Origin of the sequence: Halomonas elongata DSM 2581, from assembly GCF_000196875.2 — a bacterium.
Classification (GTDB): Bacteria; Pseudomonadota; Gammaproteobacteria; order Pseudomonadales; family Halomonadaceae; genus Halomonas; species Halomonas elongata.
On sequence record NC_014532.2, the window covers coordinates 454,082 to 508,947 of the forward strand.

At 64.9% G+C, this 54,866-nt stretch carries 58 protein-coding genes and 1 tRNA gene (1 of these 59 cut by a window edge); 33 read left to right on the forward strand and 26 right to left on the reverse strand.

Annotated features, from left to right (window positions below):
* Window positions 1-744 carry an RNA methyltransferase gene (locus tag HELO_RS02090; protein WP_013331151.1) on the reverse strand — a complete coding sequence of 248 codons (744 nt, stop codon included), beginning with the start codon at window positions 742-744 and terminating at the stop codon, window positions 1-3.
* Window positions 745-914: 170 nt separating this feature from the next.
* Here HELO_RS02090 and HELO_RS02095 point away from each other — a divergent pair, with 170 nt between their 5' ends.
* Together HELO_RS02095 and HELO_RS02100 are read left to right on the forward strand one after the other, a co-directional pair.
* Window positions 915-1,709: an inositol monophosphatase family protein gene (locus tag HELO_RS02095; protein ID WP_013331152.1), complete on the forward strand. Its 795-nt coding sequence runs from the start codon at window positions 915-917 to the stop codon at window positions 1,707-1,709.
* A gap of 169 nt (window positions 1,710-1,878) precedes the next feature.
* Window positions 1,879-2,220 (forward strand): hypothetical protein, encoded by a 342-nt coding sequence (locus tag HELO_RS02100; RefSeq protein WP_013331153.1) that lies wholly within the window; start codon window positions 1,879-1,881, stop codon window positions 2,218-2,220.
* A gap of 117 nt (window positions 2,221-2,337) precedes the next feature.
* Here the strand turns inward: HELO_RS02100 and secF are convergent, their stop codons facing one another.
* The 5 genes from secF to queA form a co-directional block, all read right to left on the reverse strand.
* Window positions 2,338-3,264, reverse strand: coding sequence for a protein translocase subunit SecF (secF, locus tag HELO_RS02105; RefSeq protein ID WP_013331154.1), 927 nt, complete (start codon window positions 3,262-3,264; stop codon window positions 2,338-2,340).
* Window positions 3,265-3,273: 9 nt separating this feature from the next.
* Window positions 3,274-5,124, reverse strand: a complete 1,851-nt coding sequence (gene secD, locus HELO_RS02110; RefSeq protein ID WP_013331155.1) for a protein translocase subunit SecD — start codon at window positions 5,122-5,124, stop codon at window positions 3,274-3,276.
* Between the two features lie 137 nt (window positions 5,125-5,261).
* Window positions 5,262-5,600, reverse strand: a complete 339-nt coding sequence (gene yajC, locus HELO_RS02115) for a preprotein translocase subunit YajC (protein ID WP_013331156.1) — start codon at window positions 5,598-5,600, stop codon at window positions 5,262-5,264.
* Between the two features lie 80 nt (window positions 5,601-5,680).
* Window positions 5,681-6,799, reverse strand: a complete 1,119-nt coding sequence (gene tgt, locus HELO_RS02120; RefSeq protein ID WP_109637293.1) for a tRNA guanosine(34) transglycosylase Tgt — start codon at window positions 6,797-6,799, stop codon at window positions 5,681-5,683.
* A 10-nt stretch (window positions 6,800-6,809) separates the two neighbouring features.
* Window positions 6,810-7,889 (reverse strand): tRNA preQ1(34) S-adenosylmethionine ribosyltransferase-isomerase QueA, encoded by a 1,080-nt coding sequence (gene queA, locus HELO_RS02125; protein ID WP_013331158.1) that lies wholly within the window; start codon window positions 7,887-7,889, stop codon window positions 6,810-6,812.
* A gap of 138 nt (window positions 7,890-8,027) precedes the next feature.
* Between queA and HELO_RS02130 the strand changes: the two genes are divergently transcribed.
* From HELO_RS02130 to HELO_RS02140, 3 genes are all read left to right on the forward strand, one after another.
* A tRNA-Leu gene (locus tag HELO_RS02130) sits at window positions 8,028-8,114 on the forward strand.
* A 386-nt stretch (window positions 8,115-8,500) separates the two neighbouring features.
* A complete protein-coding gene (rnk, locus tag HELO_RS02135) occupies window positions 8,501-8,911 on the forward strand; it encodes a nucleoside diphosphate kinase regulator (RefSeq protein ID WP_013331159.1) in 411 nt (136 codons plus the stop codon).
* Window positions 8,912-9,137: 226 nt separating this feature from the next.
* Window positions 9,138-9,758 (forward strand): LysE family translocator, encoded by a 621-nt coding sequence (locus HELO_RS02140; protein WP_013331160.1) that lies wholly within the window; start codon window positions 9,138-9,140, stop codon window positions 9,756-9,758.
* Window positions 9,759-9,771: 13 nt separating this feature from the next.
* On the opposite strand, the gene HELO_RS02145 is transcribed toward HELO_RS02140, so the two are convergent.
* Both HELO_RS02145 and HELO_RS02150 read right to left on the reverse strand, forming a co-directional pair.
* Window positions 9,772-10,296 carry a YgjV family protein gene (locus HELO_RS02145; protein ID WP_013331161.1) on the reverse strand — a complete coding sequence of 175 codons (525 nt, stop codon included), beginning with the start codon at window positions 10,294-10,296 and terminating at the stop codon, window positions 9,772-9,774.
* A gap of 60 nt (window positions 10,297-10,356) precedes the next feature.
* Window positions 10,357-12,006: an acyl-CoA dehydrogenase family protein gene (locus HELO_RS02150; RefSeq protein ID WP_013331162.1), complete on the reverse strand. Its 1,650-nt coding sequence runs from the start codon at window positions 12,004-12,006 to the stop codon at window positions 10,357-10,359.
* A 188-nt stretch (window positions 12,007-12,194) separates the two neighbouring features.
* Here HELO_RS02150 and HELO_RS02155 point away from each other — a divergent pair, with 188 nt between their 5' ends.
* The gene (locus HELO_RS02155) at window positions 12,195-12,749 is read left to right on the forward strand and encodes an NUDIX hydrolase (RefSeq protein WP_013331163.1); all 555 of its coding nucleotides are present in this window, start codon (window positions 12,195-12,197) and stop codon (window positions 12,747-12,749) included.
* 71 nt (window positions 12,750-12,820) lie between these two features.
* Window positions 12,821-13,312, forward strand: coding sequence for a glutathione peroxidase (locus HELO_RS02160; protein ID WP_013331164.1), 492 nt, complete (start codon window positions 12,821-12,823; stop codon window positions 13,310-13,312).
* A gap of 12 nt (window positions 13,313-13,324) precedes the next feature.
* On the opposite strand, the gene HELO_RS02165 is transcribed toward HELO_RS02160, so the two are convergent.
* Entirely contained in the window at window positions 13,325-13,714 is a 390-nt protein-coding gene (locus HELO_RS02165; RefSeq protein WP_013331165.1) for a DUF7079 family protein, read from the reverse strand.
* A 208-nt stretch (window positions 13,715-13,922) separates the two neighbouring features.
* On the opposite strand from HELO_RS02165, the gene fabV reads away from it, so the two are divergent.
* From fabV to zapE, 11 genes are all read left to right on the forward strand, one after another.
* Window positions 13,923-15,119, forward strand: coding sequence for an enoyl-ACP reductase FabV (fabV, locus tag HELO_RS02170; protein ID WP_013331166.1), 1,197 nt, complete (start codon window positions 13,923-13,925; stop codon window positions 15,117-15,119).
* A gap of 96 nt (window positions 15,120-15,215) precedes the next feature.
* Window positions 15,216-16,199, forward strand: coding sequence for a GlxA family transcriptional regulator (locus tag HELO_RS02175; RefSeq protein ID WP_013331167.1), 984 nt, complete (start codon window positions 15,216-15,218; stop codon window positions 16,197-16,199).
* A gap of 138 nt (window positions 16,200-16,337) precedes the next feature.
* On the forward strand, window positions 16,338-16,895 hold the full coding sequence (locus HELO_RS02180; RefSeq protein ID WP_013331168.1) for an isochorismatase family protein: 558 nt from the start codon (window positions 16,338-16,340) through the stop codon (window positions 16,893-16,895).
* Window positions 16,885-17,862, forward strand: a complete 978-nt coding sequence (locus HELO_RS02185; RefSeq protein ID WP_013331169.1) for a GlxA family transcriptional regulator — start codon at window positions 16,885-16,887, stop codon at window positions 17,860-17,862. The genes HELO_RS02180 and HELO_RS02185 overlap by 11 nt, the downstream gene beginning before the upstream one ends.
* 138 nt (window positions 17,863-18,000) lie before the next feature.
* Window positions 18,001-19,215, forward strand: a complete 1,215-nt coding sequence (locus tag HELO_RS02190) for an aspartate aminotransferase family protein (RefSeq protein ID WP_013331170.1) — start codon at window positions 18,001-18,003, stop codon at window positions 19,213-19,215.
* Window positions 19,216-19,262: 47 nt separating this feature from the next.
* Window positions 19,263-20,333, forward strand: coding sequence for an arginine N-succinyltransferase (locus tag HELO_RS02195; RefSeq protein WP_013331171.1), 1,071 nt, complete (start codon window positions 19,263-19,265; stop codon window positions 20,331-20,333).
* Window positions 20,333-21,379, forward strand: a complete 1,047-nt coding sequence (gene astA / locus HELO_RS02200; RefSeq protein WP_013331172.1) for an arginine N-succinyltransferase — start codon at window positions 20,333-20,335, stop codon at window positions 21,377-21,379. The genes HELO_RS02195 and astA overlap by 1 nt, the downstream gene beginning before the upstream one ends.
* Complete coding sequence (gene astD, locus HELO_RS02205) at window positions 21,379-22,848, forward strand: succinylglutamate-semialdehyde dehydrogenase (RefSeq protein WP_013331173.1); 1,470 nt, start codon at window positions 21,379-21,381, stop codon at window positions 22,846-22,848. Before astA ends, astD begins: the two co-directional genes overlap by 1 nt.
* Window positions 22,845-24,209, forward strand: coding sequence for an N-succinylarginine dihydrolase (gene astB, locus HELO_RS02210; protein ID WP_013331174.1), 1,365 nt, complete (start codon window positions 22,845-22,847; stop codon window positions 24,207-24,209). The genes astD and astB overlap by 4 nt, the downstream gene beginning before the upstream one ends.
* Before the next feature lie 131 nt (window positions 24,210-24,340).
* A complete protein-coding gene (locus HELO_RS02215; protein WP_041601855.1) occupies window positions 24,341-25,267 on the forward strand; it encodes a DUF808 domain-containing protein in 927 nt (308 codons plus the stop codon).
* On the forward strand, window positions 25,264-26,373 hold the full coding sequence (gene zapE / locus HELO_RS02220) for a cell division protein ZapE (protein WP_013331176.1): 1,110 nt from the start codon (window positions 25,264-25,266) through the stop codon (window positions 26,371-26,373). Before HELO_RS02215 ends, zapE begins: the two co-directional genes overlap by 4 nt.
* Window positions 26,374-26,394: 21 nt before the next feature.
* Here the strand turns inward: zapE and HELO_RS02225 are convergent, their stop codons facing one another.
* Window positions 26,395-27,444 carry an SPFH domain-containing protein gene (locus HELO_RS02225; protein ID WP_013331177.1) on the reverse strand — a complete coding sequence of 350 codons (1,050 nt, stop codon included), beginning with the start codon at window positions 27,442-27,444 and terminating at the stop codon, window positions 26,395-26,397.
* Window positions 27,445-27,446: 2 nt separating this feature from the next.
* Window positions 27,447-27,911: an NfeD family protein gene (locus tag HELO_RS02230; protein WP_013331178.1), complete on the reverse strand. Its 465-nt coding sequence runs from the start codon at window positions 27,909-27,911 to the stop codon at window positions 27,447-27,449.
* 205 nt (window positions 27,912-28,116) lie between these two features.
* Here HELO_RS02230 and HELO_RS02235 point away from each other — a divergent pair, with 205 nt between their 5' ends.
* From HELO_RS02235 to HELO_RS02245, 3 genes are read left to right on the forward strand one after another with little or no spacing between them, the layout of a single operon-like run.
* A complete protein-coding gene (locus tag HELO_RS02235; protein WP_109637590.1) occupies window positions 28,117-28,851 on the forward strand; it encodes a trimeric intracellular cation channel family protein in 735 nt (244 codons plus the stop codon).
* Window positions 28,848-29,924, forward strand: a complete 1,077-nt coding sequence (locus HELO_RS02240; RefSeq protein WP_013331180.1) for a DUF3541 domain-containing protein — start codon at window positions 28,848-28,850, stop codon at window positions 29,922-29,924. The genes HELO_RS02235 and HELO_RS02240 overlap by 4 nt, the downstream gene beginning before the upstream one ends.
* A 35-nt stretch (window positions 29,925-29,959) precedes the next feature.
* Window positions 29,960-31,768, forward strand: a complete 1,809-nt coding sequence (locus tag HELO_RS02245; RefSeq protein ID WP_049786181.1) for a DUF4153 domain-containing protein — start codon at window positions 29,960-29,962, stop codon at window positions 31,766-31,768.
* A gap of 73 nt (window positions 31,769-31,841) precedes the next feature.
* On the opposite strand, the gene nhaD is transcribed toward HELO_RS02245, so the two are convergent.
* Window positions 31,842-33,332, reverse strand: coding sequence for a sodium:proton antiporter NhaD (nhaD, locus tag HELO_RS02250; protein ID WP_013331182.1), 1,491 nt, complete (start codon window positions 33,330-33,332; stop codon window positions 31,842-31,844).
* Window positions 33,333-33,577: 245 nt separating this feature from the next.
* Between nhaD and HELO_RS02255 the strand changes: the two genes are divergently transcribed.
* The 3 genes from HELO_RS02255 (at window position 33,578) to HELO_RS02265 (ending at window position 35,872) form a co-directional block, all read left to right on the forward strand.
* Window positions 33,578-34,294, forward strand: coding sequence for a DUF3581 family protein (locus HELO_RS02255; protein WP_041601856.1), 717 nt, complete (start codon window positions 33,578-33,580; stop codon window positions 34,292-34,294).
* A 33-nt stretch (window positions 34,295-34,327) separates the two neighbouring features.
* Window positions 34,328-35,296, forward strand: a complete 969-nt coding sequence (locus HELO_RS02260; RefSeq protein WP_013331184.1) for a magnesium transporter CorA family protein — start codon at window positions 34,328-34,330, stop codon at window positions 35,294-35,296.
* Between the two features lie 138 nt (window positions 35,297-35,434).
* On the forward strand, window positions 35,435-35,872 hold the full coding sequence (locus HELO_RS02265) for a hypothetical protein (RefSeq protein ID WP_013331185.1): 438 nt from the start codon (window positions 35,435-35,437) through the stop codon (window positions 35,870-35,872).
* Window positions 35,873-35,926: 54 nt separating this feature from the next.
* Here the strand turns inward: HELO_RS02265 and HELO_RS02270 are convergent, their stop codons facing one another.
* Window positions 35,927-36,355 carry a MarR family winged helix-turn-helix transcriptional regulator gene (locus tag HELO_RS02270; RefSeq protein ID WP_232519611.1) on the reverse strand — a complete coding sequence of 143 codons (429 nt, stop codon included), beginning with the start codon at window positions 36,353-36,355 and terminating at the stop codon, window positions 35,927-35,929.
* Between the two features lie 143 nt (window positions 36,356-36,498).
* Here HELO_RS02270 and HELO_RS02275 point away from each other — a divergent pair, with 143 nt between their 5' ends.
* Both HELO_RS02275 and HELO_RS02280 read left to right on the forward strand, forming a co-directional pair.
* Window positions 36,499-37,452, forward strand: a complete 954-nt coding sequence (locus HELO_RS02275; protein WP_013331187.1) for an EamA family transporter — start codon at window positions 36,499-36,501, stop codon at window positions 37,450-37,452.
* A gap of 2 nt (window positions 37,453-37,454) precedes the next feature.
* Window positions 37,455-38,087, forward strand: coding sequence for an NAD(P)H-dependent oxidoreductase (locus HELO_RS02280; RefSeq protein WP_013331188.1), 633 nt, complete (start codon window positions 37,455-37,457; stop codon window positions 38,085-38,087).
* A 21-nt stretch (window positions 38,088-38,108) separates the two neighbouring features.
* On the opposite strand, the gene aqpZ is transcribed toward HELO_RS02280, so the two are convergent.
* The gene (gene aqpZ, locus HELO_RS02285; protein WP_013331189.1) at window positions 38,109-38,855 is read right to left on the reverse strand and encodes an aquaporin Z; all 747 of its coding nucleotides are present in this window, start codon (window positions 38,853-38,855) and stop codon (window positions 38,109-38,111) included.
* A gap of 486 nt (window positions 38,856-39,341) precedes the next feature.
* Here aqpZ and HELO_RS02290 point away from each other — a divergent pair, with 486 nt between their 5' ends.
* Window positions 39,342-39,884 carry a GNAT family N-acetyltransferase gene (locus HELO_RS02290; protein WP_013331190.1) on the forward strand — a complete coding sequence of 181 codons (543 nt, stop codon included), beginning with the start codon at window positions 39,342-39,344 and terminating at the stop codon, window positions 39,882-39,884.
* A 24-nt stretch (window positions 39,885-39,908) separates the two neighbouring features.
* A complete protein-coding gene (locus HELO_RS02295) occupies window positions 39,909-40,460 on the forward strand; it encodes a nucleotidyltransferase family protein (protein ID WP_013331191.1) in 552 nt (183 codons plus the stop codon).
* Window positions 40,461-40,526: 66 nt separating this feature from the next.
* Here the strand turns inward: HELO_RS02295 and HELO_RS02300 are convergent, their stop codons facing one another.
* Together HELO_RS02300 and HELO_RS02305 are read right to left on the reverse strand one after the other, a co-directional pair.
* Window positions 40,527-41,168, reverse strand: a complete 642-nt coding sequence (locus HELO_RS02300) for a Vgb family protein (RefSeq protein WP_013331192.1) — start codon at window positions 41,166-41,168, stop codon at window positions 40,527-40,529.
* 45 nt (window positions 41,169-41,213) lie between these two features.
* Window positions 41,214-42,434, reverse strand: coding sequence for a hypothetical protein (locus tag HELO_RS02305; protein ID WP_013331193.1), 1,221 nt, complete (start codon window positions 42,432-42,434; stop codon window positions 41,214-41,216).
* A gap of 119 nt (window positions 42,435-42,553) precedes the next feature.
* Between HELO_RS02305 and HELO_RS02310 the strand changes: the two genes are divergently transcribed.
* Window positions 42,554-43,333 (forward strand): DUF899 domain-containing protein, encoded by a 780-nt coding sequence (locus tag HELO_RS02310; RefSeq protein ID WP_013331194.1) that lies wholly within the window; start codon window positions 42,554-42,556, stop codon window positions 43,331-43,333.
* Window positions 43,334-43,469: 136 nt separating this feature from the next.
* A complete protein-coding gene (locus HELO_RS02315; protein WP_041601857.1) occupies window positions 43,470-43,880 on the forward strand; it encodes a VOC family protein in 411 nt (136 codons plus the stop codon).
* A gap of 36 nt (window positions 43,881-43,916) precedes the next feature.
* On the opposite strand, the gene arfB is transcribed toward HELO_RS02315, so the two are convergent.
* The 3 genes from arfB to HELO_RS02330 are packed head-to-tail and all read right to left on the reverse strand — an operon-like array spanning window position 43,917 to window position 45,527.
* Complete coding sequence (arfB, locus tag HELO_RS02320; protein WP_013331196.1) at window positions 43,917-44,330, reverse strand: alternative ribosome rescue aminoacyl-tRNA hydrolase ArfB; 414 nt, start codon at window positions 44,328-44,330, stop codon at window positions 43,917-43,919.
* A gap of 19 nt (window positions 44,331-44,349) precedes the next feature.
* A complete protein-coding gene (locus tag HELO_RS02325; protein ID WP_013331197.1) occupies window positions 44,350-44,571 on the reverse strand; it encodes a DUF3820 family protein in 222 nt (73 codons plus the stop codon).
* A gap of 32 nt (window positions 44,572-44,603) precedes the next feature.
* The gene (locus tag HELO_RS02330; RefSeq protein ID WP_013331198.1) at window positions 44,604-45,527 is read right to left on the reverse strand and encodes a LysR family transcriptional regulator; all 924 of its coding nucleotides are present in this window, start codon (window positions 45,525-45,527) and stop codon (window positions 44,604-44,606) included.
* Window positions 45,528-45,716: 189 nt separating this feature from the next.
* Between HELO_RS02330 and bla the strand changes: the two genes are divergently transcribed.
* The 3 genes from bla to HELO_RS02345 all read left to right on the forward strand — a co-directional run bounded on the left by bla (window position 45,717) and on the right by HELO_RS02345 (window position 47,710).
* The gene (gene bla / locus HELO_RS02335; protein WP_041601858.1) at window positions 45,717-46,619 is read left to right on the forward strand and encodes a class A beta-lactamase; all 903 of its coding nucleotides are present in this window, start codon (window positions 45,717-45,719) and stop codon (window positions 46,617-46,619) included.
* Window positions 46,620-46,712: 93 nt separating this feature from the next.
* Window positions 46,713-47,345, forward strand: coding sequence for an SDR family oxidoreductase (locus tag HELO_RS02340; protein ID WP_013331200.1), 633 nt, complete (start codon window positions 46,713-46,715; stop codon window positions 47,343-47,345).
* Window positions 47,342-47,710: a hypothetical protein gene (locus HELO_RS02345; protein ID WP_013331201.1), complete on the forward strand. Its 369-nt coding sequence runs from the start codon at window positions 47,342-47,344 to the stop codon at window positions 47,708-47,710. Before HELO_RS02340 ends, HELO_RS02345 begins: the two co-directional genes overlap by 4 nt.
* Window positions 47,711-47,720: 10 nt before the next feature.
* On the opposite strand, the gene HELO_RS02350 is transcribed toward HELO_RS02345, so the two are convergent.
* The 7 genes from HELO_RS02350 to HELO_RS02380 all read right to left on the reverse strand — a co-directional run.
* On the reverse strand, window positions 47,721-48,500 hold the full coding sequence (locus tag HELO_RS02350; RefSeq protein WP_013331202.1) for a TSUP family transporter: 780 nt from the start codon (window positions 48,498-48,500) through the stop codon (window positions 47,721-47,723).
* A gap of 3 nt (window positions 48,501-48,503) precedes the next feature.
* On the reverse strand, window positions 48,504-48,977 hold the full coding sequence (locus HELO_RS02355; RefSeq protein ID WP_013331203.1) for a YbaK/EbsC family protein: 474 nt from the start codon (window positions 48,975-48,977) through the stop codon (window positions 48,504-48,506).
* A 70-nt stretch (window positions 48,978-49,047) separates the two neighbouring features.
* Entirely contained in the window at window positions 49,048-49,815 is a 768-nt protein-coding gene (locus HELO_RS02360; protein ID WP_041601859.1) for a DUF1499 domain-containing protein, read from the reverse strand.
* Window positions 49,816-49,997: 182 nt separating this feature from the next.
* Window positions 49,998-51,476: a Trk system potassium transporter TrkI gene (gene trkI / locus HELO_RS02365; protein ID WP_013331205.1), complete on the reverse strand. Its 1,479-nt coding sequence runs from the start codon at window positions 51,474-51,476 to the stop codon at window positions 49,998-50,000.
* 160 nt (window positions 51,477-51,636) lie between these two features.
* Entirely contained in the window at window positions 51,637-52,779 is a 1,143-nt protein-coding gene (locus HELO_RS02370; protein WP_013331206.1) for a mandelate racemase/muconate lactonizing enzyme family protein, read from the reverse strand.
* Window positions 52,776-53,966, reverse strand: a complete 1,191-nt coding sequence (locus HELO_RS02375; protein WP_013331207.1) for an iron-containing alcohol dehydrogenase — start codon at window positions 53,964-53,966, stop codon at window positions 52,776-52,778. Before HELO_RS02375 ends, HELO_RS02370 begins: the two co-directional genes overlap by 4 nt.
* 1 nt (window position 53,967) lies before the next feature.
* On the reverse strand, window positions 53,968-54,866 hold the 3' portion of the coding sequence (locus HELO_RS02380) for an aldehyde dehydrogenase (protein ID WP_109637296.1). It continues 628 nt past the right edge of the window; only the last 899 of its 1,527 coding nucleotides appear in the window; its start codon lies off the right edge, out of view; its stop codon occupies window positions 53,968-53,970.

The window sequence follows — 54,866 nt, forward strand, 5'->3', positions numbered from 1 at the left end:
TCATTCGTCCTGACGGTGCTCGACCTGGCGTTGAGTGGCGGAGAGTATGCCGCGCAGGATATTGAGCTCCATGCGCTCCGGGTGAGCCCGCAGGGTGAAGCGGCGCAGTCGGGCCATCAACTGACGGGGCATGTCCGGGTCGTGAAAGCCGATGTCGATCAGGGTGCGCTCCAGGTGCGCGAAGTAGTGCTCGAGTTCCTCATGGGACGCGAGGGGGGCGGCGTCCGGCTCTTGCATCTCGGGCGACTCGGCCTGGCAGGCCAGGCGGCACTCGTAGGCCAGCACCTGGACGGCGGCCGCCAGGTTCAGGGAGCTGAAGTCCGGGTTGGTGGGAATGTGCACATGGGCATGACAGCGCTGCATCTCGGTGTTGGTCAGGCCGCTGTCCTCGCGCCCGAAGACCAGGGCGACCCGCCCCTGAGGAGAGGCCAGTTCGGTTGGCAAGCGCTCGCCCAGTTCGCGTGGCGTGACCATCGGCCAGGGGAGGTTGCGCGAGCGGGCGCTGGCACCCACCACCAGGGTGCAGTCGCCGACTGCGTCTTCCAGGTTGTCGACCGTTCTGGCGTTGTGGACCAGGGCGTCGGCGCCGGAGGCGCGCGAGACGGTGTCCGCCGTGATCGGTTCGCAGCGCGGCGCGACCAGCGCCAGGTCCTCGAGCCCCATGTTGTGCATGGCTCGGGCGGTGCCGCCGATGTTGCCGGGGTGGCTGGTGCCGATCAGAACGATGCGAATACGTTCGAGCATGGGAAGACGTCCAATGGGAAGCTGTCGAATATGAGGGAAGCCGCCAGTTTAGCATGTCGCTTCGGGCTTCGGGCCGCGTGGCGAGATCGACGTGTTTCTGCTAGGATTCGCGCCGACTCGTTTCTTACGACCCGTTCTTTAACATCACCGAGACTCCCCAAGGCCCGATCATGCATCCGATGGTCCAATTTGCACTGCGCGCCGCGCGCAGTGCCGGCGAGCAATTCCTGCGCATTCGCGAGCGCATCGAAAATGCTCATGAAGAACACAGCCTCGACAAGCTGCTCGAGGATACTGCCCGTAATGCCGAGACGCTGATCCAGCGTCAACTGGCGCGGGGTTATCCGCAACATGGCGTTGTCGGCCGCTATACGTCGCATCGCGAAGGCGAGGGCGAAGGCCGTGACATGCTGTGGCGCATCGAACCCGTCCATGGATACTCCAACCTCACCGTTGCCGCGCCCGACTTCGCGCTGTCGGTGGTCTGCATGGTCAAGGGCCGTCCGGAGCACGCGGTGGTGATCTGCCCCTTCAGCGATGACGAATACCTGGCGAGCCGTGGGCGCGGTGCCCAGCTCAATGGCAAGCGTATTCGTGTGCCCAAGCATTACACGATCGACGGCGCGCGCATCGCCATGGGCCTGCCCGAGAGCGCGCTGCGCTCCCGGCTGCTGCCTGACCATCTGACCCTGACCCAGCAACTGGCGCCGCGAGTCGAGTTGATGCGGGCCTCCGGCAGTGGCTTGCTGGATATGGCCGAGCTGGCGTCGGGCCGTGTCGATGCGGCTTTCGTCCTCGGGCTCGAGGATCAGGACCTGCATGTCGGCTCACTGCTGCTCAAGGAGTCCGGTGCCCTGATGGGAACGCCGGACGGCCAGCCGTCGGTGTCGGCCAGTCAGCCGCTGATGGCTGCCGGGCCGCGCATGTACAAGGCACTGGTGAAGCAGCTCAAGCCCCATTTCTGACGGACCCATTTGTCGCCCGGTCGTCGTGGCAACATCTCGTAACGCTCTCGAGACTGTTCGAGAGCGATGAGTCGGTGTACGTTGAAGGTAGCCGGTGGCCTGTCCGGCCATCGGTTTCATGTCCCCCGGCCTCGCCGGATCATGAACACCACCCGCGAGAGGAGTGACGATGCAACCGCTCAGCTATTACTACTACAACGTGCTGGAAAGCCTTGAGAAGCCCTGCGATGTGCCCGCCCTGCATCTTCAGGAAGGCTATGATCTCTTGTACCGCTACGGTGGACGCGTCGAGATGGACTTGATGCGCCGCGCCGAAGCGGCCAGCGCGAATGGCGAGCCGTACCATTGGCACGAGGCCCTCGATGACGAACAGCGGGACAAGCTGCGTCGCGCCCTCGATGACGAGAACCCCGCCAAGATTCTCAAGGTGATGCAGCGCAATGGCTATGCCGGTGTGCTGTACCACCATGCCCGTGAGGTCTTTCGTCCCGACGCGCAAGGCGTCGCATAGAGCGGTGAGCAGGCGGTGATGCCTGAAGCGATACACCGTCGATGCCGCTAGATGAAAAAGCGCCACCTGGCATGCCAGGTGGCGCTTTTTTTGATCGGGCCGTCTTCGTGCGACCGATCAGGGCAGTTCTTCTTCGGCTTCCGCGTCTTCCTTCTTCGCCGGCATCAGGTCCGCGCGTTGCAGCTTGAGCGGCAGCAGCAGGGCGGCGGAGACATAGATGGACGAGAAGGTCCCGACCGCTATGCCGATGAACAGTGCCACGGCGAAGTAGTGGATCATGTCGCCGCCAAGAATCATCAGGGCCAGCACTACCAGCAGGGTGGTGCCGGATGTCGCGAGTGTCCGCGACAGGGTCTGGTTGATGGCTTCGTTGAAGATGGCGGGCATGTCGTCGATGCGTGACTTGCGGATGTTCTCGCGGATGCGGTCGTAGACCACGATGGTGTCGTTGAGCGAATAACCGATCACCGCGAGCACCGCCGCCAGTACCGTCAGGTCGAACTCGAAGCCGAACAGCGCAAAGATGCCCAGCACGATGAGGACATCGTGGCCCAGGGCCAGCAGGGCGCCGAGGGCGAACTTGTACTGGAAGCGAAAGGCCACGTAGAGCACGACGACGCCCAGCGCCACCAGCATGCCCATGCCGCTCTGGTCGCGCAGCTGATCGCCGACCTGGGCGCCGACGAACTCGGCACGTACCAGGTCCACGTTGTTGCCACCCTGGCGGAGCAGGTCGACGACCTGGTTGCCGACATCGGCATCGAAGGCTTGCTGGAGGCGAATCAGCACCTCGGTGGAGGCGCCGAAGGTCTGCACCGCCACGTCCTTGAAGCCGGCGGCCTCGAGGGTTTCGCGCACCATGCTGAGAGCCGGGGCCGTGGCGTAACGGACTTCGACCAGGGTGCCGCCGGTGAAATCGAGCCCCAGGTTGAGCCCCTGGACCAGTATCGCGACCAACGATATCAGCAGCGTTGCCACCGAGAAGATGAAGGCATAGCGGCGCTTGCCCATGAAGTCGAATTGTCGATTGATGAGGGATTGCATGACCACCTCTTATATCCAGAGCTTCTTGACCGGCTTGCCGCCGTAGCACAGATTGACCATGGCGCGGGTCACCATCAGTGCGGTGAACAGCGAGGTCAAAATGCCCAGTGACAGCGTCACGGCGAAGCCCTTGACCGGCCCGGTGCCGATCGAGAACAGGATCAACGCCACCAGCAGGGTGGTGATGTTGGCGTCGACGATCGACGAGAAGGCGCGCTCGTAACCGGCGTGAATGGCTTGCTGGACCGAGAGCCCGTTACGCAGTTCCTCGCGGATGCGCTCGAAGATCAGCACATTGGCATCCACCGCCATCCCCAGCGTCAGTACGATACCGGCGATGCCCGGCAGGGTCAGGGTGGCGCCGAGCATCGACATGACCGCGACGAGCAGGGTCAGGTTGAACCCGAGGGCGAGATTGGCGAACACCCCGAACACTCGGTAGCGCACCAGCATGAACAGCACCACCAGCAGCAGGCCGACCTGAACGGACAGAATGCCGCGCTCGACGTTCTTGGCGCCGAGGCTTGGCCCGATGGTGCGTTCCTGTGCGAAGTACATCGGTGCGGCCAAGGAGCCGGAGCGCAGCAGCAGTGCCAGATCGGCCGCCTCGGTGGGCGACTCCAGGCCGGTGATGCGGAAGCTGTTGCCCAGCGCGCTCTGGATGGTGGCCAGGCTGATGATGCCGCGTTCGGTGTCCTGCGTACGTACGGTGGTGGGCTCGCCGTCCTTCATCACCGTGCGCTCGCGGGAATTGTGCTCGATGAACAGCACCGCCATGTTGCGCCCGATGTTGGTGCGGGTGGCACGGTTCATCAGAGTGCCGCCGGTACCGTCGAGGCTGATGTTGACCTGAGGGCGGCCGTTTTCATCGAAGCTGCGATTGGCATTCGAAACCCGGTCGCCGGTGATGATCACGTCGCGCATCAGGGTCGCGGTGCGGGCTTCATTGTCGCGGAACGGGAAGGTCTCGGTTTCGGACTCCGGCGTGTCGGGGCGTGCCTCGAGGCGGAACTCCAGGTTGGCCGTGGCGCCGATGATGCGCTTGGCGGCGGCGGTGTCCTGAACGCCGGGCAGCTCGACGACGATGCGATTCGGTCCCTGACGTTGCACCAGCGGCTCGGACACGCCCAGCTCGTTGACGCGGTTGCGCAGCGTGGTCAGGTTCTGGTTGACCGCATAGTCCTGAATCTCGTTGACGGCGGTGTCGGTCAGGGTCATCTCCAGGCCGGCGCCACGCGTCTTCTCGACGTTGCTGTAGTCGAAATCGGGATATTCGGGGGCGATCAGTTGCCGAGCCTGGTCACGATCCTCGGCGTTCATGAAGTCCATGCTGATCGAGCGCTCGCCGAGCTCGGTGTTGCGATAGCGCAGTCGCTCGTCGCGCAGGAGGTTGCGCATGGCGCTGGCATCCGATTCCAGGCGCTGGGTGATGGCGGCTTCCATGTCGACTTCGAGCAGGAAGTGCACGCCGCCGCGCAGGTCGAGGCCCAGCGTCATGGGCGAGGCGGCCAGTGATTCCAGCCAGGCGGGCGTGGATTCGGCCTGGTTCAGCGCCACGACATAGTCTTCGCCGAGCGAGTCGCCGAGCAGATCACGTGCTCTGATCTGGTCGTCGGCGTGGCGAAGCCGGATCAGGACGCTCTGGGGCTGGCGCTCGATGGCTTGCGTGGCGATGCCCGCTTCATCGAGGGAATCCTCGAGGCGGTCGAGCCGTCGTTCGTCGAGGGTGAATTCGCCGCGGTCACTGCTGATCTGTACCGCCGGATCCTCGGGGAAGAGGTTGGGAAGAGCGTAGATCAGGCCGACGACGAGGACGAGGAGTATCAGCAGATACTTCCACAGGGGGTAACGGTTGAGCATGGGGGCCCTGCCCTCAGGTTGCTGATGATGGAGACGGGCGTTGCGTCATCACGAGCACCGGGCGGAGCCGGTTGGCCGGGCCCCGCCTCGGTGGTCGCAGGGCAGCCCGCACCGCAGGGCGGCGCGAGCGTGTCCAGTTAGATGGACTTGAGCGTGCCCTTGGGCAGGACGGTGGCCACGGCGTTCTTCTGCACGTTGACCTCGGTGCCCTCGGCGATTTCCATGGTGAGGAATTCGCTGTCTTCGCTGACCTTGGTGATACGGCCCAGCATGCCGCCGCCGATGACGATCTCATCGCCCTTGGAAAGGCCGGAAATCAGCTTCTTGTGCTGCTTGGCCCGCTTGGCCTGAGGGCGCCACAGCAGGAAGTAGAAAATCAGCACGAAACCGACCAGCATCACGATCTGGGCGATGCCTCCGCCCGGTGCGCCGCCGGCGTCCTGGGCCAGGGCCGGGGAAATGAAGAAGTCCAGCATTTACGACAGTCTCCTGAGTCGTGGTAAACAAAGTGGCGCCTAGCGGCGCTCGTCGGCGGGCCTTGTGGGCCAGCCAACCGTCAATTCGGTGCGGGAGGTACCGGCAGACCGCGCTGCGCGTAGAACCCTTCCACGAAGTTGGCCAATGTACCCGCTTCGATGGCACCGCGCAAACCAGCCATCAGGCGCTGATAGTGGCGCAGGTTGTGGATGGTATTGAGCATCGAGCCGAGCATTTCACCGCAGCGATCCAGGTGATGCAGATAGGCGCGCGAGAAGTGCTGGCAGGTGTAGCAGTCGCATCCTTCCTCCAGCGGCCCGGTGTCGTGGCGGTGCCTGGCGTTGCGGATCTTGACGGTCCCTTCGGCCGTGAAGAGGTGGCCGTTGCGGGCGTTGCGGGTCGGCATCACGCAGTCGAACATGTCGACACCCCGGCGCACGCCCTCCACCAGGTCTTCCGGCTTGCCCACGCCCATCAGGTAGCGGGGCTTGTCGGCCGGCATCCATTCGGGCAGATAGTCCAGCACTCCGATCATCTTTTCCTTGGGCTCACCCACCGACAGGCCGCCGATGGCATAGCCATCGAAACCGATCTCGTCGAGCCCTTTCAGGGATGCTTCGCGCAGCGCCGGATACATGCCGCCCTGAATGATGCCGAACAGCGCCGAGGGCGAGTCGCCGTGCGCATCGCGCGAGCGTTGTGCCCAGCGCAACGACATTTCCATGGAGCGCTTGGCCTCGTCGAAGCTTGCCGGGTAGGGCGTGCACTCATCGAAGATCATCACGATGTCGGAGCCCAGCGAACGCTGTACCGCCATGGATTCCTCGGGGCCCATGAAGACCTTGGCGCCATCCACCGGGGAACGGAAGTGCACGCCTTGCTCGGTGATCTTGCGCATCTCGCCGAGCGAGAAGACCTGGAAGCCACCGGAGTCGGTGAGAATCGGCTTGTCCCACTGGGCGAAGTCGTGCAGGTCGCCGTGGCCCTCGATGACCTCGGTTCCCGGGCGCAGCCACAGGTGAAAGGTGTTGCCGAGAATGATCTCGGCGCCGATCTCCTTCACCGACTGGGGCGTCATGCCCTTGACGGTGCCGTAGGTCCCGACCGGCATGAAGGCGGGCGTCTCGACCGTTCCCCGGGGGAAGGTCAGCCTGCCGCGGCGCGCCCGGCCGTCGGTGGCCAGGCGCTCGAAGGTCATGAAGCATTCGTTACGCATCGGGAGTCTCGACATCAGCGTGTCTAGTGGATGAAGAATTGTGACGGGTCAAGAACATGGCATCGCCATAGCTGAAGAAGGCATAGCCTTCCTGGACCGCCTCCCGATACGCCGCCATGACCGTATCGTAACCGGCGAATGAGGACACCAGCATCAACAGGGTCGACTCCGGCAGGTGGAAGTTGGTGACCAGGGCGTCGACCACGCGCCATTCATAGCCCGGATAAATGAAGATATCGGTCTCGCCGCTATAGGGCGCGATGTCGCCATCGGGGCTTTTCAGGCTGGCCGACTCGAGACAACGCACGCTGGTGGTGCCCACGGCGACGACACGATTGCCCCGGGCCCGCGCGGCACGAACCTGCTCGCATACCGACGCCGAAACCTCGATCCACTCGCTGTGCATCTCGTGTTCGCGGATGTCGTCGACGCGTACCGGCTGGAAGGTGCCGGCACCCACGTGCAGGGTGACGAAGGCGCTTTCCACGCCCTTGGCGGCGAGGCGTTCCAGCAGCGGCTCATCGAAGTGCAGGCCGGCGGTGGGGGCGGCCACGGCGCCATCGCGCCTGGCATAGACCGTCTGATAGCGCTCCCGGTCGGAGAGTTCATCATCGCGGGTGATATAGGGCGGCAACGGCATGTGGCCGTGGCGCTCCAGCAGTGCGATCAGTGGCGTCTCGCCGAGAAAGCGCAGTTCGAACAGCGCCTCGCGGCGCCCCTCGACCACGGCCTGGATACCACCCTCGAAGGTCAACTCGGTGCCGATCTTCGGGGATTTGCTGGAACGCAGGTGGGCCAGGCCGCGGTGCGCATCCAGCGGACGCTCCAGCAACATCTCCACGCGACCGCCGCTGGCCTTGTGTCCGTGCAGTCGTGCCGGAATCACGCGGGTGTCGTTGAACACCAGAAGATCGCCCGGCTCGAGCTTGTCGATGAGTTCGGGGAAGCGGCGGTGGTCGAGGGCGCCACTGGCACCATCGACGCACAGCAGACGACAGTCGCTGCGCTGCTCGGAGGGGTAGCGGGCGATCAGCGCCTCGGGAAGCTCGTAATGGAAATCGGCGCGCTGCATGGCGTGACTCGGTTGATCAGGATAAAGCAGAACGGAGCCGCCGGCACGGCGGCAAGCCGCATAGGATACCGTTTCCTGGCCACGAAGTCAGGACGGCGATTGACCTGCTTCGCTGGCTCCGTATAATGCAACGCCGTTGCCGGTGTGGCGGAATTGGTAGACGCAGCGGATTCAAAATCCGCCGCCTTCACGGGTGTGTCGGTTCGAGTCCGACCACCGGCACCACTTTGACATCAAGTGGTTAGCAGCACCCCCTTCTTCTTGTAGCACCTCTCCCTCAGTGCTTGGTCGCAGTTTGGTCGCATTCAAACGCGGCAACCTCGTTGCAATGTCGTCCAGTCCCGCATCGAACATGTGCGCGTAGCGGCTGGTGACGATCAGGCTTGAATGCCCAGCAGATCCCGACCGTTGTCATGCTCTTGCCAGCTATACAGGCCTCATCATGCCGCATATGGCAGCGGGCCAGTGTTCGGTTTCCGGAGTATCACGCCATCCTGTCCTTCCTCGCGAGGATGGCGTAGGGTAGCGGTAGTGCGGCCCTTTTCCTGCTAACGGTTAGAGGGCTGTTTTTATTGGTACTCCCGTACGCCATGTCTGGCAAGGAGGCTCATATGGTGGCGCGTCCCCCCTTGATCATCAATCGGCTCGATGCCGAGCGACTGCAGCGACTCATTGATGCGGCCGGCGAGGATGCCGTGGCGCTTTCCCTGGAGGAGGAACTGGAGCGTGGCGAGGTGCTCGAGCCGGAGCAGATCCCGGCGGATGTGATCAGCATGAACAGCCGGGTGCGCTTTACCGACCTGACGCGCGAGCGTGAGATCGTCAAGACTCTGGTCTATCCTCATGCGCTGGATGCTACCGAAGATGGCGTTTCGGTCATGGCGCCGGTCGGGGCGGCCCTTCTCGGCCTGCATGTCGGTGATGTCATAGAAGAGTGGCCGCTGCCCGGCGGGAAACAGACGTCACTGCGCGTCGATGCCATTCTCTGGCAGCCGGAGCGGGAAGGGCAGTTTCACCGCTAGGGTCTGTATGAAAAGTGCCTGCACTCGGTGAAGCAGTGTTGAAATCGCTCTCGTGCGAGAGTCCGATCAAAATGCTCATTTACCCTTGTAAACTGCGCAAGACCCAGGAGGCGAGGGGGCCGGTACCGTCATCGTCTCCCGATCGTCAGGCGGTCGTTTCACAACGCATCTGTTCTCGCCGACAGGCCGGGAGACGCCTTGTCGGTCATGTTCACGGAGAATGCTCATGCCACTTTCCCTCTGGCTGTCGTTGGCGGCTATCTGCGCCATGGGGGCCATGTCGCCCGGGCCGAGTCTGGCACTGGTACTGCGCCATACTCTGGGAGGCGGTCGCACGCCGGGCGTGGCGGCGGCCTTGTCCCATGCCCTGGGAGTGGGGTTTTATGCGCTGCTGACTGTCTGGGGACTCGGGGCGCTGATCGTGCGATTCCCGGCGCTGTTCCAGGTGATCACCTGGGCTGGGGCGGCCTATCTGGCCTGGCTGGGCATCAAGGCTCTGCGTGCCGGGCGAGCGGGAGCGCTCAACGCTGATGCCATGGCCACCTCCGGCATGCAGGCGGCACGTGAAGGGATGCTGGTGGCGCTCGCCAATCCCAAGCTCATCCTGTTCTTCGTCGCCCTGCTCAGCCAGTTCGTGACGCCGGACATGAGTCTGGCGGCACGTGCGATCATCGTGTTCACGGCCATGATCATCGACGGCGGCTGGTATGTGCTGGTCGCCGTCGGGTTATCCCACTCCCGGGTGTTGCCCTGGCTGCAGGCTCGAGCCCACTGGATCAACCGGGCAACTGGCGTGCTGCTGTTGGCGCTGGCGTTGCGGGTTGCCCTTGGGCCTATTGGCGGCTGAATCCGGCAAGGCGTCACGGGGCGCCATGCAGCAGAGCATCACGCCTGAGGCGCAGCATGGTGATCACATTGGTGATGAAGATCAGGGTCTCGGCGATGCTGCCGCCGATGGAGCCCGCCAGCAGGTTGCTGATGATCCAGCAGAAGGCGGCACTGGCCAGCAGGACACGCATGGCGATGCCACGCAACATGAACATGCCATAGGTGCCCAGTAGCCCCGCCGCCAGGGCCGGAATATCCCGTGGTCCGCTCCAGGTCAGGGCGGCGATCGCGAGGGTGGCGACCAGCATCGCGAGCATGATGCCGGTATGGCGCGGATAGCGGCGTGCCAGGGCGATACGCAGCACGATCAGCGCGGAGATGCCGGACGCCACCCAGCTCTGGAAGAGTGCGAACTGGGCGGCGAAGGCGACATTGGCAAATACCAGAATCACGAACAGCCGGTCGTCGCGCTTGTTGGCAAAGGCGACGACGCAAAGCGCCAGGGCGACAAGGCTGACCGCCTGTCCCAGCATCCATCTGAGCGTCCAGTCTTCCATGAGTGGCTCCGCGACAAAGGGCTTCGGCCCCTCACTCTACACGCAAAACCCCGGGGAAGCTCAGGGCTGGATACGGTTCAGAATCGCCGCTTCGGGTGCATCCGCGGGCAAGGTTCCGAAGACGGGACTGGCATCGATGAACCGCGAGCGACAGAAGGTCTCGCCGATCTCGGCAGGAGCATGGCGCAGCAGCAGAGCGCCCTGCAGGCATTGAGCCAGGCGCTGTGTCAGCCAGCGTGCCTGCCGCTCCAGAGTATCCGGCGGCGCTTCGAGACGCGTGACGAGCTCCTGCATGGCGGTATCCAGCGCCGATGATGCACCGCGAGCGGCGTCGAGTTCCTGGCGGAGTGCCGTCAGCGCTTCGGGATGACGACCGAACACCCGCAACACGTCGAGGCAGATGACGTTGCCCGAGCCTTCCCAGATGGAGTTCACCGGCGCTTCGCGATAGAGCCGTGCCAGCGGCGATTCCTCCACATAGCCGATGCCGCCGAGGCATTCCATGGCTTCGGCCAGAAAGGCGGGTGCACGCTTGTTGTGCCAGTACTTGGCCAGTGCCGGCAGCAGGCGGGCCAGGGCGGTCTCATGGGCGTCGCCCCGGGCGGCGCCGTCGAAGGCACGGGCGGTGCGCAGGGTCAGGGCGACGCCGGCCTCGACTTCCAGGGCCATGTCGGCGAGCAGGGTACGCATCAAGGGTTGTTCGGCCAGGCATCGGCCGAAGGCGTGTCGGGCTCGAACGTGCCGCCAGGCCTCGCTCAGTGCCTGGCGCATCATCGCCACCGGCGCGGTGGCGGCATCCAGTCGGGTCTGCTGGACCATCGAAAGGATGGTGGCGACGCCGCGCCCGGGTTCACCCAGCGGTTCGGCCCAGGTATCGCGGTATTCGATTTCCGCCGAGGCATTGGCCCGGTTGCCACACTTGTCCTTGAGTCGTTGCAGCTCGATGGCGTTGCGCTCGCCATCCGGGGTGAAGCGAGGCACCAGGAAACAGCCTAGGCCATCGTCGGTTTGCGCCAGGGTCAGGAAGGCATCCGACATGGGCGCGCTGCAGAACCACTTGTGGCCGTTCAACCGCCAGCCGTCGGCGACGGGAGTGGCTTGGGTGGTGTTGGCGCGAACGTCGCTGCCGCCCTGTTTCTCGGTCATCGCCATGCCGAAGGTCAGCGCCGTCTTGCGTTCGGCGGGCAGCGCCCGGGGGTCGTAATCCCAGTGCAGCAGGCCGGGAGACCAGCGCTCATGCAGGCTTGGCGAGTGGCGCAGCGCCGGCATGGCAGCATGGGTCATGGTCACCGGGCAGCAGAAGCCGGGCTCGGCCTGGGTGAGCAGGTACAGGGCCGCCACATGGGCCTGGTGCCCGCCGCGACCTTCCTCCTGCCAGGCAACCGCGTGCCAGCCATGGTCCATGGCCAGGTGCATCAGTTCATGGTAGGCCGGGTGGTAGTCGACGGCATCCAGGCGTCGCCCGTAGCGGTCGAAGAGTCGCAGTTCGGGCGGGTGACGGTTGGCGGCCTCGCCCAGAGCTCGGACGTGTTCGCTGCCGACGTCGCGCCCCAGCGGCGCCAGGCGTTCGGCTACCCAGTCGGGGGCCTCGCGTGCCAAGGCTTCGCGCATCGGCAGGTCGTCCTCGAGGAGATCGCGATCCTCGGGGGGAGGGGGCTGGTTGGTCACCTCATGGGTGGCCAGTCGGGCACGCGGCGCATATTCCTGCATGGGAAGCTCCGATGACTGGGCCTGTCGTGAGCATGGCCGCCACTCGGTGCCCGGTCAACGCCTTCGGCAGCGCTCGGGCCGGGTGAGGGCGCTAACGCCGTCGCCGGCGTACGGGATCGTGACGGTGGGGAGGTGACGTGCCCACGGCGAGCCGTTAGGCTGATTCTATTTCCCTTCAGGGAGTTTCCATGGCCACCGAGCCCGGTGTGTCGTCCGAATCGACGACGGTCCAGCGCATATCCGACGAGAGCATCCAACTGGTGGATGCGCGCAATCGTCCCTGCGGCAGCGCCCCGCGCGCGACCATGCGGCGCTATTGCTTCTGGCACCGCGCCACCTACATCGTGGTGCGCAATGCACGGGGCGAGTTGTGCGTGCAGCGACGCACTCTGTACAAGGAGGTCTTCCCCGGCGGCATTGATCTGGCTGCCGGTGGCGTGGTCGGTGCCGGCGAGGCGGTGCATGTGGCGGCGAGACGCGAATTGGCCGAGGAACTCGGGATCGTCGGGGTGCCCCTGCGCCATGTGCTGGAGTTCGTTCATGCGCGGAATGGCAACCACATCTTCGGTAGTGCCTATCTGGTCGACTACGATGGCCCCCTGGTCCTGCAGGCGGAGGAAGTCGCCGAGGCCTTCTGGCTGCCTCCCGAGCAGGCCCTGGCGCTCGAGGATGTCACACCGGACACGCGTCAGGTGGTGGAGACGCTCATCCACGACGGCTCACTCGTTGCGGTCTCCAGGTGAGTCTTCGGCGCGGGACTGGCGCCGAGGGAGCCGGCGTGGCATCTTGAAGGAACAGACAGCGAGCCCGAGCCATGAGCATCCATGACCACGATTGCCGCACCCATGGCGGCGAGCCCTTCAACCTCCGCGCCCTGCGCGGCCAGGTGCTCCTGATCGTCAATGTGGCCAGCCGCTGTGGCTTCACGTCCCAGCTCGGCGAACTCGAGCGTCTCTATCGGCGTCACCGCGACCGCGGCTTCACCATACTGGCGTTCCCCTGCAATCAGTTCGGACGGCAATCTCCCGAGTCGGCGGCCGGATTCTGCTCGTTTGGTGAACAGACCTATAGCGTGACCTTTCCGCTGATGGAAAAGGTGCGGGTCAACGGGCGCCACGCTCATCCCTTGTTCGTCGAGCTCAAGCGCGAGGCGCCGGGAGTCCTGGGGACGAAGGCCATCAAGTGGAATTTCACCAAGTTCCTGGTGGCCCGGGATGGCCGCGTCGTGCGTCGCTTCCCGCCACGGGCGGGGATCAGGGAGCTCAACGAGGCGCTGGAGTCCATTCTGGACGAACCCTGGGGGTGACGCGGCTCGCCATCACGACAGGGTCTCGCCCCGCGCGATCAATACCCGTTCCATCAGCTCGTTCCAGCGGTGGCGGGCCATGATGGTGGTCAGGCCCGAGAACAGGGCCCAGGTCTTGCGTCGCCAGCCCTTGAGTCGCAGGTTGTGGGCCACCAGCAGACGCATCAGCTTGTGATCGTCGAAGTGGCGCCATTCGCTGGCCACGGACATCTGCTGGCGGGAGAGCACCGGCGCCAGCTCCAGTCGGAAGACCCATTCCAGCTCCTGCACGCTGAGATCATGACGCTGGATGACCTCGACCATGCGTGCGTAGTCGGTCTCCTTGGGTTCCCGTTCCAGCCACAGAGGCGCCAGCGCCAGCCATAATTCGCCACGCTCGTCGACGAGGGTCTGGGCATCCATTGGCGGTCTCCTGCTCGTTTTCGGACATCGGGATCACGCTCATGCTGCCCCAGCCTGCGGCCGCACTCAACAATGTCCGGGCCGGTTCCCCTCCCGCGAGCCGATGAGGGCGGACAGTGACGCCCAGTGTCGCTAGAATGTCGCCATTGCAACACAATGTTCCGGACGCCGCCGCGCGGCTCCCTGATATCCAACGAAGAGGTCTGTCGTGATCATCAAGCCCAAGGTACGCGGTTTCATCTGCACCACCACCCATCCCGTCGGTTGCGAGAAGAACGTGCTCGAGCAGATCGAGGCGACCCGGACGCGAGGACTGGACAAGAACGCTGGCCCCAAGAAAGTGCTGGTGGTCGGTGCCTCCAGCGGTTACGGCCTGGCGGCACGCGTCACCGCGGCCTTCGGCTACGGTGCCGATACCCTGGGCGTGTTCTTCGAGAAGCCGGGCACTGAGAAGAAGCCCGGCACCGCCGGCTGGTACAACTCAGCGGCTTTCGACAAGTTCGCCAAGGCCGAAGGCCTCTACAGCAAGTCCATCAACGGTGATGCCTTCTCCCACGAAGCGCGCGAGAAGGCCATCGAGCTGATCAAGCAGGATCTCGGCCAGGTCGACCTGGTGGTCTATTCCCTGGCGTCCCCGGTGCGCAAGCTGCCCGACAGCGGCGAGGTCAAGCGCTCCAGCCTCAAGCCGATCGGCGAGACCTACCGTGCCACTGCCATCGACACCAACAAGGACGCCATCATCGAGGCCGAGGTCGAGCCGGCCACCGAGCAGGAGATCGCCGATACCATCGATGTGATGGGTGGCGAGGACTGGGAACTGTGGATCGATGCCCTGGATCGCGCCGGTGTGCTGGCGCCGGGGGCCAGGTCCGTGGCCTTCAGCTACATCGGTACCGAGATCACCTGGCCAATCTACTGGCATGGCGCCCTGGGGCGCGCCAAGGAAGATCTCGACCGTGCTGCCGGCGAGATCGACAAGCGTCTCGGCCAGCAGGGCGGTGGTGCCAACGTGGCGGTGCTCAAGTCCGTGGTCACCCAGGCCAGCGCGGCGATTCCGGTGATGCCGCTGTATATCGCCATGGTCTACAAGGTGATGAAGGAACAGGGGCTCCACGAAGGCACCATCGACCAGCTCAATCGCCTGTTCGGCGAGCGCCTCTACGGTGGCGAGGCCGAGACCGATGATGCGGGGCGCCTGCGCCTCGATGACTGGGAGCTGCGCGACGATATCCAGCAGGCCTGCAAGGCGCTGTGGGCGGAGGTCACCACCGATAACCTGTTCGAGATCACCGACTACGCCGGCTACAAGCACGACTTCCTGAAGCTCTTCGGCTTCGAGCGGGACGACGTGGACTACGAGGCCGACGTCGATCCGGTGGCGAACTTCGATGTCGTCGAACTCTGAGAGATGCCGCATGAAATCTCGAGTCCTGCCGCGGCTCCACCATGGCTGGCTTGATCTCCCGGTCCAACGCTTTCATCGATACCCTGCGCAACGTCGATGATGGGGGCTGATGGCAGGGGCGGGTCGCCTTCCTACGGCCTGACCCGAGACGTGGGGATGGTGGTGCTGCCCGGGTTCTCGATGCTGGCCCAGGCCTGTGCCACCGAGCCTTTGCACGTGGCCAACCGCCTGGCCGGGCGCACGCTGTATCGCCTGTCGACCTTCGCCGTCGATGAGCGGCCGGTCGCCAGTGCTTCCGGTCAGGCCTTGCTGCCCCAGGCCGCGGCCGGCGAGTCGGGGACGTCGCTGGACTTGCTGCTGGTGTGCGCGCCGGGCCCGCTGGCGGGCAGCGTTCCCCGGACACTGCTCGACTGGTTGCAGCGGCTGGCCGCCGCCCGGGTGGTGCTGGGCGGTATCGGCGGCGGTACCGAGTTGCTGGCGCGAACCGGGGTGCTGGATGGCTATCGTGCCACCTTGCCCTGGCCGCGCTTCGAGGCCTTCGCCCGGGACTATCCCAGGGTCCGCTTGTCCCAGCAGCTGTTCGAGATCGACCGCGACCGGCTGACCTGCGGAGGCGGCACCGCCGCCATGGACATGATGATGACCCTGGTCGGCAGCCACCACGGTGACGAGCTGGCCGAGCGTATCTCCGAGCATTTCGTGCTCGAGCGCATTCGCATGGGCGACGAGCCCCAGCAAGTACCGTTGCGCACGCGGCTCGGTCACGCTCCCCAGAGCCTGGTGGACGCGGTGGCGCTGATGGAGTCGAACATCGAGGAACCCCTGACGACCCACGAACTGGCCGAGCACCTCGGCATCTCGCGCCGCCAGCTCGAGCGGCTGTTCAAGAAGTATCTCCAGGCCGTGCCCAGCCGCTATTACCTCAACCTGCGCCTGCAACAGGCCCGCCGCCTGTTGCGCGAAAGCGATCGTCCCGCCGGCGAGATCGCTCTGCAGACCGGCTTTTCCTCGGCGGCTCATTTCTCCACCGCCTATCGCAATCACTTCGGCATGACGCCCCGCGAGGAGCGCCTGGGCTAGAGGCTCGACGAAAAGTGTCCGCACTCGGTGATCATGGCCGAAAATGTCCGCTGATGAGCCGCTTATGGCCTCAGTTCCGCGAAGGGGCGGCGCTATGCTGGCATGACCATCCATTGCTCCTTGGCGGAGACCATGCCCATGAACACCGCACTACTGATGATCGACGTTCAAGCTTCCTTCCCGGCGCGTGACTACTGGGACGAGGCGCTGGCTGCCCCCTGGCGCGAGCGGCAACACGCCTTGCTGGCGCTGGCCCGACAAGCTGGAATTCCCCTGGTACGCATCTACCACGAGGAGCCCGGCAGTGCGACGCCCTTCGATCCCGAGCATGGCCTGATTCGTCCGCTCGAAGGGTTCGACGAGCCGTCGGCGGCGACCTTCCACAAACGAGCCCACAATGCCTTCACCGACACCGAACTGGAGCGCTGGCTGCACGATCGGGGCATCGAACGACTGATCATCAGCGGCATTCGCACCGAGCAGTGCTGCGAAACCACCACGCGTATCGCCGCCGACCTCGGCTTCGAGGTGGACTTCGTCAGCGAAGCGACCCTGACTTTCCCCATGGCCCGGCTTGGCCGGACCTGGTCCGCCGAGGACATTCGCGCCCGTACCGAGCTGGTGCTGGAAGGGCGCTTTGCCCGCATCGTCGATGTCGCCGAACTGGCAAGCGAATGGGGCACGCATGCCGCTTGAGGTGGCGCCGTCTCCGACGGTCGGGGTGCTGATGCTCCCCGGCCAGGTCCCGCTCGACCTGGTGGGGCCGCTGCAAGTGCTGCATAGCGCGCAGCGCATGCACGAGGACCTGACGATTCGCTACTTCGGCCCCAGCGAGACGCTCGACTGGCTGGGACCACTGGCGCTGAGCGGCATCGAGCCCCTGCCACGGGCGTCGCAGGACTGGGATCTGCTGCTGGTGCCCGGACAGTATCGGCAGGGCATCGATCCGAGCCGTCAGCCGCTTGCCGTCGAATGGCTGCGCGAGCATGCGCCGGCGGCCCGCACGGTCATGGGGATCTGCTCGGGTTCGTTGCTGTTGGCCGAGGCTGGCCTGCTGGACGGTCGTCGCTGTACCACCCATCACACCCTGCTGGCGCAGCTGGAAACCCTGGCGCCGGGGGCTCGTGTTCAGGGCGACTGTATCTTCATTGAGGATGGCCCCGTCCTCACCAGCGCCGGGATCTCCACGGGCATCGACACCATGCTGCACTGGCTGACGCGACGCTTCGGTCACCGGCTGACGCTGGCGGTGGCCCGGGAGATGGTGCTTTACCTGCGCCGCAGCGGCCATGAGCCGCAACTGGCCGGTTGGCTGGAAGGGCGCAATCATGTCGACGAGCGTATCCACCGCTTGCAGGATGCCCTGAGCGCTCGTCTGGGAGAAAGGTGGTCAATGGCCGACATGGCGCGAGCGGCGATAATGAGTGAACGTCACCTGCGACGTCGCTTCCCCGCGGTCGCCGGCATGTCGCCGCATGATTACCTGCTGCGTTTGCGTCTGCAACTCGCCCGACAATTGATGGACGAGACGCCCTGGAGCCTGGCACGTATTGCCGAAGAAGTCGGTCTTGGCGACGACCGGCAGCTCAGGCGTGCCTGGCGCCGTTTCGAAACCGGTTCACCCCGAGCATGGCGCGAGCGCCGGGAGTCAGGCTCGTCCTGACCCGCTTCGCTGCCTTCTTTCACAATTCGCCGTCCCATTGCTGAAAGCCGCTTCGGTTTGCGCTCCCTATACTCGAATGCATCGACTCGAAAACGATGATCCATCCTTCCGAGTCTTCTCGAGCAAAAGGAGCGTGACATGACCCAGACCCCGACCCGCAGCGATTTCGACCAGTACATGGTGCCCAACTATGCGCCCCAGAAAACCATCCCGGTGCGTGGCGAGGGCAGCCGCCTGTGGGATCAGCAGGGCAAGGAGTACATCGATTTCGCCGGGGGGATCGCGGTGAACGCGCTGGGTCATTGCCACCCGGTGCTGGTCGATGCCCTCAAGGACCAGGCCGACAAGCTGTGGCACCTGGCCAATGTCTATACCAACGAGCCGGCCCTGAAGCTGGCGCGCAGCCTGGTCGAGCGCACCTTCGCCGACAAGGTCTATCTGTGCAATTCCGGTGGCGAGGCCAATGAAGCCGCGCTCAAGCTGGCGCGTCGCTGGGCCTACGACAATCACGGCGAGCGCAAGAACCGCATCGTTTCCTTCGGCAAGTCCTTCCATGGCCGGACCTTCTTCACCGTCAGCGTCGGCGGCCAGCCGAAGTATTCCCAGGGCTTCGGGCCGGTGCCGGGCGGCATCGTGCACGGCGAGTACAACGACCTGGAAAGCGTGCGCGAGCTGATCGACGCCGACACCTGCGCGGTGATGGTCGAGCCGATGCAGGGCGAGGGCGGCATCGTTCCCGCCGATCCCGAGTTCCTCAAGGGCCTGCGCGAACTCTGCGATGCCAACGACGCCTTGCTGATCTTCGACGAGGTACAGACCGGCGTGGGCCGCACCGGCTCGCTGTACGCCTACATGCAGTACGGCGTGACCCCGGACATCCTGACCACCGCCAAGGCGCTCGGCGGCGGCTTCCCGGTGGGTGCCATGCTGACCACCGACCGCGTCGCGCCGTCGCTGGGCCTGGGCACCCATGGCTCGACCTACGGGGGCAACGCCCTGGCGTCCGCCGTGGCCCTGGCGGCGGTCGAGCATATCGACACCCCCGAGGTGCTGGAGGGCGTGGCCAAGCGTCATGACCTGTTCCGCGAGCACCTCGAGGCCATCAACCGCAAGCACGGCGTCTTCAAGGAAGTGCGCGGCATGGGGCTGTTGATCGGTGCCGAGATGCATCCCGAGTACGAAGGGCGCGCCAAGGACATCCTGCCGCTGGCCATCGAGGAAGGCCTGATGGCGCTGGTGGCCGGTCCCAATGTGCTGCGCATGGCACCGTCGCTGGTGATCCCCGAGGCGGATATCGCCGAGGGCATGGCGCGTCTCGAGCGTGCCGTCGCGCGCCTGGTGGCCGACCAGTGAGTCGCGTCCCCGCCATGCCGGAAGCCGAATCACGTGGAGGCCATGACATGCTGGTGGTACGTCCCGCCCGGCCGGCGGATCTGCCGGCCCTGGAGCGGTTGGCGGGCAGCGCCACGCCGCGCCTGACCAACCTGCCGGCGCACCGCGACCGACTGGAGGAGCGTCTGGCGCGCTCCCAACGGGCCTTCGAGGCCGAGGTGGAGTTTCCCGGCGACGAGCACTATACCTTCGTGCTCGAGGACCTGGAGCGGGGCGAGGCGGTAGGCACCGCCACCATCCGCGCCCAGGCCGGCGCCCGGGAGGCCTACTACACCTATCGTCAGGAGACGCTGATCCACGCCTCGCAGCAGCTCGACGTGCGCCGCGAGGTACAGACCCTATCGCTCTCCCACGAGGTCTCCGAAGCGAGCCTGCTGTGCGCCTATTCGCTCGACGCGCATTATCGGGGCACCAGCGCCGAGAGCCTGCTGCGCCGCGCTCGGCTGATGTTCATTGCCCAGTACCCGGAACGTTTCGCCGAGATCCTGGCGATGGCCTTCCCCGGCTATCTGGACGACGAGCAGCAGTCGCCGTTCTGGAACAGCGTGGGGCGGCATTTCTTCGTCCGCGACTTCCAGGACATCAACTATATCGCCGGGGTGCGCTCGAAGAGCTTCATCGCCGAGGTGATGCCGCAGTTCCCGCTTTATCAGGCGCTGCTCACACCCCAGGCGCGGGCCGCGGTGGGGCGTGAGCACCCGGAACACGAATCGGCCATGAGCGAGATGCTGGCCGAGGGTTTCCTGCGCTCGCGGCATGTCGACATCTTCGATGCCGGGCCGGTGATCAAGGGTGAGCGCGAGCGGCTCGAGAGCTTCCGCCATGCCGCCTGGCATCCGGTGCGCATTCGGCCGGCCCATTCGTTGCCGGATGCCGAACCGGCCATGGTCGCCAATCAGCGTCTCGGCGATTTTCGTTGTGTGGTGGCGCGCTATGCCCTGTCGCCCACTGGCCAGCTGATGCTGTCGCCGGAACACGCCGAGCTGCTCGGCGTCGAGGAAGGCCGCGCCGTGCTTGCCGCGCCGCTGGCGCTCGCCGGTGCCGAGCATGATCCGGGTTACGACGAGGGAGAGTTGTAATGCGCATCCGACCGATTGCCGAGTCCGACCTGGACGAACTGCGGGTACTGGCCCGCGAAACGGGGGTGGGGTTCACCTCGCTGCCTGATAACGAGCCCTTCCTGGCCGCCAAGATCGCTTCGGCGGTGAGCGCCTTCAATGGCGAGACGCCGGAAGACAAGCGCCTTTACTTCTTCGTGCTCGAGGACGAGGTCGAGGGGCGTCTCGCCGGCTGTTGCGCCATCGAAAGCCAGGTGGGACGCGAGATTCCCTTCTACCATTACCGCGTCGGCACCCTGGCGCATTCCTCGGTACAGCTCGACCTGCACCGCACCATCGATACCCTGTTTTTGAGCTCGGATCACACCGGCGACGCCGAAGTGGCCTCGCTGTTCCTGCGCTCCGAGTATCGTGGTTCCGATCGTCGCCACGAGCGCAATGGCGCGCTGCTGTCGATGATGCGCTGGCTGTTCATGGCCGAATTCCGTGACGGCTTCCCCGACAAGGTGCTGGCGGAGATGCGCGGCCTGTTCGACGAATCGGGCAGGAGTCCCTTCTGGGAGTGCCTGGGCAGCCACTTCTTCCCCATGGATTTCAACGAGGCCGACCGGCTCACCGGGCTGGGCCAGAAGAGCTTCATCGGCGAGTTGATGCCCAAGTTCCCGATCTACACGCCCTTTCTCTCCGAAGAAGCGCGCGCCTGCATCGGCCAGGTGCACGAGCACACTCGTCCGGCGCTGGCGATGCTCAAGAAGGAGGGACTGCGCTGGGAAGGCTTCATCGACATCTTCGATGGCGGTCCCACCGTGGAAGCCTATATCGACGACGTGCGCGGCGTGCGCCTGTCGCGGACCTGCCGGGTCGAGGTCAAGGCCGGTGAGCTGGAGCAGACACCGCGTCCGCGCTGGTTGGCCTCCAACACCGTAATGGCCGACTTCCGCGCGGCCTGGGTGGGACGTGGTCCCGACGATGAAGGCGTGCTGACCCTGAGCGAGGCCGAGGCCGAGCGACTCGAGGTCGGCGCGGGCGACACCCTGCGCATTCTGGATACCGACGAGGAGACATGATGAAGGCGACGCAACAGCTACTGATCGGCGGCCATTGGCAGTCCGGCGAGGCCGAAGAATTCGCCAAGCATGATCCCGTTGGCGGCGAGGCGCTGTGGTCCGGTGGCGCCGCCAGCGAGGCCCAGGTGGGGGCCGCCGTGGAGGCCGCCCGCGCTGCCATGCCGGCCTGGGCGCGCACGCCCCTGGAACAGCGCAAGGCCCTGGTGGAGCGTTTCCGCGAAGTGCTGGAAACCCATCGCGAAGCGCTGGCCACGGCCATTGCCCATGAGACCGGCAAGCCGTTGTGGGAAGCGCGCACCGAGGTTGGCGCCATGATCGGCAAGGTGGCGATCTCGATTCGCGCCCAGCAGGAGCGTGCCGGCGAGCGCGAGCGTGATCTGGGCGATGCCCGGGCGGTGCTGCGCCATCGTCCGCATGGCGTGATGGCGGTGTTCGGCCCCTACAATTTCCCGGGGCACCTGCCCAACGGGCATATCGTGCCGGCGTTGCTGGCCGGCAACAGCGTGGTCTTCAAGCCCAGCGAGCAGACGCCGCTGACCGCCGATCTGACCCTGCAGTGCTGGCGCGAGGCCGGTCTGCCGGATGGCGTCATCAACCTGGTGCAGGGGGCGGCGCCGGTGGGGCAGGCGTTGTCCCGGCATCCGGGCATCGATGGCCTGCTGTTCACCGGCAGCGCCAAGGTCGGCGGTCTGCTCCAGCGCCAGTTCTCCGAGCAGCTGGGCAAGATCCTGGCCCTGGAGCTCGGCGGCAACAATCCGTTGGTGGTCAAGGACGTGCCCAACCAGGAGGCGGCCGTACTGACCATCCTGCAGTCGGCCTTCCTGTCCGGTGGCCAGCGCTGCACCTGCGCACGCCGCTTGATCGTGCCGCGCGGACCGGTGGGCGATCGGCTGCTGGAAGCCCTGAGCGAAGCCATCGCCAAGCTGAGGGTGGCCGGCCAGTTCGCCGAGCCGGCCGGCTTCTATGGCGGCCTGGCGACCCTGGAAGCGGCCGACGGGCTGCTCGCTGCCCAGGCCGATCTCGAGGAGCGCGGCGGAACGGTGCTGTCGCGCATGGCGCGCCTGGAGGAGGGCACCAGCCTGCTGTCGCCCGCCCTGGTCGATGTCACCGGCCTGGAGGTGCCCGACGAGGAACACTTCGGTCCGCTGCTCAAGGTCTATCGCTATGACGACTGGGACGAGGCGCTGCGGCTGGCCAATGATACGCGCTACGGCCTCTCCGCCGGGCTGATCGGCGGCGAGCGGGCCGACTGGGACGACTTCCTGCTGCGCATTCGCGCCGGCATCGTCAACTGGAATCGCCAGACCACCGGCGCTTCCGGCGACGCTCCCTTCGGCGGGGTGGGCGACAGCGGTAACCATCGCCCGAGCGCCTATTACGCCGCCGATTACTGCGCCTATCCGGTGGCTTCCATGGAGACCGAGGACCTGCAGCTGCCCGATCAACTGCCGCCGGGGGTGAGCCTATGACCGATGAACGGCAAGCGGGGCTCGACGTTCGCGAGGTGAACTTCGACGGTCTGGTGGGGCCGACGCACAACTACTCGGGGCTGGCGCATGGCAATGTCGCCTCGATGACCCATGAGGGGCTGGTCGCCAATCCGCGCGAAGCGGCCCTCCAGGGGCTCGAAAAGATGAAGTCGCTGATGGAGGCCGGCTACGCCCAAGGCGTTCTGCCGCCCCAGCAGCGCCCGGACCTGGGTGCCCTGCGCGCCCTGGGATTCGACGGCGACAATGCCCGGGTGCTGTCCCGGGCCGCCCGCGAGGCGCCGCAGCTGCTGCGCGCGGTGTGTTCGGCCTCCAGCATGTGGACCGCCAATGCGGCCACGGTGACACCAAGCGTCGATGCCGCCGACGGCCGCGTTCATTTCACCCCGGCCAACCTGCAGTCGAGCTTCCATCGCTATCTGGAACCGGACACCACCGGTCGGGTTCTGGCGTCGATCTTCGCCGACGAGGCACGTTTCGCGCACCATCCGGCGCTGCCCGCCACGCCGGCCTTCGCCGACGAGGGTGCGGCCAACCACACCCGGCTGTGTGCTTCACATGGCGAGGCCGGGGTGCATCTCTACGTCTATGGACGCCAGGCCTTCGGTGGCGATGGCGTCGAACCGCGTCGCTATCCGGCGCGGCAGACCCTGGAGGCCAGCCAGGCGGTGGCGCGTCAGCATGGTCTCAATGAGGCGCAGACGGTGTTCGCCCAGCAGCATCCCGAGGCCATCGATGCCGGCGTCTTCCACAATGACGTCATCGCAGTGGGCAACGGCCCCGTGCTGCTCTATCACGAGATGGCCTTCCGCGACGAAGAGGGCACGCTGGAAGCGCTGCGTGCCAGCATGCCCGAGCCGTTAATTCCGGTGCGGGTGCCGCGCGAGGCGGTCAGCCTCGACGATGCCGTGGCCTCGTACCTGTTCAACTCTCAATTGCTCAGCAATCCTGACGGCAGCATGACACTGGTGGTACCCGGCGAGTGCCAGGAGCGCGAGGCGGTGTGGCGCTGCATTCAGGATCACCTGCTGGCCGGCAACAATCCGATCGGCGAGGTGGTGGTCAAGGACGTCAAGCAGAGCATGCGCAACGGCGGTGGTCCAGCATGCCTGCGCCTGCGCGTGGCGCTCTCGGCCGAGGAGCGCGCCACACTCTCCGGGCGCGTGCTGCTCGACGAGGCCCTGCATGGCGAGTTGACCGCCTGGGTCGAGCGCCACTACCGGGACCGCTTGGCCCCCGCTGACCTGGCCGACCCGCAACTCGCCGAGGAAACCCTCGCCGCCCTGGACGAGCTGACGCGTATCCTGCGTATCGGCAGTGTCTACCCGTTTCAGATGGCATGAACCGGTAATGCCCTCCTTGCCCCGCCACACGGCGGGGCTTTTTCGTTTATGCGGGTCTATTCATGCTCGGCGCGGGCGGTGTCTGCGGTTATGCTGGGGCCACACGTCCACCATTGCGACAGGAGGTCCTCGTGGCCGGAGCCAGTCTGCTGACACTGATCGACGATATCGCCACCATCCTCGACGATGTTTCGGTGATGACCAAGGTGGCGGCCAAGAAGACCGCAGGCCTGCTGGGGGATGACCTGGCCCTCAATGCCGAGCAGGTCACCGGCGTGCGAGCCTCTCGGGAGTTGCCGGTGGTCTGGTCGGTCGCCAGGGGCTCCTTGCTCAACAAGGCGATACTGATTCCCGCTGCCTTGCTGATCAGCGCCTTCATGCCCTGGCTGGTGACGGTGCTGCTGATGCTGGGCGGTGCCTTTCTGTGCTTCGAGGGCGCCGAGAAGCTGGCGCACAAGTTCCTGCATGGCGAGGACGACAAGGCGGAACATGCCGAGCGGGCCCAGGCGCTGGCCTCGGGCGAGGTCGACATGCGCACCTTCGAACGCAAAAGAATCAAGGGTGCCGTGCGTACCGACTTCATCCTTTCTGCCGAGATCATCGTCATCGCCCTGGGCACGGTCACCGGTGCGGCCCTGGGCCAGCAGATCGTCGTTCTGATCGGCATCGGCCTGCTGATGACGGTCGGGGTCTATGGCCTGGTCGCGGGCATCGTCAAGCTGGACGACCTGGGCTTCTACCTCGATGAACGAGGCGGAAGCCTGGCCGTCATCGGGCGTGGCCTGGTCAATGGCGCGCCCTATCTCATGAAACTGCTATCGGTGGTCGGTACTCTGGCGATGTTCCTGGTCGGTGGCGGTATCCTGAATCACGGCGTTCCCGCCCTGCATCACCTGGCCCGGGATATGAGCGAGGTCGAGCTGGCCATGCCGGGGCTCGATGCCATCGTGCACGGCCTCGGTCCGATGTTGCTCAACCTGTTGGTTGGATTGGTGGCCGGCGCCCTGGTGCTGGGGGCGGTGACGCTGATCCAGAAGTGGCGCGGCGCCGACGCATGACATCGCCGCTGGTCGCTTATCGATGCGCCCTGGCGGATGGCTTCGTTGCGGACGATGCCCAGTGGCAGGCCGTCGAAGTGCTCGAATGGACCCACCAGGCCTTGCAGCGTGGAGACGCCCGCGTCCCCGGCGTCTACCTGTGGGGCACGGTGGGGCGCGGCAAGACCTGGCTGATGGATGCCTTTCAGCGCGGCCTGGAGGTGTCGTCGATACGCCAGCATTTCCATCACTTCATGCGCTGGGTCCACCGGCGTCAGTTTCAGTTGACGGGCACCGCCGACCCGCTGCAGCAGCTGGCCGTCGAGTTGAGCAGCGAGGCGCGCGTGCTGTGCCTCGATGAGTTGTTCGTCACCGATATCGCCGATGCCATGCTGCTGGGCCGCTTGCTGGGCGAGCTGTTCGAGCAGGGCGTGACCCTGGTCACCACCTCCAACCAGGCGCCCTCGGGGCTTTATGCCGACGGCTTCAATCGCGAACGTTTCCTGCCTGCCATCGAGGCCATCGAGCGCAGCACCCGAGTGGTGCACCTGGCCGGCTATCAGGACCATCGGCGCCATCCGGGGACGCTGGAGCAACGCTACTGGGTACGCGGCGAGGGCGAAGCGAGTGTGCTGCCGGACGTCTTCGCGCGGCTCAACGGCGAGCGTGCGGCGTCGACCGAGCCTGTCATCCTGGGACATCAGCCGATCGAGGTGGAGGCATGCGGCGAGTCGGTCGTCTGGTGCCGTTACGCGGCCCTCTGCGAGCGACCCTTGGCGGCCCTGGACTTCATCGCCCTGTGCGATCGCTTCCGTCACGTCCTGCTCGGCGAGGTGCCGTGCCTTGGCGGAATGCCCGTGGCCGCGAGGATCGCGCGTGGCACCGAGGACGCCGGTGCCAGGGTCGAGGCCGGCGACCGCGAGCTGCCGGCGCTCTCCCGACACGACGATGGCGCACGCCGCTTCATCGCCCTGGTCGATGAATGCTACGACCGTGGTGTACCACTGCATGTCGAAGCCAGGGTACCCATGGAAGAGCTCTATCCGGCCGGGCACCTGGCCTTTCCCTTTCGCCGCACCCTGAGTCGTCTGCGGGAAATGCAGTTGGCGCGCTTCGCCGTGCGGTGACGGGGCTTGGCGAGTGACGTATCAGCTGCCGCTACTGGCGCCGCCGACCATGCCGCTGCGCAGGCCTTCCCGGTTACCGCGGGACTGCAGGTGAGTGCTGACGGCATCCTCCGGTGAACCGGCGAGTTCGCGGAACATGCCCATGGAACCGAGCAGGGCGGAGGACTCGTAGGGAACGAAGACCCGCTCGCCTTCCTTCGCCATGTTGGGAAGCCCCTTGATATAGCTTTGGCCCAGCAGGTAACCCACCACCGTCTGCTTGTTGTCCTCGCTGTCGCCGAGGGCATTGAGCACCAGCTTGATCGATTCCTGCTCGCCCTGGGCGCGCAGGATGGCGGATTCCTTGTCGCCTTCGGCATTGAGGATCGCCGACTCCCGCTGCCCCTGAGCCATGGCGATGGCCGCGGACTTTTCGCCTTCGGCCTCGGTCACGGTGGCCCGGCGCTTGCGTTCGGCGGCCATCTGCAGACGCATGGCGGATTCGACTTCCTCGGGCATGGCGATGTCCTGCACCTCGACCCGGGAAATCTTCACTCCCCATTTGGAGGCAGGCTCCTCCATGGCGGCCTGGATCTCGTTATTGACCTCCGAGCGTGACTCGAACAGCTTGTCGAGCTCCATCTTGCCGACCACCGAGCGCAGGGTGGTCTTGGCCAATACCTCCACGGCCTGGCTCATGTTTTCCACTTCATAGACCGCGCGCTTGGGATCGATGACCTGGTAGTAGAGGGCCCCGTTGATCGTCACCGTGACGTTGTCGGTGGTCACCACGGGTTGGCCGGGGAAGTCCATGACGGTCTCGCGACGATCGATCCGCGTCTCGTCGCTGGTGATGGCATGGTAGTCGTCGCCCATCTTGCGGTAGCGGATCATGGTGATGGCGCGGGGTTGCTCGATGAAGGGAATGATGATGTTGATGCCGCTTTCGAGGAGTCGATTGAACGACCCCAGGCGCTCGATGACCATGACTTCCGATTGGCGAACGACCACCAATCCCTTGACGATGATCAGGATACCGATGACAACGATGATCAGGCTGAGAATCAGGCCGGGGCTGACGGGGAGATCCATGATTACTGCTCCTTGGAGGTAGTGGAGGCGAGTGAGACGATGGCGGTGGTGCCATCGAATTCCTTGAAGGTTACGAGAGTATCCGCCGGAAGGTCGGCCTCGTCGGTCGCGGCGAGACGAATCCGATAGAAATCGCCGTTGATCTTGATGCCGCTGGCACCGTCGAAGTCACGCTCGATGACGCGATAGGTCTGGCCTTGTTCCACGCCGGTACCGGTGGTGCCGTAAGCCACCCCCGCGGGGGAAAACCTGGGGCGCAGAACCCACACTGCGACGGGGACCAGCAGCCCCGAGGATATGCCCATTCCGAGCAGTTGCCATGGCAGGCTGAATCCTAGGGCGGCGAGCGCGGCGGTCAGCGCCGCGGCCACGCCCAGCGCCAGCAGCAGCAGCGCCCCGGAGGCCAGTTCGGCCACGCCCAGCAGCAAGGCGATGACCAGCCAGGTATAGGCAGGGTTCCAGTCCATGGTAGCTCCGTGGTTGATGTGGGGGACGCCTCGGCTGACGTCGCGAGCGATCATCTCTCTCGTATTGTGCCTCAGCCCGGGTGCCCGAGTATCGGCACATGATGCGAAAAAGGGGCGAGATCAGGAAGCATCAAGGTGGTTACAAGGCCAGGCGTGGGTGATCGAGCCTGCTATGCTGGCGACATCGAGACGGCGGAGGATGCAAGTGACGGGGATGATCTACTGGCTGGACATGATGGGGGTGATCGTCTTCGCGCTGTCGGGGGTGATCCTGGCCTGCCGTTCGCGGATGGATCCTTTCGGCATGCTGGTGCTGGCCGCCATGACGGGGATCGGCGGTGGGACCCTGCGTGATCTGGTGCTCGGCGTGCGGCCGGTGTTCTGGGTCGAGGATCCGGCGTATCTGTGGGTCATCCTGGCGACCGTCGGGCTGTCCATCCTGGGCTTCCATTACATTCACCGCCTGTCGCGTGTCTTCCTGCCGGTGGCGGACGCCTTCGGCCTGGCGCTGTTCACCGTGATCGGTGCCCACAAGGCGATGACACTGGAGGCACCGGGAGTAGTGGCGGTGCTGATGGGGCTGTTGACCGGCGTGGCGGGTGGCATGATGCGCGACGTGCTGGCGCATCGGGTGCCGATGGTGCTGCGCCAGGAAATCTACGCCACGGCCTCGATCGCCGGCGGTGTGGTCTTCGTGACGCTCGAGGCGCTGAACCTCCCCTTGTTTGCCGCCATCTGCGGGGCCCTGGTGACGACGCTGGGGCTGCGTCTGGCGGCGATTCGCTGGCGCCTGGCGTTGCCGGTCTTCGCCTGGGTGGAAGTGGAGCGTCCCGCTTCCCCGTCGCAGGCGGGGCAGCCCCCGGCGCCGCCGAAGCGCTCCAAGTTCCGGGTCAAGCTGATTCCCCCCGAACGATCGCGTCGTCACAAGGAGCGCCCATGATCGCAACTCTCAAGGCGACCGCCAGGCTCAGGGTGGCCTGGCTCTGGGGACTGGTGCTGTGCCTGGGGCTGGCCGGCTGTGCTCTCGATGCGCGTCAGGATGAGGCGCGCTATACGGCGGTGGCGGCCGAGATTCGCCAGCATTATGAGCGGATTCTGCCCGATCTGCCGGTGGATGATCGTCGCCATTACGCCCAGCGTCTCTATCGCCTGACCGGCGAGCCACGTTACCTGCCGCCCAATCGCGCCTATGCCGACCGCCTGATCGCCGAGTTGCGCGAGGAGATCGAAGGGCTGGCCCGGCCGGAGGTCGTTGCGGCGCGTGCCGAGGCGGCGGTGACCGACTACCCGGAGCGTACCGCCAAGCAGCAGCGCCGCAAGCGCATGCTGGCCGACTGGCGTGAGGTCGCCTATGCCAAGGGACTGGCCTTCCGGCTGACCCAGGCCAGCTATCATGGCCTGCTCAACGAGACCGACCTGCCGGGCCATCGTCGGGCGTTGCGCTACCTGGAGAGTGTCGATTTCCAGGCTTTCGTCACTGACCCGCAAGTGATGGAGGTCTATGCCGCCCAGGTGGCCAATCTGGTGTACTACCTCCACGAGTTGGGCGTGGCCGATCTGCGCGAGGCGGCGATCGAGGCGTTTCGCGCGCACTATCCGCCCGAGCGGGACGCAGCGCTGTCACGCGCTTCCTATCGCAACAAGATCTACGGGATGACCCATTTCGTGATCGCTGCCAGCGGCTACTATCAGCGTCCCGTTTCGGCCGAGGAGTTCGACTGGATACTGGACTATTTCGCCACTCATCTGGATCGCATCCTGGTCGAGACCAAGGCGGATATCTACACGGAAGTCGGAATCAGCTTCCTGCTCGCGGGGCGCGAGGCGGACCCCGCGGTGCGCCGGCTGCGCGATGCCCTGCTGGCGGCTTATGATCCCGAGGCGCGCATGGTGCCGGCCGAGAACGGTAGTCTCGACCCGGCGTACGGCGAGCACCGCAACGTCCTGGCCATCATGCTGCTGGACTGGCCCGAGCGTCTGTATCCCGGCCCCGAACTGGGGACACACCAATGAGATCTCACCCATCCGATCAGGCGACCTCCGTGACAATGGACACACATGACCCGCTGGATACCGCCAGTCGTTACGCGCTGGTCATCATCGCGCTTTTGCAGGGGGGCGTGCTGTGCTACCTGCATTTCTCCCTGGGCTTCGGAGCCGAGGGGCGGCAGCTCTGGCCGGCCACCGATTTACGCTGGCTGGCGGCGATTTATACGCTGGTCATCGCCTTGCCCGGCTTCTTCTACATGGGCCTCGAGCGTTTTCGGGACTCCCGCAATCTGCTGGCCGCTGCTGTCCTTGCCCCCTTGCTGTTCTGGCTGGGCTGGCATCTGGGCTGGCTGGCCCAGGCCGCGGATCTGGCACTGCGAGGAGGCAACTTCATCATGCCCTTCGTTGCCAGCATTGGCACCAGCCTGTTCATCCTGGCGGTGTATTTCCGTGCCTGGAGCCATGGCGGCAGGCTGAAGGTCTCGTATCCGCAGTTGGTCGCTTATTCCTGGCAAAACGCCTTGATACTGGCGCTGCTGGGGCTGTTCATCGGCGTCTTCTGGCTGCTGCTCATGCTCTGGAGTGAGCTGTTCCGGATTATCGGGGTGGATGTCTTCGCCACAGTGTTCAACGAGCCGATCTTCGTTTATCCGGTGACATGGCTCGTCGGGGGCATCGGCCTGGTCATGATCCGTAGCCGGATACGCCTGATCGCGATGGTCCAGTTCATGTGCGAGGTGCTGATCAAGGCGCTGCTGCCGCTTGCCTGCCTGATTGGCGTACTGTTTCTCGCCGCGCTTCCGTTCACCGGCCTGCAGAAGATCTGGGATACCGGTCATGCCGCTCTACTCATGATGCTGCTGGCTATCGTGCTGCTTTTCTTCTTCAACGCCGTGTTCAGCGAACAGGCCGAGTCGCCGCCTTATCCTCGGGTTCTGCGCTGTTTCGTGTACCTCGGAATCCTCTTGCTGCCCATCAATAGCCTGCTGGCCGCTTGGGCGCTATGGCTGAGAATCGACCAGTATGGATTCACGGTCGATCGCCTCTGGGCGGGAGTCATTCAACTGCTGATTGCCGCCTTTACCCTGACATATGCCGTCATGTTGCCATGGAAGCGTGGCGATGCCTTGCGGGGTATCCACACCATCAATAGTTGGCTCGGCATCGGCATGGCGGTGGTGTTGATAGCGATCAATACGCCGCTGGCCGACTTGCGTGACTGGTCAGCAGAAAGCCAGTCTGCGCGGCTTTCCAGTGGCAAGGTCGATCCGGATGAGTACGAGTATGCATATCTGCGTTTCGAATTGGGTGCCTACGGTGTTCGAGTTCTGGAACGCCTGCGCGCCGATAAGGCTTTCGCCGAGGAACACCCGCTGGCAGCCAAGGGCATTGATGCCGCCCTCGCGCGGGAGAGCCGGTACGACCGGACGCCCCAGGTCGATACCAGTGATCCTGATGCCGTGGCCGCCATGTTCCGGATCGATGCGTCAGCGTCTCCACCTGACTCGCTGATGCGCGTCGTGGCCGAACAGCAGAATTACTGTCTGTCCAGTTCGGGACTCTGTGCCGTCGTCCAGGCAACCTCGCCGGATGCCGACTACTGGATAGTCTTCTATACACACTACAGCCCCTACAGCAGTGGCGAGGTGTATCGGCAGACGCCGGCTGGAGGGCGGAAAATTGGCTCGGCAAGTCTGCTCGGTTGCCAGCATGAAGAGGCTTCGCATTCCGGCAACCTTGGCAAGCTGGAACGCTTGCCTGGCCCCTTCATGGTCTTCACCGACGGCGAGTGTTATTACCAGATCGAGCCCGAGCTCGATTATCTGATCGACCGCCCGATATCAGAGGATGGCAACGCTGGCGGATGAGTCTCAATCGGCATGATCAAAAAAGGGCCGCCGTCTGGCAGCCCTTTCATCATTGGCTGGAGGGGCAACGGCGTCAGCCATGCAGGGCGAAGCTGGCCCCATTGAGCCAGAGGTGAGTCACCACGCTGGCGATGTAGCCCAGGGCGATCACCGGCGTCCAGCGCAGGTGGCCCATGAAGGTATAGCTGCCGCGTGCCTGGCCCATCAGTGCCACGCCGGCGGCGGAGCCCACCGACAGCAGGCTGCCGCCGACCCCGGCGGTCAGGGTGATCAGCAGCCAGTGGCCATGGGACATGTCGGGCTCCATGGTCAGCACGGCGAACATCACCGGAATGTTGTCGACCACTGCCGAGACCACGCCGAGCGCGATGTTGGCCCCGGTGGCATGCCACTGGGTGTAGAGCACGTCCGACAACAGGCCCAGATACCCGATGAATCCCAGGCCGCCGACGCACATCACCACGCCGTAGAAGAACAGCAGGGTATCCCACTCGGCACGCGCCACGCGGTTGAAGACGTCGAAGGGCACTACGCTGCCCAGTTGCTCGAGCTTCTTCCAGTCGCCGCGCTGGGTGTAGCGGGTACGCTTGCGTTCGAGAGAGCGCGGCAGGCTCTGGCGCAGGTAATAGCCGAAGAACTGCAGGTAACCCAGGCCGGTCATCATGCCCAGTACCGGCGGCAGGTGCAGCAGGGTGTGGCACACCACGGCCGTAGCCACGGTGAGGAAGAACAGGACGATGATGCGCCGCGCACCACGCTTGAGCCAGATGTCGTCCTCGAGACTGGCGGGCTTGCGGTTCTTGATGAAGGCGCTCATCACCACGGCGGGGATCAGGAAGTTGACCAGCGACGGGACCAGCAGCGCGAAGAATTCATGGAAATGGACGATGCCCGCCTGCCAGACCATCAGGGTGGTGATATCGCCGAAGGGGCTGAAGGCGCCACCGGCGTTGGCGGCCACCACGATATTGACGCAGGCCAGGTTGATGAAGCGCTTGTCGCCCTCGGCGACCTTGGTGACCACGGCGCACATCAGCAGGGCCGTGGTCAGGTTGTCGGCGATCGGCGAGATGATGAAGGCCAGGATGCCGGTGAGCCAGAACAGCATGCGGTAGCTGAAGCCCTTGCGGACCATCCAGGAGCGCAGTGCATCGAAGACATTGCGCTCTTCCATGGCATTGATGTAGGTCATCGCCACCAGCAGGAAGAGCATCAACTCGCTGAATTCGAGCAGCGTCTCGCGAAAGGCGTGCTCGGATTCGCTGGACATGCCTGCCTGGACGTAGACCCAGCCGATCAGCCCCCAGATGATGCCGGCGGCGACCAGAACCGGTTTCGACTTGCGCATGTGCAGCCGCTCTTCGGCCATGACCAGGGCATAGGCCAGCGTGAAGATGGCCAAGGCCAGAAAGCCGACGAAGGACGTGGTCAGGTCGAGTGCTGGGGTGGCGGCGAGGGCGGGAGTGACCAGGAAGAAAAGGAGAAACGGACAGGAGGCGAGCGCGAGGCGATCCGGGAGGCGCTGGCGCCCGCGGGCGAGACGACGAAAGCTTTGCAGCATCATTGTTATCCTGAGTCGTAAAATGGCAAGAAAGGGTTTGAAAACCGACAAATTTTACCATTTTGTACGCTCATACATGGTTTTCTGGCCTGCCCCTTTGGTAGGAGGTGCCGTCATGTGCATGGGTCGATTCATGGAGTGTCGCTGCCCGTACGTCCCTCGGAGAGAATTTTATGGCATCATCTGCGATTCCGGCCGGAACGCCGGGAGAGTTTCGTAACGCCAATGACACAGGCAGACTTCGACGCATGTTTCTCGATGATTACCACTCGCGCACGGGCTCGCGCATTCATATTACCGCTGAGCAGGCGAGCCGCTTCGCCAAGCGTGTGGCCGGTGACTTCAATCCGATCCACAATTCCGATGCGCGACGTTTCTGCGTCCCGGGGGATCTGCTGTTCGCGCTGGTCCTGGCGCGTTTCGGGCTCTCCCAGAACATGAACTTTCGGTTTCTCAGCATGGTCGGCGACAGCGTCCCGTTGAGCTTCGCCGAAGGCGACGATGGGCTGATCCGGGTGCAGGATGATGCCGGCAAGTGCTATCTCGAAGTGTGCCGCGATGGTGACGTCACGCACGACGAATCGGTGGTGGAAGCCTTCACGCGTTGCTATGTGGCTTTTTCCGGCAAGAACTTTCCTCATTACCTGAAGCCGCTGATGGAAGATCGGGGAGTGATGTTCAATCCCCGCCGTCCGCTGGTGATCTATGACAGTATGGGCTTCTCGCTCGATCGACTGGACGGTGTCGAGCCGGGACTGGAACTGCTCGACTCCTCCCTCGACGTGGCCGGCAAACGTGGCGATGCGCTGCTGGACTTCCGTATCGTCGCCGGCGGCGAGGAAGTCGGTAACGGCGCCAAGAAACTGGTGGTCAGCGGGCTCTGCGACTATGACGCTTCGGCGATGGATGAGATCGTCGACGAGTTCTATCGACTGAAGGCGGCTCATGAGGCTGGCGCCTCATAGGGCGTATCCTGCCTGGCACTCGGGGAGAAGACGATGATTCGAACCCTGCTCCTGGACGCCGATGGCCATGCCACCCTGGGAGGTGAGGAGCTGATCGCACGCTGGCGCGAGTCGCCGGACAGTCGTATCTGGATCGATCTGCAGGGCGAGGGCATGGTACGCGAGCGCGAGATGCTCGAGGCCTTCGGTTGCCACCCGATGGCCATCGACGATGCCCACCGGGACCGCCACCCGCCGAAGATAGAAGAATTCGACGACCATACCCTGATCCTCTATCGCGGTATTTCTTCCTTCGACGATGAACTCGACTATGTGCCCCAGCAGATGGCCTTCCTGCTGGGCGAGCGTTTTTTGATCAGCCTGCATCCGGGGCAGGCGATGAGCGTGGATCGGCTGTTCGAGCGTGAGGGCGAGTACCTGCTCGGGTGGTCTCCGGAATATGTCGCGTTGCGGATCATGTACATCTCGGCAGGTTTCTACCTGGACAGCCTGCTGGCGTTCGAGACACAGCTCAGCGACCTCGAGGATGCCCTGACCAACGATGGCAGCGATACCCTGATGCGCCGGGTCATCGCCTATCGCTCGCGGCTGGTCAAGATGCGCCGCATCTTCAACTATCACGTCGGCATCACCCAGCAACTGATCGGTCACGACTACGATCACCTGCCTCGTGCCAACGAGGAAACCCTGCACGCCATCAACGATGTGCACGAACGCTTCGAGCGACTGCTGAGCCTGACCCAGATGTACTATGACATCTGCGGCGACCTGTTGGATGGCTATCTTTCCCTGTCGTCGTACGAGCTCAACAGCACCATGCGCATCCTCACGGTGATCACCGCCATCTTCGTGCCCCTGAGCTTCCTGGCAGGGGTCTACGGCATGAACTTCTCCTACATGCCCGAACTGTCGTTCCGCTACGGCTATTTCATCGTGGTCGGCGTCATGCTGACGCTGATGGTCAGCATGCTGTACCTGTTCAGGCGCAAGCGCTGGTTCTAGCGCCTATTTCCATGCAGGCACGCGAGACATCTGTCTCTAGCAGCGGCTGGCCCACGGGCAAAGGCCGGGATTGGACACTATGCTGGGATGAGGCCCTTGGGGCCGATGTTCACCTACCAATGTCGGGAGGTAAGCAGGATGTCCATCATATCGCTTGGCCGTTGCGCGCTGTTCGCATTGCCGCTGGTTGCCGCCTCCGCCCTGGCCGCTGACGGCAACGACCTGACCTTTCAGGGCGATGCCAGCTTCGGAGGGCCGCACGGTGGCCAGTCGATACAGGTCGCGCTGATCGACACCGCTTCCGGAGAGGTTCTGGGCATGGAGAGCGGCGAGGTCTCCGCCGATGCGGACCCCGCCTTTGCCTTCGACTTTCCCGGGGCCCTTCAGGAGGGCGGGAGCTACGAAGTGCACTACTGGATCGACTCCAACTTCGGTGGAGGTTCCGTCGGTAGTTGCGACGAGATGCAAAACGATCACCAGTGGAGCGTTCCCATCGAAGCGGATGGCGGGGATGTCTCGCATGTGGAAACCCACGACCCCTCGACGCTCGCCTCCGTCTGCGACACTTTCGAGTAGTCGCGATATCGTCGCCCATCACCGTCCGGTTCGATCCGGGCGGTGATCGTGCAGCTAGACATCGGTATCCAGGCCACCCATCAGCTTGGTCAGTAGCGCATTCAGCGTTCGCTGCTCCTCTTGGTTCAGCGGGGAGAGCGCGCGGGCCTCGTTGTCCACATGTGGCGCGATGGTGTCGTTCACGAGGTCGAGTCCTTCTTCCGTCAGCGTGACCAGCATGCTGCGGCGATCATCCGGGTTGGGACGGCGCGCGATCAGTCCGGCCTTTTCCAGCCGGTCGAGCTGGTTGGTCATGCCCCCCGAGGAAAACATCAGCACCTTGAACAACTGGGTCGGCGTCAGGGCGTAGGGCTTGCCGGCGCGACGCAGAGTGGCCAGCACGTCGAACTCCCTCGGTTGCAGGCCGCGCTCGCTGAAGAATGGTTCCAGATAATCATGGGAGATATGGCGGCTGATGGCCCCCAGGCGGGCGGTCAACTCCATGGGAAGTAGCTCGAGATCGGGGCACTCCCGACGCCACTGATCTATCGCGACACTGACTCTGTCCATATGCCTTGCTATCCATTTATCTTGATACTAAGATTCTTTTTGTCGTGATACACGACGATGAGATAGAGGAGTATAGAATGGCGAATGTACCCACGGGACACAAGGCTGACGTCGTCAAGGCCCTGGGCTGCCTGTTGCTGGTCGGCACCCTGCTGGCTCTGTCGCTGAGTGTGGCCAAGTTCGCCGACGCGGCGGACCTGCCACGCCTCTCTTTCCTGATGGTGGCCATGGCCGGGGCGAGCCTCGCGCAATTGCTGCTGTCGTTGCCGAAGAGAGCGCACTGGCGGCTCGATCGCCGCGTCCTCGAGTATGCGCTGGTGTCCGGAATCCTGCTGGCTCTGCCCAATGCGCTCGGCTTTCTGGCAGTACGTCACGTGGGGGCAGGGTTCGTCTCGTTGAACTTCGCCTTTCCGATACTGGTGACCTGGCTGCTGGCGGTGTTGCTGCGCATGGAGTCGCTGCGCTGGGATCGGCTGGGCGGCGTGTTGCTGGGGCTTGCCGGCGGCGTTGTCCTGGCACTGTCCAAGGCCAGCGCCGGTGGCGGCCACCTGGGCTGGTCGCTATTGATTCTGCTGCTGCCCCTGACGCTGGCTCTGGGCAACATCTATCGGACATGGCGCTGGCCGGATGGCGTGCCGCTTGCCTTCCTCACGGCCCTGGTGCTGGCGGGTGCTGCCCTCGGCCTGTTGCCGGTCGCGTTCGGCACCGAAACGGGGCGGGTTGGTGAGCTGTTCGCTTCGCCTGCCGCGGTAGGGCTGCTGTTGGTCGAAATAGGTATATTCACCGTCCTGTATCTGTTCTTCTTCATTCTGCAACGGCTGGCCGGACCGGTATACCTGAGCCAGATCGGTACCGTCGCCGCCGTCATGGGCACGGCCATCGCCGTACTCTTTCTGGGGGAGTCGGCACCGCCCAACCTGGCCATCGCCGGTGGTCTGGTCATTGCCGGCACCCTGGTTTTCCAGCGTGCGGCCTGGCGCGCTGCACAAGCCTCATCACCTTCTACCGTTAGTCGAGCCAAGGAGTCCTGAGCATGTTGCATACTGCCCTGAACTGGCGATACGCCACCAAACGCATGAATGGCCGTCGTGTACCCGAGGCCACGGTCGAACGCATCCTGGACGCGGCGCATCTGGCTCCCTCGTCCTATGGGTTGCAACCGTACTCGGTCGTGGTGGTCGAGACACCGGAGCTGCGCGAACGCTGCCAGCCGGCCATGTTTCATCAACCGCAGGTCGTCGAGGGCTCCCATTTACTGGTCTTCGCCACCTGGGAGTGCATCGGCGAGGCCGAGGTCGACCAACTGATGGCGCTGATCGCCGAGGAGCGTGGACTCGAGTTGTCCTCCCTGGAGGGATATCGCCAGACAGTGGCGGGTACGGTCGAACGCCTTGCGACAGCGGAAGCCCGACACCAATGGGCTGCACGGCAGGCCTATCTGGCGATGGGCATGGTGCTGGCGGCGGCCGCCATGGAGCGAGTCGACGCGACACCCATGGAGGGCTTCGATCCGGCGGCCCTCGATGAAGTCCTGGGCCTGCCGGCCCGTGGGTTGCGCAGCGCCGTGGTGGTGACGCTCGGCTATCGAGACACGGACGCCGACTGGCTCGCCAATCTCAAGAAAGTGCGCTGGCCGCGCGAGCGGGTGATCACCCGAGCTGAATGATGAGCGCCGGCCGCCCGGCCATCAGGCTGCATGGCTGGGCTCGCTTTCCTGTTGGCGGCGTTGTTCTGCTTCTTCCCGGTCGCGCCATGTGCCGCTGATCATGCGGTAGAAAATGGCGCCGAGCAGGCTCCCGAGGATCGGTGCCACCCAGAACAGCCAGAGTTGCGCCACCGCCCAGTCGCCGACGAACAAGGCCACGCCGGTACTGCGTGCCGGGTTGACCGAGGTATTGGTCACCGGAATGCTCACCAGATGGATGAGGGTGAGCGACAAGCCGATGGCCAGCGGCGCGAAACCGCGGGGTGTCCGTGCGTCGGTGGCGCCGAGGATGACGAACAGGAACATCATGGTCATCACGATCTCGACGAGCAGGGCGGAGATCATGTCGTAGCCGCCCGGCGAGTGTTCGCCGTAGCCGTTGGCGGCGAAACCGCTGGAGATCTCGAAGCCGGGCTTGCCGGTCGCAATGAGGTAGAGCACACCAGCACCGATGAGGGCACCGATGACCTGGGCGACGATATACCAGGGCAGCTCGCGTGCCGGGAAACGACCGCCTGCCCACAGCCCGATCGAGACCGCCGGATTCAGGTGGCAGCCCGAGATATGGCCGATGGCGAAGGCCATGGTGAGTACCGTCAGACCGAAGGCCAGGGAAACGCCCAGCAGACCGATCCCCAGTTCGGGAAAGCTGGCGCTGAGCACGGCGCTGCCGCATCCCCCCAGCACCAGCCAGAAGGTGCCTATGAATTCGGCGATGTACTTGTGCATGTTCGTGCCCCTCCCGGGAATCGCACCAGCCACTTGTTGGCGATGTTTCGCCTTGTGTGTGGCGCGCTTGTGAGGGTTGTAATGCCTCCAACTCCGGTTGCCAAAACAACAAAGGTAAAGTGTCTCTCTGGATGGATGACGCTATGCTGGACGCGCGGACCGGCAATCTTTACGCAGCGAGGTAGAAATGCGGCTTCAGCGAACCGGCGTGATCCTCAACACTGACAACTATGATGCTTGCGTGGCCTTCTACAGGGATGTGCTCGCGCTCCCCGTGATATTCGAGAAACATGAAGGTGATTTCCGGCAACAGGCCGAGGACGCTACTTCCTGAGCGTCAGGCGGTGGCCTAGACTCGAAGTTCGTTCATTTTCCTCCGAGCGCAAGAGGACAGCCTGGCATGATCTCCATCGAATTTCTGATCACTTCCCTGATCGTCGTGCTGGTGCCCGGCGCCTTGGGGATTCAACTGGCGTTGTCTGATCGATGAGCGGGCGCGCGTTCGAGACGGAGCGGCTGATCATTCGTCGTTTGGCGAAAGAGGATCTGGCCGACCTGACGGCCCTCCTGAGCGATCCGGAGGTGATGCGGTTTTCCGTTCGGGGCGTCTGTGACCGTCGGGCAACCCGCCGTTTTCTCGACTGGAGCCAGGACTGTCATGCGCTCCGTGGTTTTGGCCCCATGGCGCTGATCGATCGGGGTTCCGGTGCGTTCGTGGGGTTCTGTGGGCTGGTGCCGGAAGAGGTGGCAGGCGTCGAGGAGATCGGGATCGGCTATCGCCTGGCCAGGCAGTTCTGGCATCGCGGGCTGGCTACCGAGGCGGCCCGGGCGGTGATGGCGCATGCCTTCGACGTTCAGCGGCTGGAGGAAGTGGTGTCCGTCATCGAGCCGGCACATCGGGCTTCCATCCGCGTGGCGGAAAAGATCGGGTTCCAGGCATTCGTCACATGTCACTTCCATGGGCGCGATGTCCGGGTGTATCGCTTGTCCCGAGCGCAATGGCGCGAAATGGCTAGCTCTGTCGGATAGCCCCAGTTGGATAGAGAACCCGCCATGTTCCATGACCCGGAAAACAGAATTCTCGCCTGGTTGCATGCCGATCCCGTCCGATGCGAAGCACTGGAACTGGCCGAATGTCTGGGCCTTGCTGACTGGTGTCTGGCCGCAGGATTCGTGCGCAACCTGGTGTGGGATCGGCTCCATGGATACGCGCATTCGACGCCTCTCAATGACATCGATCTCGTGTACTTCGACCCCGACGATGACTCGGAGAGCCGGGATCGCGATCTGGAAGGCTATCTGAATAGCGTGTCGAGGCTGCCATGGTCGGTCAAGAATCAAGCCAGGATGCATGAACGCAATGGTGATGCTCCCTATCGCTCGACGAGCGATGCCATGACGTACTGGGTCGAGCGGGAAACGGCCGTGGGAGTTCGTCTCGACGGGGAGGGAAGCATGTCGCTGGTGTCTCCCCTCGGCCTGACATCGTTGCTGGAAGGCCAGGTGACCTACAATCCGAGATGTCGGAACATGGTGGCCTTTCGGGAACGGTCCCGGAACAAGGATTGGCTATCGATATGGCCAAGGCTGGTCGTCGCCGGTTGAAGGGCGAGCGGTATCTTGGGTGGCATGGTGGCCCCGGGGCGGGCCACGCATGTCGGGTACCGGGTGTCAGGCCTCCCTCTGGGGGCGACGGATGGCCCTCAACCGTCCACTGGGGCCTCCACCGCAGAAGAAGCGGTCGGCTCCATCGGACTCGAGCCCCGAGACGCCCGTGTCGGTCGGTAGGTCGAGCCGTTGCTGGACTTCCCCGCTGTGCGGGTCGATCCGTCGTACATCGCTCTCGCCGCTTTCCCAGGTGCCGTGCCAGAGTTCGCCGTCGACCCAGGTGACCCCGGTGACCATGCGGTTGGATTCGAGGGTGCGCAGCACGGCGCCCGTCTGAGGATCGACCTGGAGGATCCTGCGTCCTTCGTACTGCCCCACCCAGAGCGTTCCTTCGGCCCAGGCCAGCCCCGAGTCATCGTCGCCGCTGGGCGAGGGTATCGTCGCGAGCACGTCGCCGGTCTCCGGGTCGATGCGCTGGATGCGCTGGCCGGCGATCTGGAACAGATGTTGGCCATCGAACGCCGTTCCGGCGGAGGCGGCGGCATCCACCGATCGTTCGGTCTTGCCGCTGGTCGGATCGAGGGCGGTCAGTGTCTCGCCGGTCGCCAGCCAGATGTAGCGGCCGTCGAATGTCACGCCATGCACGCACTCGATGCCCGGAAACGGGCCGTACTCGCGAAGCACTTCGGCTGATTGTCGTTGCATTGTCTTCCCCTTGATGGACATCGCTTGTGGGTTGCCTGATGCAGGCTAGCCGCTCGGCAGCGGACCAGGGAGTAACAAGGTTGTCGTGAATCCGGGGATGGCGCCTGTCATCCAGCGTCGTGCCCGCCCGCGACCATAGGCCTGCACCTTGTTCGCCGCCGCCAGCGCGTCGAGCGAGCGTTGTGCGGTGCGTTGGCTGACGCCGAGCGCAAGCGCCAGGGCCGAACTCGACCAGGCCTCGCCGTCGGCGAGCAGGGCCATCACGTCGGCATGTGGCGTATCGTCGGGAGGCGCCAGCACGACGACCTCACGAGCCTCGCATGCCGCCAGCGAGAACCCTCGGTGCGTGGCGCTCACCGATGCCAGCGAACGTAGCGCCGTGCGCAGTCGGCCGATCTCGACCCGCAATCGCGCACGATGCGTTTCATCGACGTAGCGCGTTCGGAAGGCACGCTTGATGAGGGTTTCTCTCGGCACGTCGTCGGGCCAGGATTCGCCCAGGGCGCGCACGAGCGCGAACAGCACCGGTCGTCGGGTGAGCGAAACCACGCTGTCGGCGTGGCGCACGACATGGCGGCAGGCATCCACCACGAGGGCCCGCGATGCCAGAAGCGCCTCGACATCCTCGAGCAGCAGGGGACAGGCGTCGTCACGCGTTATCCGGCGTGCCGCGGTGGTGCGAAGAATGCGCGAGGCTGTCTCGACCTCCGCCATCAGGGCTGGGATGCCGGCGGCCCGGGCGGCGTTTTCGGCCCGGGCGAGCGCGGCGTGCACCCGCCCGGTCTTGAGACGCCGCGTCGCGATCCCCGCCACCACGAGTTCGTGGGCGGCTCGCAAGGCTGGCGGTAAAGGGGCGGTATCGATGTCGGCGAGGATGGCGTCGGCCTCGTCGAGACGACCGCGCAGCAGAAGGTGGCGGGCCTCGAGATGGCGGGCATGCGAAGCGTTCACGAGGTCGCCGTGTGTCTCCAGGGTGTCGCGGGCGCCGCCGAGGGCCCTGGCGGACCAGCCGAGGTCACGCGAGACTAGCGCGATCTCGGCTTCGGCGACGATGCATCGTGCACGGGCCGCCGCTTCCTTCGAGCCGAACGCTCGCGCGGCATCGCGCAGGCGCTCCCGGCCTAGCGAGAGATCGCCGAGCCGCGCCAGGGCGATGCCTCTCAGGGCGAGGGCTGGCGCATCCTCGCGCAGGGCAATCCGATTCAGCGCACCGAGCGGGTCGCCCGCCGCGAGTGCGCGCCCCGCGGCTTCGATCAGTGCATCCATCCAAATGTCGCCATCATTGTTACTCCCGGTCCTGGCGTGTCTGCACTAAATATATCCCATGGCCCGACACCAACGGGCCACATCGGATCCATGCATGAACCCGAAGGGAGAATGCCGAAATGGTGGAACACAGAACGGCGACACGCGAAGAATGGCTGGCGGAGCGGCTCGAACTGCTGCAGGCAGAGAAGGAACTGACACGGCGCAGTGATGAATTGGCGCAGCGGCGCCAGGCGCTGCCGTGGGTGAGAATCGACAAGTCGTATCGTTTCGAGACCGAGGCAGGAGATGCCTCGCTGAAGGATCTTTTCCAGGGGCGCTCGCAACTGATCGTCTATCATTTCATGTTCGGCCCGGACTACGAGGCGGGCTGCCCGTCATGTTCGATGATCGCGGATGGCTTCAACGGCTTCGTGACGCACCTGGCCCATCATGATGTCACCCTGATGGCGGTGTCGCGGGCGCCGCTGGCAACCCTGCAGGCCTACAAGCAGCGCATGGGCTGGTCCTTTCCCTGGGCCTCGTCGCCCGATGGTGACTTCAATTTCGATTTCAGCGTCTGGTTCACCGAGCAACAGCAACGTGACGGGGACATCGAGTACAACTATCAGCGCGAGCCCGTGTTCGCATGGCGGGCCGGGAAGGCAGGTGGCGGCGAGGCGCCGGAGTCACAGTTTGCGGCCATGTGTGGTACCGATACGGCCACCTATCAGCGCGACCGGCCGGGGATGAGCACCTTTGTCCTGGAGGACGGCGCCGTCTACCACTGTTATTCCACGTATTCGCGCGGATTGGATGGGCTGTGGGGCTCCTACCAGTGGCTCGATCGGGCGCCCCTGGGGCGTAACGAGTCCGGAGGAATCTGGTGGCGGCGCCACGACGAGTACGGCGAGTCGTGAGTCACGAACATGTTATCTGGTCCGTTGCATGGCTCGTCGCACAGCTCGGTCTGTCGAAACGAGGCTTCTCCGCGCGACTATCCTGAGGCAGCGCCTCTGGCTGTCGCCATTCTCAACCCCGCGGAGAAGAGGAATCATGACCAGGATGATTTTCGTGAATCTGCCCGTTACCGACCTCGGCGCCTCGATGGCGTTCTATCAGGCCCTCGGTTTCGAGAATAACCCGACGTTCACCGATGAAACGGCGGCCTGCATGGTCTGGAGCGAGACGATCAGCGTCATGCTGCTCACCCACGACAAGTGGCGGACCTTCACCAGCCGTCCGATACCGCCGGCCACCTCCAGTGAGGTGATGCTCGCCATCTCATGCGAGAGTCGGGAAGCCGTCGATGACATGAACGAGGCGGCCGCCGCCAATGGCGGCACGGCGGACATCAATCCTCTTCAGGATCTCGGCTTCATGTATAACCGCAACCTCGCGGATCCGGATGGACACGTCTGGGAGGCGATGTGGATGGACATGGCGGCGATGCCGACCGACACCTGAGCCCGTAGGGGCCGGTCGACCGAGTAGGGTGCCCGGTCAGGGCTTGATCTTGCCTCGCAGGGCCTTGGTCTTGCCTTTCTGAACCTTCTTGTCGACCCGGCGGCGTTGGGAGCCCCGGGTCGGCCGGGTTGCCTTGCGGGTCTTGCGTTGTTGAACGGCGCCCTGGATCAGTTCGCGCAGCCGTCCCAGGGCATCTTCCTTGTTAAGCTCCAGCGTACGGTGATTCTGGGCCTTGATGATGATGACCCCTTCCTTGCTGATGCGCCGATCCGACAGCGCCATCAGGCGTTCCTTGTAGAAGGGAGGCAGGCTCGAGCCGGGTATGTCGAAGCGCAGGTGCACCGCCGAGGCGACCTTGTTGACGTTCTGCCCACCCGCGCCCTGGGCGCGAATCTGGGTGATTTCGATCTCCTGATCGGTCAGTTCCACGGTATTGGAAATACGCAGCATAGGCTCCCCGGGTCCGGGATCACGCCTGCGACGTGGATCGCAGTGGGTCGAGCAACCCGCCCAGACCGTTATGGTCGATTTCATGCATCAGGTGCAGCAGCCGGCCGATCTCGCCGCTCGGAAAGCCCTCCCTGGCGAACCAGTTGAGGTAAGGGCCGGGAAGGTCGGCGATCAGGGTCCCTTCGTACTTGCCGAAAGGCATCCGCAGGCTTACCAGTCGTTCCAGATCTTCGGGATTCACGGGCATGCTCCTGTCATGACGAGGGTCGTATCTTACGGCAATGGCCGGTGTTCAGGGAAATGGCCGGTATCCATGGCCCGGTGTGGTGTCGAGGCCTCGCCGAGCCAGGTCTCGAAGGCGTGCATGGCCGGTGTGACGGGGCGCGACTTCAAGCGCGTCAGCCAGTAGCCGCCCATGGAAGTGTGCAGGTCGAAGGGCTGGCGGATGGCGCCGCTGGCCAGTTGTCGAGTGAACATCCGGGGCGGGCAGAGCGCCACCCCGGCCCCCTGCAGGGCGGCGTCCATCATTGCCAGCGAGGAATCGAAGACGATGCCCTGGGCGAGAGGTGGTGTGGCATGCACGCCGGCGGCTTCGAACCAGCTTGTCCATTCGTGCTCGCGATAGGAACGCAGCAGGGTGTGATGCATCAAGTCGCTCGGCTCGTGCAGCGATTCGGCGATGCGCGGGATGCACAGGGGCGAAAGCGGTGCCTCGAAGAGCGGCATCGCCTCGGTGCCATGCCAGCCGCCATCGCCGAAGCGTACCGCATAATCCAGCCCTTCGGCGGCGATGTCGGCTCGATTGTTGTGGGTCGACAGGCGTATCTCGATGAGTGGATGGCGCGCTTGAAAGTCCGGCAGGTGGGGCAAGAGCCAGCCCACGGCGAAGGTTCCCACCGCGCCGACCATCAGGATGTCGCGGACCCGCCCCGTCTCCAGGCGTTCCAGCATCTCGGCCATGCGATCGAAGGAATCCTGCATGACGGGCAGCAGAGCCTCACCTTCCGGCGTGATCAGCAGCCCCCGTGGCAGGCGCTTGAACAGTGCCACGTCGAGTCTGCTCTCGAGCAGCTTGACCTGATGGCTGACGGCCGCCTGGGTGACGTTCAGTTCGTTGGCTGCCTGAGTGAAGCTTGCATGTCGCGCAGCGGCCTCGAAGGCACGCAGGGCATTGAGGGGGAGATGGGGTCTGGCCATGACAAGCCCTAACTCAGCTTATGTGTGAGGCAAAATATCATGGTTTGTGGTGCGAATGGCCGCTATATAGGCTTGATCTCCGATGATGTCGTGAAAGCGTCGGACGGTCGGACATGGTGTGACCGAACGTGGTTTGATCATGCCCGCTCGCCGTTTACCCGAAATGGTGGATTGCATAAGGAGAGTGTCGTGTCGATATCCCTGACCCGTCGTGGGTTCACTGCCCTGTTGGGCTCCCTGGCCGTGGCGGGAGCCATGTTCACCCCGATGATCACCCTGGCCGATACCGAGGGTGCTGGCCTGGAGGCCGAGCTGGCATCGCTGGAGCAGCGCCTCGATGCCCGCCTCGGCGTCGCGGTGACCGATACCGGCAGTGGCCGGCATTGGGGCCATCGCGAGGACGAACGTTTCCCCATGGCCAGTACCTTCAAGGTCCTGGCCTGCGCCGCCTTGCTGGACCGCGTGGATGCCGGCCAGGAAGAACTGCAGCGCCGCGTGATCTACGAGCAGGATGATCTGGTGACCTATTCGCCGGTCACCAAGGAACATGTCGGGGAACCCGGCATGACGCTGGGTTCGCTCTGCGAAGCCGCCATGGGCTACAGCGACAACAGCGCAGCCAACATGGTGCTGAAGGCGATCGGTGGCCCCAGCGCGGTGACCGATTTCACACGCTCGCTGGGCGATGACATGACGCGTCTCGACCGTTGGGAAACCAAGCTCAACGAGGCCATTCCCGGCGATCCGCGCGACACCACCACGCCGGCGGCGATGGCGGCCGACCTGCAGGCGCTGTTCCTCGGCGACCGACTCTCGGAAGAGTCCCGGGAGCGACTCACCGACTGGTTCCTCGGCAACCGGACGGGCGATGCCCGCCTGCGCGCCGGCCTACCCGACGACTGGCGGATCGGCGACCGGACCGGTAGTGGCGCACACGGCTCGACGAACAACGTGGCAGTGGCCTGGCCATCGGACGGCGAACCGGTGATCATCAGCGCCTACCTCACCGAGTTCGAAGGCGACATGGACCAGCGCAACGCTGCCATTGCCGAGGTCGGGAAGCTCGTGGCAAGGGCCTTGCAGCAACGCTGAACAGCCATGGTTGCTGCACTCGTGTCGGGCCGGCCTTGAATCTTTCGCGGCCGGCCCACATGCAAGGGAGACAATCCCACGCGAGGAGGCAGCATGACGACACTGGTGATCGGCGCCAACGGACAGATCGGGCGCCAGTTCTGCGAGCTGGCCAAAGCGGCGGGCGAGCCCATCAAGGCGATGGTGCGAAGCGAAGAGCAGCGTGCCTGGTTCGAAGAGCGTGGCATCGATACCGTGGTGGCCGACTTGGAAGGCGAGCTGCGCCACGCCTTCGAGGGCTGCGACCAGGTACTCTTCACGGCGGGCTCCGGGCCGCATACCGGGCCCGACAAGACGCTGATGATCGATCTCTACGGGGCAATCCGCGCCGCCGACCTGGCGAGCGAACTGGGGCTGTCACGCTATCTGATGGTCAGCGCCATGCGCGCCGAGGACCCGCTGAGCGCTCCCGAGAAGCTGCGCCCCTACACGGCGGCCAAGTTCGCTGCCGATGCGCACCTTCGCCACTCGCGAGTGCCGCATGTCATCCTCAAGCCCGGCCGACTGACCGATGAGGCCGCCACTCGCAAGGTCGCTACCTCACTCGAGGAAACCGGCGGCGAGAACACCGTCTCCCGGGCCAATGTGGCGCATGCGCTGTTGCATCTGGTCCAGGCTCGCACGCTGGTCGATTGTGAATTCGACCTGCTCGACGGCGAACGCGAGATCGCCGAGGCGCTGTCGTGAGTGGCAACATCACGCCCGGGGCCAGCGACCCGGCACTGGCCGAGAGGGTGCGCCGTGTGCTGGAAACGCTGCCCGAGTCCGCCTTGCCGATGACCTATCGCCAGCTCGCCGCAACCCTGGGGCTGACGCCGCCGCGCACCATTCAGCGCGTGACGACGGCCCTGGAGGCGTTGATGCGTGAGGATGTCCGCCAGGCACGACCGATGATCGCCGCCCTGGTGGTCAGTCAGCGCGGCGGAGAGAGCCTACCGGCGACGGGCTTCTTCGAACTGGCCGTCGAGCTTGGACGACTGACGGCCGATCCCGCGCGCCAGGTCGACGCCTATCACGAGGAATTTCGTCGCGCCCTGGCGGCTCGCGGCTGAGGGGCGGCGCTCAGCCCGCCCCGCTGATCAGCCCTATCACGCTGACCAGGATCAGCACGCCGCCGAGCACGCGGAAGAAAACGCCGCTGCCGGCGGACAGCATGTAGCGATGGGCACGTTCGCCGAGCAGGTGGCCGGCCAGGGCGCAGGGCAGCAGCCACAGTTGGTGGATCAGTTGCAGATCCACGCCGGCGATGACGAACGAGACCATCTTGATCGCCACCAGGATGAACCACAGCACGAACAGGGTGTCGCGTAGCTGGTGTTTCGCCACGTGACTGGCGAATACCGAGACGATCAGGGGCGCGCCGATCAGCGAGGTACCGCTGACGTAGCCGCCCAGCCCCAGCAGTACGCAGTCGACGGCTTTGTTCTGGCTGCGAAATGGCCGGTTCAGCAGGTAACTCGTGCCGTAGACGAGCACGATCACGAAGATGATGATCGACATGATGTTGCCCGGCAGGGTCAAGAGGCCCACCACGCCGATCAGCTTGGGCACGATCATGATCTTCAGTGCCCGGAACAGGTAGGCCCAATCGATATTGCCGCCATCTCGCGCCCCGGCATCATCGGCGCGAGCCTGGCGATGGCCGCGCCAGGCGATCCAGCTCGAGAAGATCAGCAGGTGGATGGCGACGATCGGCAGGAAGACCAGCGGCTCATCGAGCACCAGCAACAGGAAGGGCAGGGCCAGTACCGCGCCACCGAAGCCCAGGCTCGTCCTGACGAAGCCGCTCCAGGCGAAGATCAAGCCGATGAGTGCGTACTGATACCATTCGAGTTCCGCCATGGTTCAGGCAACTTCCGGTGTCTTGCACACGTCCACCCACTCGGCGTCGACGAGCTCGGCCAGCCGTGTCGGGGTGAGGCGCACGGCGCTGTTCACTTCGCCAGCGGCGGGCAACACCTCGTCATAGGCCTTGAGCGAAGCATCGCAGTAGACCGGCAGCGGCGAGGCCAGCCCGAACGGGCAGACACCGCCCACGGGATGCCCGGTCAGTGCCAGCACGGTCTCGGCATCGAGCATCTTCGCCTTGCCGGCGAAGGTATCGCGCATCTTGCGATTGTCGAAGCGCGCGTCGCCGCTGGCCACGACCAGTACCTGGCGTTCGCCGATCCGGAAGGCCAGGGTCTTGGCGATCTGTCCTGGCGCCACCCCATGCGCCTCGGCGGCCAGGGCCACGGTGGCGGTACTGGTCTCGAGCTCGAGTATCTCGATGTCGGGGGCTTTCTCGGCGAGAAAGGTGCGCACGCTGGCAAGGCTCATGGTCGGCTCCCTGATTCATTCACCAAACCACGATCATAGCGAATCAGAGAATCCTGTGGAGGCGGGCCGACTATTGTGCGCGGCGCTGCACGTCCTCGAGGAAGGTCTGGATGCGGGCCGCGTTGGTGCCGAGGTCGCTGCGTCCTATCCGCGAGGCCGAGCGCATGTCGACCCGCACGCCGTCCGGTGTTTCCGTCAGCCGGATCACGATGTCGTCTTCGAAGCCGAACCAGCGCGTGGTGGCGGTTGCCTCGAGGCGGTGCGACGTGACTTCGGCGATGTGCCAGTCCTGGGCGTCGGCCGCGGCCTCCACGGCGGCCATGACCCGATCCAGGGGCTGGTCCAGGGTGATGGGCGCAAGGTGTGGATAGGCGATGCGCTGCTGTCGGGCGGTGGGTTCGCCGGGATAGGCGACCGCATTGGGAGCCGCCTGGCGTTCGTCTGCCAGTGCCTCGAAGGCGGGCGGGGTGGTCACGTCGGTGGTGATGTCGTGAATCGGCGGCACGGTGCGGGCCATGTGCATCATCTGCGCCGGCAGCGCGATGGTCGCCGCCACCGCCAGGATCACCAGCATGCCCACCAGCGCCGGTCGCCAGCGACGGCACAACCCGGCCACCATGAAGGTCAGCAGGCCCAGCACGCCGGCCCCGAGGGCCAGATGCGCCCCCTGGCGCAGCAAGGTGAACGACGTCCCCAGCGACAGCCACTCGAGCCGATAGGCCGGCCCTGCCGCCCCCATCAGCGCCACCGCGACCACCAGCAGGATGACGCCCAGCCAGCCGAGCACGACGGGCCAGTTGCCGCCTCGGGGGCGTGGCTTGAAGGTCAGGGACGACATAACGCGCATTCTCCCGATGCAGATGACAAACCCATAGCATAGGCCCCCGACCCCCTCCTTGCCGACCGGGGCCAGGAAATTCATGCCGGGAAGCATGGGCGCCCACGCTCCGCGACGCTACGGGAAAGCCTGCCCAGGCGCGCATGAAGCGCCTGGGTCGTTGCATCATGGTAGCGAGAAGGTTACTGCCGCCAGAACATGGGCGTCAGGAGCACCAGTACCGTCAGGATCTCCAGGCGTCCCATCAACATGCCCACACAGAGTAGCCATTTGGCGGCATCCGGCAGCGGGGCGAAGTTGCCGGCGGGGCCGATCGTCTCGCCCAGGCCCGGCCCGACATTGGCGACCGCCGTGGCCGCGCCGGACAAGGCTGTGGTGAAGTCGAGCCCGAGCAGGCTCAGCCCCAGGGCCAGGCCGGCGACCGTCAGGAAGAAGAAGAAGGAGAAGGCCACGACGCCACGCGTGATGTCATCGGTCAGCGGCTGGTTGTTGTATCGCGAGACGAAGACGCCGCTGGCGTGTATCAGGTAGCGCAACTGGTCGCGCAGCAACAGCATGGCCACCTGAAAACGGAAGATCTTCATGCCGCCGCTGGTGGAGCCGCTGCAGCCCCCGACGAAGGTGAGATAGAAGAACGCCACGTAGGCCGTGGCTCCCCAGGCGCTGTAATCGTCCGAGGCATAGCCGGTGGTGGTAACCACGGACACGACGTTGAACGTCACCTGGGTCAGTGACGTGAAGGCTGGGGTGCCCTGTGAGACTCGCCAGATCGTGAGCGCGAGGATGACGAGCAACAGCAGCAACAGCAGGCCTTGTACCTGCTGGTCGCGCAGCAGGGCCATCCGAGAGCCGCGCAGGAAGCGAATGTAGAGCACGAACGGCAAGGCGCCGCAGAGCATGAACAGGCTGCCCATCCAGAGCAACTGCGGCTGTTCGGCATAGGCCCCGAAGGAGGCATCGGAATTGGCGAAGCCGCCGGTGGCAAGCGAGGTCATGGCATGCACGACGGCATCGAGCGGGCTCATGCCACCGAGGTAATAGGCCATCGCGGCCAGCAGGGTAAAGCCGCAGTAGATGCTCAGTGTCGCCTTGGCGATGCCGCCCGTGCGTGGCATCACCTTGTCGGACCAATCGGAGGACTCGGTATGGAACAGGCGCATGCCGCCGACCTTGAGAAACGGCAGGATGGCGATGCCCATGACGATGATGCCGATGCCACCGAGCCACTGCATGATGCCGCGCCAGAGCTTGAGGCCATCCGAGAGATCCTCGATATGCACCAGTATCGTCGAGCCTGTGGTGGTGATGGCCGACACGGATTCGAAGACCGCATTGGTCAGCGACAACTGCGGCGCCCCCAGGACCAGAGGCAGGCTGGCGAAACTGCTGATGGTCACCCAACTGAGTGTCGTCAGCACGAACATCTGCCAGGGCTTGAGGCTGACCGGAATCCGCCAGGTGACGATCCACGACAGTGTCGCTGCCGCCAGCACGATGGCGATGGACAGGCCAAAGGCCAGGGCGTCCGGTTCGCTCTCGACGATCAATACCAGCAATGGTATTGCCATGAATATGGCCAGAACCAGCCATAACACGGCAAGCACCTTGAGAATGGGCGCCCACCGGCGCAACGTATCCGTGACCCTCCGGGTGTCAGCCATGGACGAGGCCTCTCCTTTTCTTCATCCACCTCACAGAACGAGATGCACATGAAAGCATGGAGTGGCAGAAAAATCCGTAAAATTACCAAGATCGGTGCCTTTGGGTCGTACCGTTCGAGGGGAACGCCCGCGCAAACGCAGGCATTCCGTGTCGGCGAACTCAGCGGTAGGTGGCCCGATCGGTCCGGGTATCGCGCAGGCGTCGTTCGTCGAGCATGACGCCAAGGCCCGGCGCTTCCGAGAGGGACAGCCATCCGGCGTCGTCGATGGTCAGCGGAGTGGCGAGCGGGTAATCGCGGGCCTCGGGCGTCCACTCCGGCGGGTCGAAGGGGAATTCCAGGTAAGGGCAACCCTCGGGGCCCACGGTGCCGGCGGTCAGATGCAGGTTGGCGATCAGGCCGATGCCGTTGCCCCAGGTGTGCGGGGTGAACCACTTGCCGTGCGCGGTCACATCCCGTGCCAGCCGGGAGAGCCCCAGCATGCCGATCGAGCAGACGGCATCGGGCTGGTAGACGTCCAGGCAGTCGCGCCGCAGCATCTCATGGAACTCGTAGGGCTCGCGGGTCATCTCGCCGCCGGCGATCTTCAACCTGTCGCCGGTGTGGGCGTTGAGCGCCGCCATGCCGGGATAGTCGCCCCGGTAGAGCGGTTCCTCCATCCACAGCACGTTGTGGCGGATCAGTTCCTCGGCCACTTCGCTGGCCTTGGCCAGATCCCAGGGAGCCTGGACGTCCCAGGGCATGCGCCAGCCCTGGTTGCAGTCGACCATTAGCGTGAAGGCTTCGCCGAGCGTCTGGCGCACCGCCGCCAGGGCTGCGATGTCGTCCTCGAGCCGGGGCCGGCCGAAGCGCAGCTTCATGGCCGGAAAACCGGCGTCGCGCACCTGTTCGGCCAGGGCCACCAGTTGCTCGAGCGGGCGATGGGTGCCGCTGGAAGCATAGGCACGCAATCGGTTCGAGGTGCCGCCGAGCATGCGCCAGACCGGCTCGCCGCGAATCTTGCCGGCGAGGTCCCAGAGTGCGACTTCCATCGGCCAGCAGCGCCCGGCATGAAAGCCGATGTTGTCGATCACCCCGCTGTGTCGTTCCAGGTCCAGCGGGTCGCGGCCGATGAACAGCGAGCGAAAGTCCTCGAAGCCGTACATCGCGTCGCCGGAGCCGACGCCTTCGCGCCCCTCATTGTCGATCACCCGGACCAGCGTCGCCGGAAACAGCCGGCGCGGCTGGCTATCCCAGGCCGCCGGGAAGGGCGGCTCGAGCGGCTGCTGGTGGTGGGTGATCTCGATGCGTTCGATGACACTCATGCGGGGTGCTCCTGGGCGGCTTTCAGGTGGGCCAGGCGGCGCTCGAACAACGACACTGTGGCTTCGGCGAGTGCATGCCAGTCGTCGGCCGCCGGCCGTCGCGCGGCGTTGTCGGCCATGGGGGCGTTCTCTTCGGCCTGCATGGTCGCGGCAAGTGCTCCGGCATTCAGCTCGAGGTCGGCGAAGGGAGCCAGCGCCGCGTTGAAGCGGGCGGCATCGACCAGGGCGCTGAAGCGGGCGGGCAGCTCGCTGGCGGTATCGCCACTCGCCAGGGCCTTGGCCGCCGGGGCGAAGACGGCCTCGCGTCCCTCGATCGTCCAGGCCAGCGTGGCCTCCACGCCGAGCGTCACGGCGATGCCATGCGGCAGATGGTAGAGCGAGCCGAGGGCATGGCCGATGTTGTGGCCCAGGCCCGTGCCGCCGTTGTCGATCGCCTGGCCGGCGAGACAGGCGGCGACCTGCATGTGCTGGCGCGCTTCCAGGTCATCGGGGGCGGCCACCGCACGGGGCAGTGCCTGGCCGATCAGACGCATCGCCTGCAGCGCGCTGGCTTCGATGACGACGTGTCGTCCCTGGCCGCTGGTCGCCTCGAGGGCGTGCACGAAGGCGTCCAGCCCGGTGGCGGCGGTCAGCGGCGCCGGCAGGGTGCGCGTCAGTTCGGGATCGAGCAGCACCGCCTCGGGCAGCAACTCGTCGCCCCAGGCCCACTGCTTGCGACCACGGTCGTCGGCGACGATCGAGGTGCGGGTGACCTCCGAGCCGGTGCCCGAAGTGGTGGGGATCATCATCGCGGGCGCACGTCCTGCCCAAGGCGTGCGGGCGAGCAGATAGTCGGCCATGGCGCCGGGACTCGTGACCAGGGCGGCCACCAGTTTGGCGATGTCCAGCGCGGTGCCGCCGCCCAGGCCGATCACCAGCGGCGACTCGAGCTCACGAGCGGCTTCGGCGCCGGCGTCGACCGTGGCGAGTGTCGGTTCTCCGGCAGGCGCGATGAAGCGCGTCACGGGCAGCTCACCGTCAAGCAGCGAGGCCAGTCGGTCGACCAGGCCGGTAGCGGCGATGCCGGCATCGGCGATAATCAACGCGCTGCTGGCGCCATGAGTGCGGCACAGCTCGGGCAGTTGCGCCAGCGCACCGGCGCCGACCACCAGGGGCACCTGCCGGCCGGTCGTGAAGTTCATCGGCATGTCAGGTATCCAGCTCGATCCAGGTGGTCTTGAGTTCGGTGTACTTGTCGAAGGCGTGCAGCGACTTGTCGCGCCCCTGCCCGGACTGCTTGTAGCCGCCGAAGGGGGCGTTGATGGAAGTGTGGTCGTAGCAGTTGACCCAGACGGTGCCGGCGCGCAGGGCGCGGGCGGCGCGGTGGCCGTCGCTCATGCGCTGGGTCCAGATTGCCGCGCCGAGGCCGTAGTCGGTGTCGTTGGCGACTTCCAGGGCCTCGTCGAGGCCATCGACGGCGATCACCACCAGCACCGGCCCGAAGATCTCCTCGCGGGCGATGCGCATGTCGTTGGTGACGTCGTCGAAGATCGCCGGCGTGATGAAAACGCCGCCGCTGTCCTGGCGTACGCGCTCACCGCCGAACAGCAGCCGGGCTCCCTCGTCGCGGCCCTGCTGGAGATAGCCCATGACCTTGTCGGCATGTTCGGGCTCGATCATCGCACCCATCTGGGTGTCGGGGTCGAGGGGATCGCCGGGCTGGAGTCGGTCGGCCCACTGGCGCACCCTGGCCAGCAGTTCGTCCTTGATGGCGCGGTCGACGATCAGCCGGGTGCCGGCGTGGCAGGTTTCGCCCTGGTTGTACCAGACGCCGTAGGCGACATACATGGCGATGCGGTCGAGGTCGTCGACGTCGCGGGTGACGATGTGCGGGCTCTTGCCGCCGCATTCCAGGCCGATGCGCTTCATGTTGGAGCGGGCCGAGTATTCCAGGAACTTCTTGCCGATCTCGGTGGAGCCGGTGAAGCCGATGGCGTCGACATCATCGTGCAGGCCCAACGCCTGGCCGGCCTCGTGGCCCAGGCCGGTGATCACCTGGAGGGCGCCGCTCGGGATACCGGCGTTCCGGGCCAGGGCGGCGACTCGCA

Excerpts from the sequence above, each read along its gene's own strand:
- HELO_RS02260 (WP_013331184.1), top strand. The coding sequence starts at position 34,328 with ATGATTCGAACCCTGCTCCTGGACGCCGATGGCCATGCCACCCTGGGA.
- HELO_RS02175 (WP_013331167.1), top strand. The coding sequence starts at position 15,216 with ATGATGGGGGCTGATGGCAGGGGCGGGTCGCCTTCCTACGGCCTGACC.
- HELO_RS02270 (WP_232519611.1), bottom strand. The coding sequence starts at position 36,355 with ATGGAGTTGACCGCCCGCCTGGGGGCCATCAGCCGCCATATCTCCCAT.
- HELO_RS02355 (WP_013331203.1), bottom strand. The coding sequence starts at position 48,977 with ATGAGCCTTGCCAGCGTGCGCACCTTTCTCGCCGAGAAAGCCCCCGAC.
- HELO_RS02295 (WP_013331191.1), top strand. The coding sequence starts at position 39,909 with ATGTTCCATGACCCGGAAAACAGAATTCTCGCCTGGTTGCATGCCGAT.
- HELO_RS02090 (WP_013331151.1), bottom strand. The coding sequence starts at position 744 with ATGCTCGAACGTATTCGCATCGTTCTGATCGGCACCAGCCACCCCGGC.
- queA (WP_013331158.1), bottom strand. The coding sequence starts at position 7,889 with ATGCAGCGCGCCGATTTCCATTACGAGCTTCCCGAGGCGCTGATCGCC.
- HELO_RS02100 (WP_013331153.1), top strand. The coding sequence starts at position 1,879 with ATGCAACCGCTCAGCTATTACTACTACAACGTGCTGGAAAGCCTTGAG.
- HELO_RS02310 (WP_013331194.1), top strand. The coding sequence starts at position 42,554 with ATGGTGGAACACAGAACGGCGACACGCGAAGAATGGCTGGCGGAGCGG.
- HELO_RS02290 (WP_013331190.1), top strand. The coding sequence starts at position 39,342 with ATGAGCGGGCGCGCGTTCGAGACGGAGCGGCTGATCATTCGTCGTTTG.
- HELO_RS02340 (WP_013331200.1), top strand. The coding sequence starts at position 46,713 with ATGACGACACTGGTGATCGGCGCCAACGGACAGATCGGGCGCCAGTTC.
- zapE (WP_013331176.1), top strand. The coding sequence starts at position 25,264 with ATGACATCGCCGCTGGTCGCTTATCGATGCGCCCTGGCGGATGGCTTC.
- HELO_RS02180 (WP_013331168.1), top strand. The coding sequence starts at position 16,338 with ATGAACACCGCACTACTGATGATCGACGTTCAAGCTTCCTTCCCGGCG.
- HELO_RS02255 (WP_041601856.1), top strand. The coding sequence starts at position 33,578 with ATGTTTCTCGATGATTACCACTCGCGCACGGGCTCGCGCATTCATATT.
- HELO_RS02350 (WP_013331202.1), bottom strand. The coding sequence starts at position 48,500 with ATGGCGGAACTCGAATGGTATCAGTACGCACTCATCGGCTTGATCTTC.
- HELO_RS02360 (WP_041601859.1), bottom strand. The coding sequence starts at position 49,815 with ATGTCGTCCCTGACCTTCAAGCCACGCCCCCGAGGCGGCAACTGGCCC.
- HELO_RS02195 (WP_013331171.1), top strand. The coding sequence starts at position 19,263 with ATGCTGGTGGTACGTCCCGCCCGGCCGGCGGATCTGCCGGCCCTGGAG.
- trkI (WP_013331205.1), bottom strand. The coding sequence starts at position 51,476 with ATGGCTGACACCCGGAGGGTCACGGATACGTTGCGCCGGTGGGCGCCC.
- secF (WP_013331154.1), bottom strand. The coding sequence starts at position 3,264 with ATGCAATCCCTCATCAATCGACAATTCGACTTCATGGGCAAGCGCCGC.
- HELO_RS02150 (WP_013331162.1), bottom strand. The coding sequence starts at position 12,006 with ATGCAGGAATATGCGCCGCGTGCCCGACTGGCCACCCATGAGGTGACC.
- HELO_RS02155 (WP_013331163.1), top strand. The coding sequence starts at position 12,195 with ATGGCCACCGAGCCCGGTGTGTCGTCCGAATCGACGACGGTCCAGCGC.
- astA (WP_013331172.1), top strand. The coding sequence starts at position 20,333 with ATGCGCATCCGACCGATTGCCGAGTCCGACCTGGACGAACTGCGGGTA.
- HELO_RS02165 (WP_013331165.1), bottom strand. The coding sequence starts at position 13,714 with ATGGATGCCCAGACCCTCGTCGACGAGCGTGGCGAATTATGGCTGGCG.
- HELO_RS02230 (WP_013331178.1), bottom strand. The coding sequence starts at position 27,911 with ATGGACTGGAACCCTGCCTATACCTGGCTGGTCATCGCCTTGCTGCTG.
- HELO_RS02225 (WP_013331177.1), bottom strand. The coding sequence starts at position 27,444 with ATGGATCTCCCCGTCAGCCCCGGCCTGATTCTCAGCCTGATCATCGTT.
- HELO_RS02315 (WP_041601857.1), top strand. The coding sequence starts at position 43,470 with ATGACCAGGATGATTTTCGTGAATCTGCCCGTTACCGACCTCGGCGCC.
- astD (WP_013331173.1), top strand. The coding sequence starts at position 21,379 with ATGAAGGCGACGCAACAGCTACTGATCGGCGGCCATTGGCAGTCCGGC.
- secD (WP_013331155.1), bottom strand. The coding sequence starts at position 5,124 with ATGCTCAACCGTTACCCCCTGTGGAAGTATCTGCTGATACTCCTCGTC.
- HELO_RS02240 (WP_013331180.1), top strand. The coding sequence starts at position 28,848 with ATGATCGCAACTCTCAAGGCGACCGCCAGGCTCAGGGTGGCCTGGCTC.
- HELO_RS02245 (WP_049786181.1), top strand. The coding sequence starts at position 29,960 with ATGGACACACATGACCCGCTGGATACCGCCAGTCGTTACGCGCTGGTC.
- yajC (WP_013331156.1), bottom strand. The coding sequence starts at position 5,600 with ATGCTGGACTTCTTCATTTCCCCGGCCCTGGCCCAGGACGCCGGCGGC.
- HELO_RS02185 (WP_013331169.1), top strand. The coding sequence starts at position 16,885 with ATGCCGCTTGAGGTGGCGCCGTCTCCGACGGTCGGGGTGCTGATGCTC.
- HELO_RS02275 (WP_013331187.1), top strand. The coding sequence starts at position 36,499 with ATGGCGAATGTACCCACGGGACACAAGGCTGACGTCGTCAAGGCCCTG.
- nhaD (WP_013331182.1), bottom strand. The coding sequence starts at position 33,332 with ATGATGCTGCAAAGCTTTCGTCGTCTCGCCCGCGGGCGCCAGCGCCTC.
- HELO_RS02305 (WP_013331193.1), bottom strand. The coding sequence starts at position 42,434 with ATGGATGCACTGATCGAAGCCGCGGGGCGCGCACTCGCGGCGGGCGAC.
- HELO_RS02095 (WP_013331152.1), top strand. The coding sequence starts at position 915 with ATGCATCCGATGGTCCAATTTGCACTGCGCGCCGCGCGCAGTGCCGGC.
- HELO_RS02280 (WP_013331188.1), top strand. The coding sequence starts at position 37,455 with ATGTTGCATACTGCCCTGAACTGGCGATACGCCACCAAACGCATGAAT.
- HELO_RS02190 (WP_013331170.1), top strand. The coding sequence starts at position 18,001 with ATGACCCAGACCCCGACCCGCAGCGATTTCGACCAGTACATGGTGCCC.
- HELO_RS02265 (WP_013331185.1), top strand. The coding sequence starts at position 35,435 with ATGTCCATCATATCGCTTGGCCGTTGCGCGCTGTTCGCATTGCCGCTG.
- astB (WP_013331174.1), top strand. The coding sequence starts at position 22,845 with ATGACCGATGAACGGCAAGCGGGGCTCGACGTTCGCGAGGTGAACTTC.
- HELO_RS02375 (WP_013331207.1), bottom strand. The coding sequence starts at position 53,966 with ATGCCGATGAACTTCACGACCGGCCGGCAGGTGCCCCTGGTGGTCGGC.
- HELO_RS02300 (WP_013331192.1), bottom strand. The coding sequence starts at position 41,168 with ATGCAACGACAATCAGCCGAAGTGCTTCGCGAGTACGGCCCGTTTCCG.
- aqpZ (WP_013331189.1), bottom strand. The coding sequence starts at position 38,855 with ATGCACAAGTACATCGCCGAATTCATAGGCACCTTCTGGCTGGTGCTG.
- HELO_RS02370 (WP_013331206.1), bottom strand. The coding sequence starts at position 52,779 with ATGAGTGTCATCGAACGCATCGAGATCACCCACCACCAGCAGCCGCTC.
- HELO_RS02140 (WP_013331160.1), top strand. The coding sequence starts at position 9,138 with ATGCCACTTTCCCTCTGGCTGTCGTTGGCGGCTATCTGCGCCATGGGG.
- HELO_RS02145 (WP_013331161.1), bottom strand. The coding sequence starts at position 10,296 with ATGGAAGACTGGACGCTCAGATGGATGCTGGGACAGGCGGTCAGCCTT.
- HELO_RS02160 (WP_013331164.1), top strand. The coding sequence starts at position 12,821 with ATGAGCATCCATGACCACGATTGCCGCACCCATGGCGGCGAGCCCTTC.
- tgt (WP_109637293.1), bottom strand. The coding sequence starts at position 6,799 with ATGACCTTCGAGCGCCTGGCCACCGACGGCCGGGCGCGCCGCGGCAGG.
- rnk (WP_013331159.1), top strand. The coding sequence starts at position 8,501 with ATGGTGGCGCGTCCCCCCTTGATCATCAATCGGCTCGATGCCGAGCGA.
- arfB (WP_013331196.1), bottom strand. The coding sequence starts at position 44,330 with ATGCTGCGTATTTCCAATACCGTGGAACTGACCGATCAGGAGATCGAA.
- HELO_RS02330 (WP_013331198.1), bottom strand. The coding sequence starts at position 45,527 with ATGGCCAGACCCCATCTCCCCCTCAATGCCCTGCGTGCCTTCGAGGCC.